This window comes from Amorphus sp. 3PC139-8 (assembly GCF_040750475.1).
Classification (GTDB): Bacteria; Pseudomonadota; Alphaproteobacteria; order Rhizobiales; family Amorphaceae; genus Amorphus.
The window spans coordinates 1-57,671 of record NZ_JABJVY010000027.1; the positions used below are offsets into that span (position 1 = coordinate 1).

43 protein-coding genes and 1 tRNA gene (1 of these 44 running past the window's edge) are annotated in these 57,671 nt (G+C 64.4%); 23 read left to right on the plus strand and 21 right to left on the minus strand.

From position 1 onward, the window contains the following. Positions 1–458 precede the first annotated feature (458 nt). Positions 459–1,268: a Bax inhibitor-1/YccA family protein gene (locus HNS03_RS20680; RefSeq protein ID WP_367197951.1), complete on the plus strand. Its 810-nt coding sequence runs from the start codon at positions 459–461 to the stop codon at positions 1,266–1,268. A 196-nt stretch (positions 1,269–1,464) separates the two neighbouring features. Then, positions 1,465–2,010, plus strand: coding sequence for an RNA 2',3'-cyclic phosphodiesterase (gene thpR, locus HNS03_RS20685; RefSeq protein WP_367197952.1), 546 nt, complete (start codon positions 1,465–1,467; stop codon positions 2,008–2,010). A 789-nt stretch (positions 2,011–2,799) separates the two neighbouring features. Here the strand turns inward: thpR and pcaF are convergent. Further along, positions 2,800–4,005, minus strand: a complete 1,206-nt coding sequence (gene pcaF, locus HNS03_RS20690; protein ID WP_367197953.1) for a 3-oxoadipyl-CoA thiolase — start codon at positions 4,003–4,005, stop codon at positions 2,800–2,802. 338 nt (positions 4,006–4,343) lie between these two features. Here pcaF and HNS03_RS20695 point away from each other — a divergent pair, with 338 nt between their 5' ends. Next, entirely contained in the window at positions 4,344–5,834 is a 1,491-nt protein-coding gene (locus tag HNS03_RS20695; protein WP_367197954.1) for an efflux RND transporter periplasmic adaptor subunit, read from the plus strand. Between the two features lie 3 nt (positions 5,835–5,837). After that, entirely contained in the window at positions 5,838–8,990 is a 3,153-nt protein-coding gene (locus HNS03_RS20700) for an efflux RND transporter permease subunit (RefSeq protein ID WP_367197955.1), read from the plus strand. A 751-nt stretch (positions 8,991–9,741) separates the two neighbouring features. On the opposite strand, the gene HNS03_RS20705 is transcribed toward HNS03_RS20700, so the two are convergent. Next, positions 9,742–12,246, minus strand: coding sequence for an ABC transporter permease (locus tag HNS03_RS20705; protein ID WP_367198007.1), 2,505 nt, complete (start codon positions 12,244–12,246; stop codon positions 9,742–9,744). Positions 12,247–12,311: 65 nt separating this feature from the next. Next, a complete protein-coding gene (locus tag HNS03_RS20710) occupies positions 12,312–13,016 on the minus strand; it encodes an ABC transporter ATP-binding protein (protein WP_367197956.1) in 705 nt (234 codons plus the stop codon). Positions 13,017–13,137: 121 nt separating this feature from the next. On the opposite strand from HNS03_RS20710, the gene HNS03_RS20715 reads away from it, so the two are divergent. From HNS03_RS20715 to leuB, 4 genes are all read left to right on the plus strand, one after another. Further along, the gene (locus HNS03_RS20715) at positions 13,138–13,770 is read left to right on the plus strand and encodes an arylesterase (RefSeq protein ID WP_367197957.1); all 633 of its coding nucleotides are present in this window, start codon (positions 13,138–13,140) and stop codon (positions 13,768–13,770) included. A gap of 70 nt (positions 13,771–13,840) precedes the next feature. Next, positions 13,841–14,608 (plus strand): sulfite exporter TauE/SafE family protein, encoded by a 768-nt coding sequence (locus HNS03_RS20720; protein WP_367197958.1) that lies wholly within the window; start codon positions 13,841–13,843, stop codon positions 14,606–14,608. Between the two features lie 25 nt (positions 14,609–14,633). Next, a complete protein-coding gene (locus HNS03_RS20725) occupies positions 14,634–15,593 on the plus strand; it encodes a threonine/serine dehydratase (protein ID WP_367197959.1) in 960 nt (319 codons plus the stop codon). A 134-nt stretch (positions 15,594–15,727) separates the two neighbouring features. Then, positions 15,728–16,843 (plus strand): 3-isopropylmalate dehydrogenase, encoded by a 1,116-nt coding sequence (gene leuB / locus HNS03_RS20730; RefSeq protein WP_367197960.1) that lies wholly within the window; start codon positions 15,728–15,730, stop codon positions 16,841–16,843. A gap of 251 nt (positions 16,844–17,094) precedes the next feature. Here leuB and leuD read toward each other — a convergent pair whose 3' ends face one another. From leuD to HNS03_RS20745, 3 genes are all read right to left on the minus strand, one after another. Then, positions 17,095–17,700, minus strand: a complete 606-nt coding sequence (gene leuD, locus HNS03_RS20735) for a 3-isopropylmalate dehydratase small subunit (RefSeq protein ID WP_367197961.1) — start codon at positions 17,698–17,700, stop codon at positions 17,095–17,097. Between the two features lie 177 nt (positions 17,701–17,877). Further along, positions 17,878–19,887, minus strand: coding sequence for a hypothetical protein (locus HNS03_RS20740; protein ID WP_367197962.1), 2,010 nt, complete (start codon positions 19,885–19,887; stop codon positions 17,878–17,880). Positions 19,888–19,926: 39 nt separating this feature from the next. Then, entirely contained in the window at positions 19,927–21,219 is a 1,293-nt protein-coding gene (locus tag HNS03_RS20745; RefSeq protein WP_367197963.1) for an adenylosuccinate synthase, read from the minus strand. Positions 21,220–21,661: 442 nt separating this feature from the next. On the opposite strand from HNS03_RS20745, the gene HNS03_RS20750 reads away from it, so the two are divergent. The 4 genes from HNS03_RS20750 to HNS03_RS20765 all read left to right on the plus strand — a co-directional run bounded on the left by HNS03_RS20750 (position 21,662) and on the right by HNS03_RS20765 (position 25,663). Further along, the gene (locus HNS03_RS20750) at positions 21,662–22,564 is read left to right on the plus strand and encodes a DMT family transporter (protein WP_367197964.1); all 903 of its coding nucleotides are present in this window, start codon (positions 21,662–21,664) and stop codon (positions 22,562–22,564) included. Between the two features lie 65 nt (positions 22,565–22,629). After that, complete coding sequence (locus HNS03_RS20755; protein WP_367197965.1) at positions 22,630–23,577, plus strand: DMT family transporter; 948 nt, start codon at positions 22,630–22,632, stop codon at positions 23,575–23,577. A 40-nt stretch (positions 23,578–23,617) separates the two neighbouring features. Beyond that, on the plus strand, positions 23,618–24,331 hold the full coding sequence (locus tag HNS03_RS20760) for a 2OG-Fe(II) oxygenase (RefSeq protein WP_367197966.1): 714 nt from the start codon (positions 23,618–23,620) through the stop codon (positions 24,329–24,331). A 174-nt stretch (positions 24,332–24,505) separates the two neighbouring features. Continuing rightward, positions 24,506–25,663: an NAD(P)/FAD-dependent oxidoreductase gene (locus HNS03_RS20765; RefSeq protein ID WP_367197967.1), complete on the plus strand. Its 1,158-nt coding sequence runs from the start codon at positions 24,506–24,508 to the stop codon at positions 25,661–25,663. Positions 25,664–25,892: 229 nt separating this feature from the next. Here the strand turns inward: HNS03_RS20765 and HNS03_RS20770 are convergent, their stop codons facing one another. The 10 genes from HNS03_RS20770 to HNS03_RS20815 form a co-directional block, all read right to left on the minus strand. Continuing rightward, positions 25,893–27,197: a TRAP transporter large permease gene (locus HNS03_RS20770; protein WP_367197968.1), complete on the minus strand. Its 1,305-nt coding sequence runs from the start codon at positions 27,195–27,197 to the stop codon at positions 25,893–25,895. Further along, on the minus strand, positions 27,194–27,742 hold the full coding sequence (locus tag HNS03_RS20775) for a TRAP transporter small permease (RefSeq protein WP_367197969.1): 549 nt from the start codon (positions 27,740–27,742) through the stop codon (positions 27,194–27,196). The genes HNS03_RS20770 and HNS03_RS20775 overlap by 4 nt, the downstream gene beginning before the upstream one ends. 387 nt (positions 27,743–28,129) lie before the next feature. Next, entirely contained in the window at positions 28,130–29,176 is a 1,047-nt protein-coding gene (locus HNS03_RS20780) for a TRAP transporter substrate-binding protein (RefSeq protein ID WP_367197970.1), read from the minus strand. A 546-nt stretch (positions 29,177–29,722) separates the two neighbouring features. After that, entirely contained in the window at positions 29,723–30,418 is a 696-nt protein-coding gene (phoB, locus tag HNS03_RS20785; RefSeq protein ID WP_367197971.1) for a phosphate regulon transcriptional regulator PhoB, read from the minus strand. A gap of 22 nt (positions 30,419–30,440) precedes the next feature. Continuing rightward, positions 30,441–31,163 carry a phosphate signaling complex protein PhoU gene (gene phoU, locus HNS03_RS20790; RefSeq protein ID WP_367197972.1) on the minus strand — a complete coding sequence of 241 codons (723 nt, stop codon included), beginning with the start codon at positions 31,161–31,163 and terminating at the stop codon, positions 30,441–30,443. A gap of 310 nt (positions 31,164–31,473) precedes the next feature. After that, a complete protein-coding gene (gene pstB / locus HNS03_RS20795) occupies positions 31,474–32,301 on the minus strand; it encodes a phosphate ABC transporter ATP-binding protein PstB (protein WP_367197973.1) in 828 nt (275 codons plus the stop codon). A gap of 51 nt (positions 32,302–32,352) precedes the next feature. Further along, entirely contained in the window at positions 32,353–33,717 is a 1,365-nt protein-coding gene (pstA, locus tag HNS03_RS20800) for a phosphate ABC transporter permease PstA (RefSeq protein ID WP_367197974.1), read from the minus strand. Between the two features lie 3 nt (positions 33,718–33,720). Continuing rightward, positions 33,721–35,094, minus strand: a complete 1,374-nt coding sequence (gene pstC / locus HNS03_RS20805) for a phosphate ABC transporter permease subunit PstC (protein WP_367197975.1) — start codon at positions 35,092–35,094, stop codon at positions 33,721–33,723. 159 nt (positions 35,095–35,253) lie between these two features. Then, positions 35,254–36,285, minus strand: coding sequence for a substrate-binding domain-containing protein (locus HNS03_RS20810; RefSeq protein WP_367197976.1), 1,032 nt, complete (start codon positions 36,283–36,285; stop codon positions 35,254–35,256). Between the two features lie 132 nt (positions 36,286–36,417). Then, on the minus strand, positions 36,418–37,800 hold the full coding sequence (locus HNS03_RS20815) for an ATP-binding protein (RefSeq protein ID WP_367197977.1): 1,383 nt from the start codon (positions 37,798–37,800) through the stop codon (positions 36,418–36,420). Positions 37,801–38,273: 473 nt separating this feature from the next. Here HNS03_RS20815 and msrP point away from each other — a divergent pair, with 473 nt between their 5' ends. Continuing rightward, a complete protein-coding gene (gene msrP, locus HNS03_RS20820) occupies positions 38,274–39,284 on the plus strand; it encodes a protein-methionine-sulfoxide reductase catalytic subunit MsrP (protein WP_367197978.1) in 1,011 nt (336 codons plus the stop codon). A 465-nt stretch (positions 39,285–39,749) separates the two neighbouring features. On the opposite strand, the gene HNS03_RS20825 is transcribed toward msrP, so the two are convergent. After that, entirely contained in the window at positions 39,750–40,655 is a 906-nt protein-coding gene (locus HNS03_RS20825; protein WP_367197979.1) for a methylated-DNA--[protein]-cysteine S-methyltransferase, read from the minus strand. Positions 40,656–40,738: 83 nt separating this feature from the next. Then, entirely contained in the window at positions 40,739–41,254 is a 516-nt protein-coding gene (locus HNS03_RS20830; RefSeq protein WP_367197980.1) for a DUF2244 domain-containing protein, read from the minus strand. A gap of 22 nt (positions 41,255–41,276) precedes the next feature. Here HNS03_RS20830 and nth point away from each other — a divergent pair, with 22 nt between their 5' ends. From nth to HNS03_RS20850, 4 genes are all read left to right on the plus strand, one after another. Then, positions 41,277–42,038 carry an endonuclease III gene (nth, locus tag HNS03_RS20835; protein WP_367197981.1) on the plus strand — a complete coding sequence of 254 codons (762 nt, stop codon included), beginning with the start codon at positions 41,277–41,279 and terminating at the stop codon, positions 42,036–42,038. Between the two features lie 64 nt (positions 42,039–42,102). Next, the gene (otsB, locus tag HNS03_RS20840; protein WP_367197982.1) at positions 42,103–42,846 is read left to right on the plus strand and encodes a trehalose-phosphatase; all 744 of its coding nucleotides are present in this window, start codon (positions 42,103–42,105) and stop codon (positions 42,844–42,846) included. Then, positions 42,843–44,627, plus strand: a complete 1,785-nt coding sequence (locus tag HNS03_RS20845) for a glycoside hydrolase family 15 protein (RefSeq protein WP_367197983.1) — start codon at positions 42,843–42,845, stop codon at positions 44,625–44,627. The genes otsB and HNS03_RS20845 overlap by 4 nt, the downstream gene beginning before the upstream one ends. A gap of 137 nt (positions 44,628–44,764) precedes the next feature. Further along, the gene (locus HNS03_RS20850) at positions 44,765–46,156 is read left to right on the plus strand and encodes a trehalose-6-phosphate synthase (RefSeq protein ID WP_367197984.1); all 1,392 of its coding nucleotides are present in this window, start codon (positions 44,765–44,767) and stop codon (positions 46,154–46,156) included. A gap of 178 nt (positions 46,157–46,334) precedes the next feature. On the opposite strand, the gene pdeM is transcribed toward HNS03_RS20850, so the two are convergent. The 3 genes from pdeM to HNS03_RS20865 all read right to left on the minus strand — a co-directional run bounded on the left by pdeM (position 46,335) and on the right by HNS03_RS20865 (position 50,802). Continuing rightward, positions 46,335–47,084 carry a ligase-associated DNA damage response endonuclease PdeM gene (gene pdeM / locus HNS03_RS20855; protein WP_367197985.1) on the minus strand — a complete coding sequence of 250 codons (750 nt, stop codon included), beginning with the start codon at positions 47,082–47,084 and terminating at the stop codon, positions 46,335–46,337. After that, positions 47,081–49,609 carry a ligase-associated DNA damage response DEXH box helicase gene (locus tag HNS03_RS20860; RefSeq protein ID WP_367197986.1) on the minus strand — a complete coding sequence of 843 codons (2,529 nt, stop codon included), beginning with the start codon at positions 49,607–49,609 and terminating at the stop codon, positions 47,081–47,083. Before HNS03_RS20860 ends, pdeM begins: the two co-directional genes overlap by 4 nt. A gap of 218 nt (positions 49,610–49,827) precedes the next feature. Further along, the gene (locus HNS03_RS20865; RefSeq protein WP_367197987.1) at positions 49,828–50,802 is read right to left on the minus strand and encodes a complex I NDUFA9 subunit family protein; all 975 of its coding nucleotides are present in this window, start codon (positions 50,800–50,802) and stop codon (positions 49,828–49,830) included. Positions 50,803–51,044: 242 nt separating this feature from the next. Between HNS03_RS20865 and HNS03_RS20870 the strand changes: the two genes are divergently transcribed. The 6 genes from HNS03_RS20870 to HNS03_RS20895 form a co-directional block, all read left to right on the plus strand. Continuing rightward, positions 51,045–51,129 (plus strand) — tRNA-Leu (locus tag HNS03_RS20870). Positions 51,130–51,277: 148 nt separating this feature from the next. Then, positions 51,278–54,043, plus strand: a complete 2,766-nt coding sequence (locus HNS03_RS20875) for a class I SAM-dependent DNA methyltransferase (RefSeq protein WP_367197988.1) — start codon at positions 51,278–51,280, stop codon at positions 54,041–54,043. After that, positions 54,040–55,512: an ATP-binding protein gene (locus tag HNS03_RS20880; protein WP_367197989.1), complete on the plus strand. Its 1,473-nt coding sequence runs from the start codon at positions 54,040–54,042 to the stop codon at positions 55,510–55,512. The genes HNS03_RS20875 and HNS03_RS20880 overlap by 4 nt, the downstream gene beginning before the upstream one ends. A gap of 312 nt (positions 55,513–55,824) precedes the next feature. Then, entirely contained in the window at positions 55,825–56,046 is a 222-nt protein-coding gene (locus tag HNS03_RS20885) for a type II toxin-antitoxin system CcdA family antitoxin (RefSeq protein ID WP_367197990.1), read from the plus strand. Continuing rightward, a complete protein-coding gene (locus HNS03_RS20890; RefSeq protein ID WP_367197991.1) occupies positions 56,046–56,342 on the plus strand; it encodes a CcdB family protein in 297 nt (98 codons plus the stop codon). The genes HNS03_RS20885 and HNS03_RS20890 overlap by 1 nt, the downstream gene beginning before the upstream one ends. A gap of 2 nt (positions 56,343–56,344) precedes the next feature. Beyond that, positions 56,345–57,671, plus strand: the 5' portion of a protein-coding gene (locus HNS03_RS20895; protein ID WP_367197992.1) for a DEAD/DEAH box helicase. Its footprint extends 737 nt past the window's final position; the window shows 1,327 of its 2,064 coding nt (coding positions 1–1,327); the start codon lies at positions 56,345–56,347; its stop codon lies off the right edge, out of view.

Sequence of the window (57,671 nt, forward strand, 5' to 3'; positions counted from 1 at the left end):
AAATCCCAGGAAAAGTGGGAACCGGTTTTCCGTCCGGGATTTGCGGTTTAAAAATTAGCGCTCACGCCAGCTCGCGTCGCTCGCGGCTCCGCGTGGGCGGCCCCATAAGGGCCGGCGCGCGGTCGCGCGCTGGCTGCGCGAAATCCCAGGAAAAGTGGGAACCGGTTTTCCGTCCGGGATTTGCGGTTAAAAAATTAGCGCTCACGCCAGCTCGCGTCGCTCGTGGCTCCGCGTGGGCGGCCTCATAAGGGCCGGCGCGCGGTCGCGCGCTGGCTGCGCGGTCTGGGCCCACTTTTGCCGCCCCGACTGTGTTCGATCACGGTTGCGTCAAGTCACGGCCCGGTACGGCGTTTTGCGCCTTGCCGGGCCGTTTTCGTACCCCCATATTCGCCCTGCGAGAGTTTGCACGCGCAGCGTGCCGTTCGCTTCGAAACGACGACGTGGGAGAGAGGAACCAGATGTCGACCTTCGACCGGAATTCTTACGCGCGGGCCCAGGGCTACGCTGCCGGCCGCGCCGAGGCCGGCGTCATTGATCAGGGCCTGCGAGCCTACATGCTCCGGGTCTACAACCTGATGGCCATCGGCCTTGCAGTGACGGGCCTCGTGGCAATCGGCGCCTTTTCGATGGCGGTGACCGGCGATGCCAGCGGCGCCGCACAGATGGCGGGCGGCCAGGTCGCCCAGATCAGCCAGGGCATGTACCTGACCAGCTTCGGCATGGCCCTGTTCGCCTCGCCGCTCAAATGGGTGGTCATGCTCGCGCCGCTGGGCATGGTGTTTTTCCTGAGCTTCCGCGTGCAGAACATGAGCGTCTCCGGCGCTCAAATCGCGTTCTGGGTGTTCGCCGCGCTGATGGGCTTGTCGCTGTCGTCGATCTTCCTGGTCTTCACCGGGCAGTCGATCGCGCGCGTGTTCTTCATCACCGCCGCCTCGTTCGGCGCGTTGAGCCTCTACGGCTACACCACCAACAAGGACCTGTCCGGCTGGGGCTCGTTCCTGTTCATGGGCCTGATCGGCATCATCCTGGCCTCGCTGGTGAACCTGTTCATCGGCTCCTCGGCGCTGCAGTTCGCCATCTCGGTGATCGGCGTGCTCGTGTTCGCGGGCCTCACCGCGTACGACACTCAGCAGATCAAGGAGATGTACTATGCCGGCGACAGCAGCGCGGTGGCGGGCAAGAAGGCGATCATGGGCGCGCTGCGCCTCTACCTCGACTTCATCAACCTGTTCATGATGCTGCTGCAGCTCTTCGGCAATCGCCAGTAGGCATCAGCCCAAATCACGGACTGAGCGAGGCGCGGCCACCAGCCGCGCCTTTCTTTTTGGCCGCCTTTTTTGACACGTCGCCAGATGCCTGTGATCTTCTGTCGCGCCGACTTGCGCTCGCGCGCCACGTTCGAGACACTATAGACAGTCGTCGATTCGCTCGGCACTTCAAACACAAGCGGGGAGAGTCTCAACCATGCCGCGCTTGTTCACGGGGCTCGAAATCCCGCCGGACGTCCGCAACCGCCTATCGCTTCTCAGAGGGGGCCTACGCTCCGCCCGCTGGATCGACCCGGAAAACTACCACATCACGCTGCGCTTCATCGGCGATATCGACGACCGCACGGCCGACGAGGTTGCCGCGATGCTCGACACCGTCAAGCGTACGGAAGTGCGGGTCCGGCTTTCCGGACTGGGCGCGTTCGGCTCGCGTAAGCCGCACTCGATCTGGGCACGGGTCGAACCGAATCCCGCTCTCCTGGAGCTGCAGTCCGAACACGAACGGCTCTTACAGCGCATCGGCCTGCCGCCGGAGGGACGCAAGTTCACCCCGCACGTGACCATCGCCCGGCTGAAAGGTGCGTCGGCCCGCGAAGTCGCGAGCTGGCTCTCCATCCGCGGCGATTTCGAAGCCCCGACCTTCATGGCTTCGCGCTTCGTGCTGTTTTCCTCGCGCGCCTCCCAAGGTGGCGGCCCGTACCTGGTCGAAGAGGAATACCCGCTGCTCGCCGACGCGGCTTGATTCTCTTTCCCTCACGCCGAGTTCGCTCCGCTCACCGGCTCCGGGTGGGCGGCGCATAAGCGCCAGCGCACGGTCGCGCGCTGGCTTCGCAAATCCCAGGAAAAGTGGGAACCGGTTTTCCGTCCGGGATTTGCTTTGGAAAAATAGCGCTCACGCCGGCGAGCTTACGCTCGCGGCTGCGCGGGCGCGGCCCGCTTTTTCGTCCCGGTCGCTGCGCTCCTCGCCTTTTGACCGGCCGGCGCGCGGTCGCGCGCTGGTCGGAGTTGTCCGGAGAGGCGGAAGCTTCTTTGCTCCGAGATCAGCCCCTCCCTCCGCTCATCCCCGCTTTCGCGGGGATGAGCGGAGGGAGGGTCAGGTTTTCTTGCAGTATCTCGCATCAAGAAATCGAGCCCATCGTTGCGTCAATCAAGCTTTACCAAGAGACTAAAGCGGCAACGAGCGTAACGATGGCTGTGAGAAAAATTCCCACGACAGACGCAAACATTATCCTGGATTGCGTGCGCATCTCATCGATTGCAACTCGCTGCGCTTCCGGAGCGCGACGCTGCTCTTCTATCGCTTCAGTCTGCGCTTTGATGGATTGCCTCTGCAAATCATATAATCGACGCCTGATTTCAACGTCTCGCTCATAAGATGCCTGCGAGCCAGGTTGCCTTGCGTAGCCCTTGTTGGGAACAAAACGCAAAACGCCCGACAGCCGAAGCCGCCGGGCGCTGAAGTAGTCAGGCCAAGCAATCGCAGGAAAAGCAGGGAACCCGTTTCCCTGCAAGACAACCCGATAAAGCCCCCTCAGGCGGCCTCGATGGCCATGGCGATGCCCTGGCCGACGCCGATGCACATGGTTGCCAGGGCCTTTTTGCCGCCGCGGCGCTGCATCTCGCGCATCGCCGTGCCGACGATCCGCGCACCGGACATACCGAGCGGATGGCCGAGCGCGATCGCGCCGCCGTTCGGGTTGACGTGCTCGGCATCGTCGGGAAGGCCGAGCCGGCGCAGCACCGCCAGCGACTGACTCGCAAACGCCTCGTTGAGCTCGATCACGTCGAACTCGGAGATCTTGAGGCCGGTGAGGCCCATCAGCTTCTCCGTGGCCGGCGCCGGGCCCATGCCCATGATCCGCGGCGCCACGCCGGCCGTCGAGGCGGCGACCACCTTGGCGATCGGTGTGAGGCCGTATTTCTCCACCGCGTCCGCGGAAGCGAGCAGCAGCGCAGCCGCCCCGTCGTTCACGCCGGAGGCGTTGCCCGCCGTCACGGAGCCGTTCTCACGGAATGGGGTCGGGAGCTTGGCAAGCTTCTCCACCGTCGTGCCCGCGCGGGGATGCTCGTCCTTGTCGACAACCACCGGATCGCCCTTACGTTGGGGAATGGTGACCGGAACGATCTCCTCTCCGAGTCGGCCGGCCTCCTGGGCCGCAACGGCTCGCTCCTGGGAGCGCACCGCGAACGCGTCCTGGTCGGCGCGGGTTACGTCGAAATCGGCGGCGACGTTCTCGCCGGTCTCCGGCATGGAATCGACGCCGTACTGCTTCTTCAGAACCGGATTGACGAAGCGCCAACCGATGGTGGTGTCGTAGATTTCCGCCTTGCGGGAGAACGCGGTCTCCGCCTTCGGCATCACGAACGGCGCGCGCGACATGGATTCCACACCGCCGGAAATCACCAGCTCGGCCTCGCCCGTCTTGATCATGCGGGCAGCCATGGCGGTGGCATCCATGCCGGACCCGCACAGCCGATTGACGGTGGTTCCGGTGACATTCTCCGGCAGCCCCGCCAACAGCACCGCCATGCGCGCCACGTTGCGGTTGTCCTCGCCGGCCTGGTTGGCGCAGCCGAACACCACGTCGTCCACCGCCGCGAAATCGACCGAGGAATTGCGCTCGACGAGCGCCTTGAGCGGCGCCGCAGCGAGATCGTCTGCGCGCACGGCGGAAAGGGCTCCGCCGAACCGCCCGATCGGCGTGCGAATGAAATCGACGATATAAGCCTCGCGCATGGGGAAGCATCCTCCTGATGTTGTGGTCGGCCGGTTTCGCCGCGCCTTGCTGCGCTGCGTCCGGAAAACCACGCCGGGCACGCCCCGGCGGGCGGCCATAGATACGTGCTAATACAACTATCTGCCTAGGAACGGCAAACCGCAACCCGACCGACGCGCGGTTTCAAACCCGCCAGCGCGTCTGTCAAGGCCTTGGTGCGATCGCGCCGGCCTTCCTTGGCCCAATGTCACGCGGTTTTTCCTACCAAGAGCATCGCAAGCGCTTTCGCGCTGTCGCAGTTGAGTGTTAAACGCTTACGGCTTGCTTTCTTTGTAGCGGCCTGTTTTGGAGGGGTTGGATGGCTTATTCTCGCGACGCGCGCGCACTGGCGGTGCGGTGGAGAAGCTTGGTCGCGGCATCCGTTGGATTGGCCGCGCTGGGCGTGACACCCGCGTTCGCCCAGGCGCCGGGCGGAAGCGACAAGAGCCCACCCGCCGTCGTGGTTGCCCCGATCCAGAGCGAGGATGTTGCCGCATCGCAACAATTCCTCGGCCGCATCCAGGCGATCCAGCAGGTCGACCTCGTCGCCCGCGTGGAAGGCTTCCTCGACCAGGTTGCCTTCAAGGAAGGCGCCTTCGTCAAGAAGGACCAGCTCCTCTATCAAATCGAGAAGGACCAGTATCAGGCTCAGCTCGATGCGGCGAATGCCCAGCTTGCCACCGCAAAAGCCCAGAAGGCCGGAGCGGAAGCGCAGCTCAAGAACGCACAGCTCAACCTCGATCGCCAACAGACCTTGCTTGAACGCCAGACCGTCTCCCAGGCGGTGGTCGACCAGGCTCAGGCGAGCCGCGACGAAGCATCGGCGAACGTCCAGAGCGGCCAAGCGGCGATCGAACAGGCCAACGCCCAGATCGAAACGGCCAAGATCAATCTTGGCTACACCACCATCAATTCCCCGATCGACGGCCGCATCGGCGCCACCAACTACACCCAGGGCAACCTGGTCTCGCCCCAGAGCGGGACGCTCGCCACCGTGGTGCAGCTCGATCCGATCCGGATGGTGTTCTCCATTCCGGAAAGCTACTGGATCCAGTTCGCCCAGCAACGCGGCATCAATGCCGCCACAGCCGATGGCACCGCATTCGTGCCCTCCATCACGCTGCCGACCGGCGAGCACTACGCCCCTCAGGGCAAGCTGTCGTTCGTCTCCAACGAGGTGAACCAGACGACAGGCACCGTTTCCGTCTACGCCGACTTCCCGAACCCGGACGGCGCCCTCCTCCCCGGCGCCTACGTGACGGCGATCCTGCGCCAGGCCAAGCAGACCAAGCTGCCGATCGCGCCGCTCGGCGCCGTGCAGGAGGACCGCCAGGGCCGCTACGTCTTCGTCCTCGGCCCCGACAACAAGGTTCAGGAGCGCCGGATCGAGACCTCCATCCAGGTCCAGGATGGCTGGGCGGTGACCTCCGGTCTCCAGGACGGCGAAACGGTCGTGGTGCAGGGCGTCCAGAAAGTTCAGCCCGGCATGACCGTCAATCCGACCACGGTCTCCAGCGCCAGCCAGAGCAACGGTTCGCCCTCGAACGGCTCGTCCAGCGGCGGATCCTCGTCCGGGAATGGCGCGTCGTCCAGCGGCAGCACTTCCGGCGGTGGATCGTCCAGCGGCAGCCCCGGAAATGGCGCCTCCGGCTCCGGCACGTCCGGTGACAGCGGCTCCGGTTCCGGGTCGTCGGGCGACAGCTCTTCCGGCAGCGGCTCCTCGGCACCGTCCTCCTCGGCACCGTCCTCCTCGACCGGCAGCAACGGCGGATCGAGCTCCAGCACGTCGTCCTCCGGCTCGGGGAACTGATCTATGATTTCAGAGATCTGCGTCCGCCGGCCGCGATTGGCGGCCGTCATCTCGATTGTTCTGACGGTCGCCGGTATCCTGGCGATCTATTCGATCCCGATCGCACAGTATCCCGACATCACGCCGCCGGTGGTGCAGGTGACGGCGACCTATCCGGGCGCCGACGCGGAGACCATCGCCAACAGCGTGGGCGCTCCGCTGGAAGAACAGATCAACGGCGTCGAGAACATGATCTACATGTCCTCGGTGTCGGCCGCCGCCGGGACATACACGCTCAACGTCTATTTCAATATCGGCACCGACCCGGACATCAACCAGGTCAACGTCCAAAACCGCGTCTCCCAGGCGGAGTCAAAGCTTCCTTCCTCGGTGGTGGAACAGGGCGTCGTGGTGCAGGCGCAGCAGACGAACATCTTGATGTTCGTCAGCGTGTATTCGCCGAACGGCACCTTTGATCCGGTCTACCTGTCGAACTACACCTCCATTAACATCAAAGACCCGCTTGCCCGCGTGGAAGGCGTTGGCGATGCCACGCTCATGGGCGAACTGGACTACTCCATGCGCGTGTGGATGGATCCCGACAAGATGTCGGCGATCAGCCTCTCCCCGCAGGAGGTTCTCTCCGCCATCCAGGAGCAGAACATCGTCGCGGCCCTGGGGCAGATCGGCGCGCCGCCGATCGGCAACGACCAGGTCAATCAGTACACGATCACCGCCGTCGGCCAGCTGCAATCGCCCTCGGAGTTCGAGAACATCATCGTTCGAACCGGCGACGACGGCGCCGTGGTTCGAATAGGCGACATCGCGCGCGTGGAACTGGGCGCGCAGACATACTCGTCGCAAGCCTATTTGAACAATGCGCCAACGGCGATGATCGCGATCTACCAGTCGCCGGGCGCCAACGCGCTGGCGGTTGCCGATGGCGTCAAAGCGGAGCTCGCGCAGCTCGAAAGCCGCTTCCCCGACGACATGAAGGTCGAGGTTCTCTACGACTCGACCCTGTTCGTGGAAGCCTCGATCGAGGAAATCACCTTCACGCTTGCCATCACCGGCGTGATCGTTCTGATCGTGGTCTTCATCTTCCTGGAGAGCCTACGAACGACGATCATTCCGGCGGTCACGATTCCCGTCTCGCTGATCGGCGTGTTCGTGTTCCTCTTGTTGTTCGGCTTCTCGCTGAACACGATCTCCATGTTCGCGATCGTGCTCGCCATCGGCCTCGTCGTGGACGACGCCATCGTGGTGGTGGAAAACGTCACGCGCGTGATGGAGGAGGACGGGCTCGACAGCCGTGCCGCCACCATCAAGGCGATGAAACAGGTGACCGGCCCGATCGTGTCGACCACGATGGTGCTGTTCGCCGTGTTCGGCCCGGTGTCCTTCTTCCCCGGCATCACCGGCGAGTTGTTCCGCCAGTTCTCCGTCACCATCGCGACCTCGGTCTTCATCTCGATGGTGAATGCGCTGACGCTGTCGCCGGCGCTGTGCGCGCTGGTGCTGAAGCCGCCGAAGGAGAAGAAGTCCGGCTTCTTCTTCTATTTCAACAAGGTGCTGAACCGCACCCGCAACGGCTATGTCGGCGCGGTCGGCCTGATCGCCCGCCGCTCGCTCACGGCCGGCGTGTTGATCCTGGCGGTCGGTGGGGCAGCCTTCTTCCTGCTTGACCGCATGCCCAGCGCGTTCATTCCCAACGAGGACCAGGGCGTCCTGTTCGTGAACGCCAACCTGGACTCCTCCGCCGCGCTGCCGCAGACCGATCAGGTGATCCAGAAGATCACCGACATCGCGCTCAAGATCGACGGCGTGGAGAATGTCGGCACCGTGTCCGGCTACTCGCTTCTGACCAGCGCGCCCGGCTCCAACCAGGGCCTTGCCGTCATCGTGCTGAAGCCATGGGATGAGCGGACCACCGAGGAGACCTCGCTGCGGGGGATCTATCAGAAGCTGTCGGAAGAGTTCGCGACAATCCCCTCCGCCAGCGTGTTCGCGTTCCCGCCGCCCCCGATTCCGGGCATCGGCACCGCCGCCGGCTTCGACTATCGCCTGATCGCTCTGGGCGGCCAGTCGCCCAGCGACATGGCCTCGGCGCTGCGTGCGCTGGTGGTGGCGGCGAATGCCGATCCTCGCATCGAATCCGCCTACTCCACCTTCGATGCCGACGTGCCGCGGGTCTATCTGAACGTCGACCGCACCAAGGCGGAAGCGCTGAACGTACCGATCTCATCGCTCTACAACACCTTGCAGTCGCAGCTCGGCTCGATGTTCGTGAACTACTTCACTTACCTGGACCGCATCTTCCAGGTGAACATCCAGGCCGATCAGCAATTCCGCAACAAGATCGACGACATCGACCGGCTCTACGTCAAATCGAACACCGGCGACATGGTGCCGGTCTCGACACTGGTCACCAAATCGTTCGACTTCGGACCCAGCCTCTACTACCGCTACAACCAGTTCATGTCGGCACAGGTGAACGGCTCGTCGGCGCCTGGCTACTCGTCGGGCGATGCCATGCAGGCCATGGCGGAGGTGTCCGCCAAGACCCTGCCTGACGGCTACTCGTTCGACTGGTCGGGCCTGTCCTACCAGCAGGCCAACCAGGCCGGCTCGATCGGGGCCCTGTTCGGGATGGCGCTGCTGTTCGGCTACCTGTTCCTGGTGGCGCAGTATGAGAGCTGGGCGATCCCGTTCGCGGTGCTGACCTCGGTCGCGGTTGCCACGCTCGGCGCCGTCGGTGCGGCCAGCGCCTTCGGCATCGATCTGAACGTCTACGTCCAGATCGGCCTCGTGCTCCTCATAGGACTGGCCGCCAAAAACGCGATCCTGATCGTGGAGTTCTCCAAGGAACAGCGCGAGGCCGGGCACACTCGCTATGCCGCCGCGCTGCAGGGCGCCCACATGCGGTTCCGCGCCGTGTTGATGACCGCGTTCGCGTTCATCTTCGGCCTGCTTCCGCTGGTGACCGCCACCGGTGCCGGCGCCGTCAGCCGCATCGTGCTGGGAACCACGGTGCTCGGCGGCATGCTGGCAGCGACCGTGTTCGGCATCATCCTGATCCCGGGCCTCTATGTGATGTTCCAGTGGATCGGCGACACGTTGGACGGCAAGCGCGTCGACCACGGCACCGGCTACACCCCGCCGGAGCAGGAAGCGTAGAGCGCTCCCACGCGCTGCGGGAGCCGGGGCGCCATCCGGAACGGCTCCGGCCCTCCAAACGCCATCGAACGAACAGCAAAACGCCGGCATCTTCCGATGCCGGCGTTTTCGTTTGCGCGAGGCCGCGGCGCACATGGCGGGACGTGCTCAAGCTATTTGAATCTGGAACCGCGAGCGAAGCACATTGGTCTGAGCGAAAAAGACTTGAGTGTGTCTTTTTCGCCAAGCGATTCGGAAACGGTTAAGAACCGGGCGCTAGTTTGACCCTGTCCCGAGCTCGAAACCCAACGCGTCGATTCGGTTACCTCCGAACGGCGGCACGGGACGCAGATGGTGGTGGCGTGCCGGGTCTTCGAACCGCCCGGCGCGCCGTCGCCATTGCGCGTGGCCAAAGCTATTTCAGGAAAAGTGGGAACCGGTTTTCCGTCCGAAATTGCGTCGGAACGACTCTTCGCTCGCGCGTGTTCGCTTTGCTCACCGCTCCGCGGGGGCGGCGCATAGGCGCCGACGCGCAGTCGCGCGCTGGCTTCGCGGTCTTCTCCTTCGCGCCGAGCTCACATCGCTCACCGCTCCGCGGGGGCGGCGCACTCTTCCTTGCCCTGTTCGCTACGCTCCTCGCCGCTTGACCGGCCGGCGCGCAGATACAAGCAAAGCCAGGAAAATTGCACAGCGGTTTTGCGGCCAACTTTGCGACGAATAAATGCAAAGCCAGCGACAGTGGGAACCGGTTTCCAATCCGTGTAGGTGCGGCCTATTGGTCGCGCAGCACCGCCGTCGGCTTTTCGCCGAGCGCGCGCCAGGTGCCCACCAGGCCAAGCCCGACCGTGACCACAAGGGCCGCCGCCACCGCCCCGATCGCGGTTGCCGGCAACAGCCTGAACTCGATCTCCATGATCTCCGCCAGGACGTACCAGGCGGCGAGCGAGCCGGCGACGATGGCGAACACGGCCGTCGCGATGCCGATCAACGCATATTCCAGCGCGAACGCGCCGACCAGCCGGGCGCGGGTCGCCCCCAGCGTCTTCAGGATCACGGCATCGTAGATCCGCGAGCGATGGCTGGCGGCCAACGCGCCGGCCAGCACCAGGATGCTCGCGACCAAAGTGACGCTGGCAGCCGCCCGAACCGCCAGAGCGATGTCGGCCACCACATCGTTGACCGCGTCCAGCGCATCCTTCACCCGCACCGCCGTCACCGTCGGATAGGTTTCCGCGAGCGCGCGCATCAGCGCCGCCTCCTGCTCCGGCGTGCCACCGTCGGGATAGGTGAGCGTGGCCAGATGGGCGTGCGGGGCTCCGGCGAAGGTGTTGGGCGAGAAGATCATCACGAAGTTGATGGAGAGGCTTTCCCACGCGACGGTGCGCAAGTTGGCGACCTCCGTCTCGATCTGCCGGCCGAGCACATTGACGGTGACCGTGTCGCCCACCGACAGTCCCAGCTCGCGACCGAGCTCCTCGGCAAACGAGACAAGCGGCGTTCCGGAATAGTCGGCCGGCCACCAGCTCCCCTCCACAATGGTGGAGTTGTCCGGCTTCTCGGTGGCGTAGGTGATGCCGCGATCGCCTCTGAGCACCCATTGCGCTTCCGGCGGAGCGGGATAGTCCGCCGACGGGATGCCCTTGAGCGCGACGATCCGGCCGCGCAGCATCGGCTGGGTTTCGATCTCCGCGTCCGGCGCTTCGGCATGCAACGTCTCCAGAAAGCCTTCGCGCTCGGCGTCTTGAATGTCGAGAAAGAAGAAGCTCGGCGCCTCGTCGGGAAGCTGAGCGGTGAGCGTGTTGCGCAAGTTTCCGTCGATCAGGGCCAGCGCGACCAGAAGCGCAAGCCCCAACCCCAGCGACAACACCACGGTTGGCGTCAGCGCGCCACGGCGATGGATGTTGCCGATCGCCAGACGGACCGACGTCGCACGCGGATGAGGTGCGCGCCGGGCAAGCGCCATGATCGCCCACGCCACCACCCTGAGGAGCAGGAACACGGCGACCACGGCGACCACATAGACGAAGGCCAGGAACCGGTCGTGAGCGAGCCCGACGGCGACAACCGCCAGTGCCAGCGCCACCACCGCCGTCGCGATCAGATAGCGCCGCTGGGGCAGCCGGGGCTCCACGCCCGCGCGGGAGCGAAACAGCGCCGTCGGTGGCACGTCGTGGGCATGGCCGAGTGGCCAGAGCGCGAAAGCAAGCGCCGTCAGGAGCCCGTAGAGGACCGACAGGGCCAGCTCCATCGGATAGATGCCTCCAAGGGCGGAGACCGGCAGCACCCCTTTCAGAAGCCAGGCGGCGAGCGGTGGGATCGCCGCGCCGAACACCAGCCCGATCGCAATCCCAATCGCCGCCAAAATCAGGATCTGGCATAGATAGACCTGAAACACGAAGCCGCCATCTGCACCGAGGCAGCGGAAGGTGGCGATCACGCTGCGCTTGCGGTCCAGATAGGCCTTGACCGCGTTGGCGACCCCGACCCCACCGACGACCAGCGCCGTCAACCCGACGAGCGTCAGGAACTGAGCGAACCGGTCGATGGAATCGCGCAGGCCCGGTGCGGCATCGGTGCGCGAGCGGATCCGCCAACCGGCGTTCGGAAAGCGCTCGTTCGCAGCCTCGGTGATCGCCTGGATCCGGGACGTGGAGAACGAACCGTTCTCTCCCGCAATACGATAGTGCCAGCGCACCAAGCTACCGGGCTGAACCAACCCGGAAGCGGCCAGCGCGTCGGAGGAAATCATCAGCCGGGGACCGAACTCGACCCCGCCGGAGAGCTTGTCCGGTTCGCTATCGATGGTGTCGGCGATCCGGATGGTGGTGCGCCCAAGCGACAGGGTCGCCCCGCCTTCGACCCCAAGACGAGCCAGCAGCGACGCATCGGCCACGGCCGGAAACGGCGCACTGTCGCCGGCGAGCACGTCATGAAGCGGTTGCCCGGAGGCAAGCGCAAGCGAACCGTAGAGCGGATAGGCATCGTCCACCGCCTTGACCTCGACCAGGGACTGGTCGGCAGCTTCCGGCCGGTGCACCATGGCGCGCAGGGTCGCGATTTCGGACAGCCGGCCCTGGTCCGCCAGGAAACCGCGCTCCTCGTCCCCAAGTTGCCGATGGATCAACGACAGATCGAGATCGCCGCCCAGAATGGTCTGGCCTTCCGCGACGATCCCTTCGCTCAGCGCCCGCGCCAGCGAGCCGACACCGGCAATGGTGCCGACCCCGATCGCGATGCACGCGATGAAGACATAGAACCCTTTGAGACCGCCGCGCATCTCGCGAAGCGCGAAGCGGACCGCCGTCGAAAAGCCGGCTCTCCGTGTTGCCGCCACCGGCCGCCTCACAGCGCCTCGGCGGTGGCGACGCGCAAGCCGCCATCGTCGATTTCGCCGGCCCGCATGCGAATCGTACGGCCGCATCGCCGGGCGAGCTCGGGATCATGAGTCACGATCACGAGCGTCATCCCGCGCGCGCGGCTCGCCTCGAACATCAAATCCACGATCGGCGTACCCGTGTCGGCATCCAGATTGCCGGTCGGCTCGTCGGCCAGAAGCAGCGCCGGCTCCGGCGCCAGCGCCCGGGCGATCGCGACGCGCTGCTGTTCGCCGCCGGACAGTTCGGAGGGATAGTGACCCGCCCGGTCGGCGAGCCCGACGGCGTCCAGCTCGCGCTTGGCGCGGGCAAACGCGTCCGCCTGGCCGGCAAGCTCAAGCGGAACGGCGACATTTTCCAGCGCCGTCATGGTCGGGATCAGATGAAAAGACTGGAACACGATGCCAACGGAGCGGCCCCGGAAGCGTGCGAGCGCATCCTCGTTGAGGCCCGTCAACTCCTGTCCGGCAACCTGGACACTGCCGCGATCGGCACGCTCCAGCCCTCCCAGCACCATCAACAGGGTCGACTTGCCCGACCCGGACGGGCCGACGATGCCGACCGACGCGCCCGGCTCGATATCGAGGGTGATTCCTTTCAGGATATGAACCCGGCCGGCGCCGCTTCCGAGCGTCAGATGAACGTCTTCAAGCGCGATTGCTGGATCGGCCAAATGCGGCCCCCTTTTTCGTGCCGTCCCGGAGACAGGCTTCGACGTGGCTGATTTTGCAGTGCGGTGTTCTTCGGGCCATATGGGTCAGAGCGGCGACAGTTCCAGACACGACAGGCGTTCGATGCGTGCGACATTCCTGACCCTGATTGCGATACTCTTCGCAGCCGTTCCGGCCACGGCCCAGGACACCATCAAAATCGTGGCGTTCGGCGACAGCCTGACCGCCGGCTACCAGCTTGCTCCCGGCGACGGCTTCGCCGACGTGCTTCAGGCAGAACTTGCGAAGCGGGACTACGACGTCGAGGTGATCGACGCGGGCGTTTCCGGCGACACCACCAGCGCCGGGCTCGCCCGGCTGGACTGGTCGGTGCCCGACGACGCCGACGCGGTGATCCTGGAGCTCGGCGGCAACGATGCGCTGCGCGGCATCGACCCGGCCAGCACCAAGGCCAATCTCGACCAGATGCTGACGCGGCTTTCCGAACGCGACCTACCGGTTCTGCTGGCCGGCATGCTGGCGCCGCCAAACATGGGGCCGGACTACGAGGCCGCCTTCAATCCGATCTTTGCCGAGCTCGCGCGGGAGCACGACGCGATCTATTATCCGTTCTTCCTGGAAGGCGTCGCCGGCAATCCGGAATATGGGCTCGGCGACGGCGTCCATCCCAATGCCGCCGGCGTGGGCGTGATCGTCGACGGCATCTTGCCGAAGGTGGAAGCGCTGATCGAGCGGGTGCGCGAGCGCGCCGGCTGACGCCTTTCGCACCCGGATCGCCATTCTTTGGCCGCCCATATCCCGGGCGGCCATTTGCGAGGACAAGGGCTTGGATCTCGTCTCCCTGCTGATGCCGGAGGGAATGGCGCTATGGGCGTCGGTCCTTCTGATCGTGGTCGCCTGCTTTACCTCGGCGATCACCGCCGCCTTCGGGATCGGCGGCGGGTTGACCCTGCTTGCCATCATGATCCCGCTGATCCCGATCAGCGTGCTGGTTCCCGTCCACGGTATCGTGCAGCTCGGTTCCAATACCGGCCGCGCCATCCTCCAATTCCGCCATGCTCGCTTCGACGTGCTGCTCTGGTTCGCGGTCGGCGCGCTAGTGGGCGCAGCCGTTGGCGGCATGGTGGTCGTCGACCTGCCGGCCACCACGCTGAAGCTCGCAATCGGCCTCTTCGTCCTGTGGTCGATGTGGGGAAAGATGCCGGCCATCGGCGCGGGCAATCGGTTTCTCATCGCCGCTGGCGGTGCAGGATCGACGCTTTTGACGATGTTCGTGGGCGCGACCGGGCCGTTCGTCATGGCCCTTTATGCGCGCGCCGATTTCACCAAGGAGGAGCTGGTCGCCAATTTCGCCAGCTCCATGGTGGTCCAACACCTGCTCAAGATCGTGGTGTTCGGCGCCCTCGGCTTTGCCTTCGGCGAATGGCTGCCGTTGGCGCTCGCCATGGTGTTGGCCGGATTCGTCGGCACCGTGATCGGGACGCGCATCCTGAGCAAACTTCCCGAGCGCGTGTTTCGCATCACGCTCAAGACCCTTCTCACCCTGATCGGTCTCGAGCTCGTCTTGACCGCGCTGCGTAGCCTGATTTTGTAGTACCCCGCTTGTTTCGAAGGACATCATGCTCGCCACCGAACCGCTTCCCGTTGGCCGCGCCGACATCGAAACCGCCTACGACCGGATCTGCGGCCACGTGCGCCAGACGCCGGTGATTTCACCCGGCCGGGGCTCGTTCGGGCTCGATCTCGATCTCACGCTCAAGCTCGAATGCCTGCAACACACCGGCTCGTTCAAGCCACGTGGCGCGTTCAACTCGCTGATGGCGGCGAACGTGCCCGAGGCGGGCGTTGCGGCAGCCTCCGGCGGCAATCATGGCGCGGCCGTTGCCTTCGCCGCCGCCCGGCTGGGCCATCGCGCCACCATTTTCGTTCCGGAAATTTCCTCTCCGGTAAAGATCGAGAAAATCCGCCAGGCCGGCGCCGAGGTGCATATCGGAGGTGCGCGCTACGCCGACGCCGCCGAGGCATGCGCGCAATTTCGCGCGCAAACCGGGGCGATCGACATCCATCCCTACGACACTCCTACCACGATTGCCGGCCAGGGCACCGTCGGGCTGGAATGGGAAACCGAAGCGCCGGACCTCGACACCGTGCTGGTAGCCGTCGGCGGTGGCGGTCTGATCGCCGGCGTCGCGACCTGGTACCAGGATCGGGTCAAGATCGTGGCGGTGGAACCGGAGCGCTCGTGCTGCCTGAAGGCGGCGCGCGAGGCCGGTCGTCCGGTCGATGTCGAGGTGGATGGGGTGGCGGCGGATTCGCTCGGCGCCAAGCGGGTCGGCGATCTGGTCTACCGCCAGGCGGCCGCCTATGTCGACGAAGCGGTCGTAGTCCCCGACAGTGCGATCGAGAGCGCCGAGGCCCGGCTTTGGCGCGACCTTGCGATCGCCACCGAGGCCGGCGGCGCGACGGCGTTGGCCGCTCTTCTCTCCGGCGCCTATCGGCCGGGACCGACCGAACGTGTCGGGGTTCTGGTCTGCGGCGCCAACGTCGACCTGACGCGGCTTGCCACTCTCACCCCTTGAGCCAGTCACTCCCGATGAGGCAAGCGCGGCTTGCCTTGCGCGGGGGAAGCCGATACGCAGCATTCCGGGCGGACGGCACCTGCCGCCCCGCCCTTTCCAGATATGACAAACCGTTTTGAGGAAAGGCTCCGCCGATGACGACCCACTCGCTTCTGCTCCTCCCCGGCGACGGGATTGGCCCGGAGATCATGGCGGGCGCGATCGAGGTGGTCTCCTGGTTCAACCAGCGTGCCGGCGGTTCGCTCTTCACCACAGAGACCGACCTGGTCGGCGGTGCCGCTTATGATGCGCACGGCGCGGCAATCAGCGAAGCGACCATGGAAAAGGCGCTCGCGGCGGACGCCGTCCTGTTCGGCGCGGTTGGCGGGCCGAAGTGGGACGATGTCGGCTATGACGTGCGCCCCGAAGCCGGTCTCTTGCGCCTGCGCAAGGATCTCAAGCTGTTCGCCAACCTGCGCCCAGCGATCTGCTATCCCGCCCTCGCCGATGCCTCCAGCCTGAAGCGCGAGCTCATCGAAGGGCTCGACATCCTGATCGTGCGCGAGCTTACCGGCGGCGTTTATTTCGGCGAGCCGAAGGAGATCCGCGATCTCGGCAACGGCCAGAAACGCGGCGTCGACACCCAGGTCTACGACACTTTCGAAATCGACCGCATCGCCCGCGTCGCCTTCGAGCTCGCCCGCACCCGCCGCAACAAGGTCACCTCCTCCGAAAAGCGCAACGTCATGAAGACGGGCGTGTTGTGGAAGGAGGTCGTGGAGCAGGTGCACGAGGCCGACTATCCCGACGTGGAGCTGGAGCACATGCTCGCCGACAACTGCGGCATGCAGCTCGTGCGCCGGCCCAAGCAGTTCGACGTGATCGTTTGCGACAACCTATTCGGCGACATGCTGTCCGACGTGGCGGCCATGCTGACGGGCTCGCTCGGCATGCTGCCGTCGGCCTCGCTCGGCGCGCCCGATGCGGTCACCGGCCGGCGCAAGGCGCTCTACGAGCCCGTGCACGGCTCCGCACCGGACATCGCCGGTACCGGCCGCGCGAACCCGATCGCGATGATCGCCTCGTTCGGCATGGCGCTGCGCTATTCGTTCGGCATGGTCGACGAGGCGGACCTACTCGACAAAGCCATCGCCGCCGCGCTGGATAGCGGCGCCCGCACCGGCGACATCGCCCCGGAAGGCGCATCGACCGTGAGCACCGAAGAGATGACCAAGGCGATCCTCGACGCCCTGGAGCAGCTTTCCGCGTGAGGGTCCTGCGGCCAAGCCGCCGCGGACATCGCAGACAGACGAAAGGGGCCATGCGGCCCCTTTTTCATATCCGTGGCTGACGACGGGACACCGTTGGTCCTTAGCGCCGCCCAGCGCGAAGCCATCGAGGCCGCGGTACTTCCTTGGGCACAATCCGACGGCAGCGAGAGCGTTTGCGGACGGGCTCGAAGCCGCCATCCGCAAGCCGGACATGTAAGAGGAGTCCCTCCGGGCTTCGCTTCGGGCAGCCCTTACACCCAGGGCCGCTCCTTGGAGACCTCGTCCTCATAGCCCGCGATCGCCGGCGCGTTCTCCAGCGTGAGCGCGATATCGTCGAGACCGTTCAAGAGGCAGTGCTTGGTCCAGGGATCGACGTCGAACTTGATCACGCCGCCGTCGGGGCCACGGATTTCCTGCGCTTCCAGGTCGACGGTCATGGTCGCATTGGCGCCGCGCTCGGCATCGTCCATCAAAAGCGCAAGCTCGTCTTCCGACACCTTGATGGCCAGAATGCCGTTCTTGGCGCAGTTGTTGAAGAAGATGTCGGCGAACGACGTGGAGATCACACACTTGATGCCGAAATCCATCAGCGCCCACGGCGCGTGCTCGCGGCTCGAACCACAGCCGAAATTGTCGCCGGCCACCAGGATCTTGCTCTCGCGATAAGCCGGCTTGTTGAGCACGAAGTCCGGGTTCTCGCTGCCGTCTTCGTTGTAGCGCAGCTCCGAGAACAGGCCGGTGCCGAGCCCGGTCCGCTTGATCGTCTTCAGATACTGCTTGGGGATGATCATGTCGGTATCGACATTGATCATCGGCATCGGGGCGGCAACCCCGGTCAAAACAGTGAACTTCTCCATAGCGGCACTTACCCGGACATCGATAAAATGAAGGCTACTCGTAGCCTCGACCGACTACAAAGTGCAAGGGGCGCGCTGCGTTCGGCGGGTCCAAAGCCATGCGCTCGGCAAATCGACGCGAGCGATACCACCCCTTCCCGGAGAAACGACACTCACTTTCCGGCGATTGCTTGGGCTCTACGGGCCAGCCCAGGCGTCGAGCGCCTGGTTGATCGCTTCCGTGCCCTGCGGCCCTTTGTCGACGGTGAGGATCGCACGGCCGCCGCTCTCATAAAGAAGCGGAATGTCGATCCAGCTACGGTCTCTGAGAAGCTCGAGATTCTTCTCCTCGTCCGCCGGGCTTGCCGACAACGCGATCCAGAACAGATTGTCCGACACCTGCGCGGAGGCGCCCAACAGCGCGTTCCCCTGCGCCGATTCGCTCTGCTTCATGATCAGGCCGGGCACATTCGCGATCGCCCCGCCGGGGAAGTCGGAGGGCAGCTCGAAAGAGATCTCGATGAGGTGGCTCGCCGGCAATGCCGAATCGTTGTTCTTGCGGAACAGCATCGTGGCGATCAGGTCGCGCTCGGGAATCGCAAGCTTGGCGCGGACGACCGGTTCCGGCGATTGTCCGCCGATGGACTCCTCCAGGAATTCCCAGTCGACCGAGCCGCGCAGCGCATTACCACCCTGGCCGGCGCTGCCGCCTTCCTCATAGAGCACGACTTCGAAATTGCCGGCCGGCGCCGGCGCACGCGTCGTATCCTGCTGAACCGACGATGGCGACGTCTCGCTCGCGCCGGTTCCGGAGCTTGCGCCCGGCGCAGGCGCAGGGGTCGTTCCCGGAAGCGCTGATTCGCCATTGTTGGCCGCATTGTCGCCGTTGCGCGGCGTGACGACGCGTGTGGTCCGGACCGAACGCGCATCCGGTGCCACCACCGCGTTATCGCTTTCGCTGGTGCCCCCGTTCAGACGGTCGGAGATCTTGTTGGAATCGCTGGCGTCCGTCTCGGCGGTCGAACTCGGCGTGGCGGGCTCGCTGGTCTCACCGCCCGAGGACGGCGCCATCATCGCCATGATCGCGTCGCGCTGGGTGTAAAGCGCGAAGGCCCCGACAGCGAGAATGATCACGATGACGAGCGGAGCGATCAGCCAGCGGAAGCTGCTCCGGCGGCGCTGCTCGTCCTGCCCGTCGTCATAATAGGGCTCTTCGTCGTCGTAGTAGGCGTCCTCGTCGACATAGCCCTCGTCGTCGTAGCCGTCCTCGGCATAGGCGTCTTCGGCATAGTCGTCGTCGTGGTCGCGCTCCTCCGCGTCGTCGGCTGTCTCCTGATAGACGGCCGGTACGGGTTGCGGCGCGTCCTTGCTCGCGCCCTTACCGGCACGGCGGCGCAGCCACCCGCGGCGATCGGCCGCCGGCGCGACATCGGGAGTCTCTGGCGCCTCCGCCTCCGCGGCAGCCTCTTCGATCTCTTCTTCGGTCAGATCGTCGGCCGGCGGCAGCGGCTCGACGTCGCGCTGCGACACCCGGCGGAACGGATCGGCACGGCCGGCCGGCGCCCGATCTTCGGCTTCGGTGACTTCCGGCTCTGGGGCGGCGGCTTCCACCGGCTCGTCCTGGGGCGGCGTCGGGATCGGCGCGGGGCGACCAAAGCCCGGTTCGCGCCGGCGCTGCGGAACCTCCTGAGCGACATCCGCCTTTTCTGGGCGCGGCGGGCCGGCCGAACGCTGCGGACTAGCGGGGCGCGAAGGTGCTACCGGGGCGCGCGGCGCGGTCGGCCGCGGCGCACTGCCCTCGCCGGCGGGGGCCCGCGAGGCCGGGGCACTCGGGAAGCTCGGACGCGGCGGCACCCGCGGCGCGCTTGGTGCCCGTTCGGCGGGAGCCGCGTCTTCCGGCTCTTCCTCGGCGGGTTCGGCCGGCGGTGTCGGGCGGGACGGTGGAGCAGCTTGCGGAGCCGCCGGCTGCGGCGCAGCCCCAGCCGGGCTGCGCGCCGCACGGGCGACATCGGCCTCGACCTTGCGGATCGCATCTTCCAGCGCCAGCCGCTGCTGCGTCACTTCCTGCGCAGACAATGGCGGGTCGAGACCCTGCAACTGCTTCAGGAGAGCCTTGCGCGCCTTGTCATAGACGGCCCGACGGCTCGGACCGCTCTGATCGGGCAATGCAGCGATTGCCCGCTTCAGGACCGTGTGAAAATCCGCCATCTCGCGAGAAAGGCCCTACTGCTTTGACTTTGCGGAGACTTAGCCTCGAAATGGATCTTCCACAAGGATTGTGTCGTCCCGTTCGGGGCTGGTGGATAACAACGCAACCGGAGCACCAACCAATTCCTCCACATGGCGGACATATTTTACCGCCTGCGCAGGAAGATCGGCCCATGTCCGAGCCCCGGCGGTCGTCTCTTTCCAGCCGGGAATGGTCTCGTAGACCGGTTCGACACGGGCCTGCGCTGCTTGTGAGGCGGGAAGATGGTCGATCTCCTCGCCGTCGAGCCGATAGCGCACGCAAATCTTCAATTCATCAAGCCCGTCGAGCACATCGAGCTTGGTGAGCGCGAGGCCGGTGATTCCGCCGGTGGCCACCGCCTGCCGCACCAGCACCGCATCGAACCAGCCACAGCGGCGCTTGCGGCCAGTGACAGTACCGAATTCGCGCCCGCGCGCGCCCAAAAACTCGCCGACCTCGTTATCCTGTTCGCTCGGAAACGGTCCCTGTCCCACACGGGTCGTGTAGGCCTTGGTGATGCCGAGCACGTAGCCGAGCGACCCAGGGCCGATGCCCGAGCCCGCAGCGGCCTGGCCAGCTACGGTGTTGGACGACGTCACGAACGGATAGGTGCCGTGGTCGATGTCCAGAAGCGTCCCCTGGGCACCCTCGAACAAAATCCGCTTGCCGGTCTTGCCGGCCTCGTCCAGCGTGCGCCAGGCAGTGTCGACATAGGGCAGGATCTTGGGCGCGACCGAAGTCAGCTCCTCTAGAAGCGCCGCCGGATCGATCTGTTCCACGCCGAGACCCGCGCGCAGCGCGTTGTGATGGGTCAGGATCCGCTCGATCTTCGCCGGCAGCGTGTCGGGTTCGGCCAGATCCAGCACGCGGATCGCCCGGCGGCCGACCTTGTCCTCGTAGGCCGGGCCGATGCCCCGGCCCGTGGTGCCGATCTTGCCGGCCCCACTTGCCGCTTCACGATGGCGGTCGAGCTCCCGGTGAAGCGAGAGGATAAGCGCGGCATTTTCCGCGATCTTCAAGCTCTCCGGCCCGATCGGCACACCCTGGCCGGTGAGACGCTCGATCTCTTCCACCAGCGCATGGGGGTCCAGCACGACGCCGTTGCCAATAACGGAAATCTTCCCGGGCCTGACCACGCCGGACGGCAAAAGGCTCAGCTTGTAGGTCGTGCCGCCGACAACGAGCGTGTGGCCGGCGTTGTGCCCGCCCTGGAATCGGACCACGATATCCGCCCGCTCCGAGAGCCAGTCGACAATCTTGCCTTTGCCTTCGTCGCCCCATTGCGACCCGACCACGACGACGTTGGCCATGCTACTCAATCCTCTGAACGACGCTGCGACACACGAACTGGTGAACGGTCGGAACTGAAGGTGGCTCGCGACCGCGATCGCGATGGACCGACGACCTTCAATTCTCCCATTCGGGCGAGGCGCACCACCGGGCGGCGGGCGATCCGGACACGCGCACGAAGCGCGCGACTATACAGACGGCATTCATGGCTGGCGAGCCGGCTCATGACAAGGAGGGATAGTGGTTTGATTCCGACATTTGCATACCATGCGCCGCGAACTCGCGTGCAAATGTCGAAATCCCGAATACCGCTAGCAAGCTATTGGAGCTATTGGACCTTTTGGCATTTGAGACGGGAGCGAGCGGCAAACGGGGCTCAAATGTCGAATTCGATCCACGGCAGAGACATCGCGGCATTTCCACGCCGCAGATCTGTCCGGCTCCGAAAAACGGAGGAACGCCATGGGGGCGCTGGGCCGCTGGATCTATAGCCAGCCCTATCTGCTTCTGACCCTGACCACGATGTTCTGGGGTGGCAATATCGTCGTCGGGCGATTCGCTGTCGGCAAGGTGCCACCCGTCGCGCTGGCGCAATATCGCTGGATCGGCGCCTTCCTGATCGTGCTGCCGTTCGCGCTGCATCCGCTGCGCCGCGACTGGCAGCTGATCCGACGCCACCTGCCGATTCTGATCGTGCTCGCGCTGACCGGCATCACCTTCTACAACGCCCTCATCTACTATGGCCTTGCCTGGACCAGCGCCATCAATGGCGCGCTGCTGCAGTCCGTCCAGCCACTCTTGATCGCGCTGTTTGCGCTGATCCTCTACGGCGACCGGCTGAACCGGTTCCAGATCATGGGCCTCTCGGTTTCTCTGGTCGGCGTGATCCTGATCGTCTCGTCCGGGAATCCGACGCTGCTTCTGGAACTCGACATCAATCCGGGCGACGCCATCATTCTGGGGGCCGTCGTGATCTACGGCTTCTATTCCGCGCTGTTGAAATCACGGCCGACGATCCACCCGCTCTCCTTCCTGGCCGCCGTTTTTTTTCTCGGCGCCGTCTCGCTGATACCGGCTTTTCTGGTCGAATATGCCAGCGGTGCGCGCATGGAAAATTCGGGCGGCGCCTGGTTCGCCGTGCTCTATGTCGCGATCTTCCCCTCGCTGGTGGCGAATTTCTGCTTCAACCGCGGAGTGGAACTGGTCGGCCCCAATCGCGTCGGACCGTTCTTCCATCTGATCCCGGTATTCGGTTCGCTCGCCGCCATTCTCTTCCTCGGCGAGGAACCGGCCTGGTATCACGGCGCGGGCTGGCTGCTGATCGCCAGCGGCATCGTGGTGTCGCAGCGCATGCGAGAGCGGTGATCTAGCTCGTGGACTCATTCGAAATCGGGTGGCGGCCACGCCATCCCGAGGACTAACAGATCCCCATGACCACAACCGCTTCGCCTGCCGCCGCCCCCGCCTCGCTGTCGCTGTCGCCGCGCGACTGGGGCCTGCTCGTCGCCCTCTCCATCTTGTGGGGCGGCTCGTTCTTCTTCGCCAAGATCGCGATTGCCGAAGTGCCGCCGCTGACGCTGGTGGCACTCCGGGTCGCGATCGCAGGGCTTGCGCTGCAGATCGTGCTTCTGGCCAAGGGCCATGGCTCGCCGGTCACCGATCGCCGTTTTCCCGCCCTGTTCCTGCTTGGGGTCATCAACAACGTGATCCCGTTCTCGCTCCTGTTCTGGGCGCAACAGACGCTGCCGGCCGGCCTTGCCGCGATCTTCAACGCCACCACGCCGATCTTCACCATGGTCCTCGCCACGCTCCTCACGGCCGACGACCGGGCGACGCCGCTCAAGGTCGCCGGCATCGGCCTTGGCTTTGCCGGCGTGGTCCTGATGCTCGGCACGGGGCTGGCGGCCGGCGCGACGGGACACCTGCTCGCCGAACTCGCCTGTCTCGGCGCCGCCCTCTCCTACGGGTTCTCCGCCCTGCTCGCTCGCCGGCTCGCCGACGCGCCGCCGGTTTTCCTCGCCACCGGCCAGTTCACCGGCGCGACGCTGGTGATCGTTCCGCTTGCGCTGATCGTCGATGCCCCCTGGACGCTGGCGACGCCGAGCCTGCCGGCGATCGGCGCGGTGCTGGCCCTGGCGCTCGCCTCCTCGGCATTCGGCTATCTGCTCTATTTCGCCATCATCCGCTCCGCCGGCGCGACCAACGCTTCGCTGGTCACCTATCTGGTGCCGATGACGGCGATCCTGCTCGGTACCTTGTTCCTGAACGAACGGCTGGGGCTTGCCGATTATGGCGGCATGGTGCTGATCATCGCCGGCATCGCCCTTGCCCAGGGCCGGCTTCGAAAAATCACCAGGCTCGGGCTGCGTCGAACCTGACGCTCCGCTCGCCGTTGACCGATAGGTAAAGGAGGACGCGATGGCCCCCTCCCTCGCAACGCAAATCGATGCGCTCGATTGGACGCAGCTCGATACCGATCTCGACGCGTACGGTGCGGCGCGAACCGGCCCGCTTTTGAACGCGGAGACGTGCGCGCAGTTGGTGGGCCTCTACCAGGAGGCGGACCGGTTCCGCTCGCGCATCGTGATGCGCCGCCACGGCTTCGGCGAAGGCGAATATCAATATTTCGCCAATCCGCTGCCCCCGATCGTGGAAACGCTGCGCGAGCGCGTCTATCCGCATCTGGCGCCGCTCGCCAATCGCTGGGCGGAGAGGCTTGGTTGGTCCCGGCGCTACCCCGACACGCTCGACGACTTCTTGAGCGAGTGCCATGCCGCCGGCCAGCTCCGACCGACGCCATTGCTCCTCACCTATGGGGCGGGCGACTATAACCGACTGCACCAGGATCTTTACGGAGAGGTCCATTTCCCGCTGCAGATGGTCGTGCTCCTGAGCCGACCGGGGGCGGATTTCGAAGGCGGCAGCTTCGTCCTGACCGAGCAGAAGCCGCGCCACCAGTCCCGCGCCGAAGTCCTCGATCTCGCCCAAGGGGAAGCGGCCATCTTCGCCGTCGCCCAGCGGCCCGGCTACGGGACCCGCGGCCCCTACAAGCTCGTCATGCGCCACGGGGTCAGCCGCATCACGTCCGGCGCCCGCACCACTCTGGGCGTGATCTTTCACGACGCGAAGTGACGGCCACAAAAGGCGCTCAGGAGCCCGGTGGGAAAAGCGAGCCGGCGCGGCTCTGGGACCCGTGCGCGCACTTTACATTCAATTATTTGAATTTCTGACTTTCTAATACATATTGGATGCAAGCCGTTTTTCGCCGTCGCTTCCCGGCGCGCGTCCATCCTGGAGCATCCGAGCATGCCTTCCGCCGCTTCGACCGAACGTCCGCATATCGTCATCCTCGGATCGGGCTTTGCCGCCTTGACCGCCGTGCGCACTTTGCGACGAGAGCGCGTCGATGCCGACATCACCGTCGTTTCGCCCACTCCGATTCTAACCTATCTCCCGAGCCTGATCTGGTTGCCTGCCGGCGTGCGCCGAGCGGAAGATCTCCGGATTCCGCTTGATGGCTTCTTCCGACGCCATGGCGTCCGGCATCTGGCGGCGCGGGTCGAGAGCGTTTCCGACGGTGGCCGGCGCGTGCAGACGACGGCCGGCGAGATCGAAAACGACATGCTGCTGATCGCCACCGGCGGGCGCTATATCCGCAAGCTGCCGGGCATCGAGCATGCCTTTATTCCTTGCGAAGGCATTGCCTCCGCGGAAGCGATCCGTGATCGCCTCGCAAGCCTCGACACCGGCACAGTCGCGGTCGGATTTGGCGCCAATCCGGCGGAACCGTCGGCCGTGCGCGGCGGGCCGATGTTCGAGTTTCTGTTCGGCATGGACACGCTGCTTCGCCGCCAGGGCCGACGCGACAAGGTCGATCTCGTCTTTTTCAACGCCTCGACCCAGCCGGGCCAGCGTCTTGGACCGAAGGCGGTCGGCGGCCTGTTGAAGCAAATGGAGAAGCGCGGCATCCGCACTCAACTCGGCCACAAACCGGTGCGCTTCGAGGCAACCCAGGTGGTGACCGAAGGCGGAGCCTTCGATGCCGATCTCATTCTGTTCATGCCCGGCCTGACCGGGCCGGCATGGCTTGAGCGCAGCGACCTGCCGCGCTCGCCCGGCGGCTTCATCGCCGCGGAAGCGACCTGCGCCGTCAAAGGCCTGGAGCGCGTCTATGTGGCCGGCGATGCCGGATCCTTCCCAGGGCCGGACTGGATGCCGAAGCAGGCCCACCAGGCGGATCTTCAGGCCGAGGCGGCGGCCCGCAACATGGCCGCCGAACTTGCCGGCAAGCCGGCCAACGCGACCTTCAAGCCGGAACTCGTCTGCATCGTCGACACCCTGGACGCCGGGATGCTGGTTTATCGCAACGAACGGCGCAACCTCGCCCTGCCCCGGCTTGCCCCGCTCCATACGCTGAAGCGGGTGTTCGAAAGCCACTATCTCAAGGCCTACCGAGCGGCCTGAGACGGGCCAGCTCGGCCAAGATTTTCATTTCGCAGCGGCTTTGCGAAGCCAGCACGCGACCGCGCGCCGGCCGGTCAGGCCACGCCGGCGCCCGCGCAGCCGCGAGCCAGAGCCATTCCGCTTTTCGTTGAATCGCCAAACGGCTCTAACCGTTTGTTTTGACGCATTTCCGGACGGCCAACCGGTTCCCGCCTGGCCTGGAAATGCTCTAGCGTGAGCGGAAACAACCCTAAAATCCGAACAGGCGCGGCAGATAGAGCACCACTGCGGGGAAGGCGACCAGGATCGCCACCCGGACGATATCGGCGGTGATGAAGGGCAGAATGCCGCGGATCACCGTTCCGATCGCCAGGTTCGGCGTCACCGCCTGGATTACGAACAAGTTCATGCCGATCGGCGGCGTGATCAGGCCGATCTCGGCCACCGTCACCACCAGAACCCCGAACCATACGCCGTCGAAGCCGAGACCGGTGGCGAGCTGGTAGAGCGGCACCACCGTCAACAGCACCATCGACAGCGCATCCATGAAACAGCCGAGGATCACGTAGAACGCGATGATCAGGAACAGGATGCCCAGCGGCGGCAACCCGGACGCCTGGATCGCATCCGTGAGCACGGTGGTCAGATGACTGAGCTCGATGAAATAGTTGAACAGCGCCGCACCGACCAGGATCAGGAAGATCATGCCGGTCATGCTGGCGGTTTCGGCCAGCCCCTTGACCAGGATCTTGCCGGTGAGCTTGCCGCGCAGGGCCGTGATCAACAGCGCGCCGCCGGCGCCGACCGCCGCCGCCTCCGTCGGCGAGAAGAAGCGCCCGTAGATGCCACCGATGACCAGCACGATCAGAAGCAGGGCATCCCAGATCCGCGACAGCGCGACGATCTTCTGGCGAAAGGTGAAGCGCGGCCCGGCCGGACCCAGCTCCGGGCGTCGGAGCACCTGGGCCTGCACCGCCGCCATATAAAGCACGGTGCCGATCAGACCGGGGATCAGCGCAGCGGCAAACAAGGCTCCAATCGATTCGCCAGTCAGAATCGCGTACAGGATCAAGATGATCGACGGCGGTATCAAAACACCCAGCGTGCCGCCAGCGGCGACCGAGGCGGCCGCCAGGCTGTCGGCATAGCCGCGGCTGCGCATTTCCGGCATTGCCACCCGGCCGATGGTCGCGGCGGTTGCCAGAGAAGAGCCGCAGATTGCGCCGAACCCCGCCGATGCGCCGATGGTCGCCATCGCGATGCCGCCGCGCCAATGGCCGATCAGCGCCTGCACCCCGGAATAGAGGTTCGACGACAGCCCGGAATAAGTCGCGAATACTCCCATGAAGATGAACAGCGGGACCACCTCCATGCCATCGGTGGACACCGCCTCGAACGGCAGGTTGGAGAGCACGTAGGTGGCGCTCGACCAGCCGCCGAGCGCGATCGATCCGACAGTCCCGACCAGCGCCATGGCAAGCGCGATCGGAACCCGCAGGGCAATCAGAAGAACGACGATCGCAAAGCCGATCGGTCCGGCAAGCTCCGGGCTCAAGAGAGGCTCTCCCGCTTCGCGCCAAAGGCGACGTCGGCCGCGCGCGCGAGCGCCGCAAGCACCGACAGGCCGAGACCGGCGATGAAGATGGCCCAGTACCAGACCATCGGCAGCCGGAGGTTCAAGGTGGTGTCCCCGTAGGCGTAGTGAAGCGCCGCCGCCTTCCAGGACAGCCAGAGAAGAAAGCCCAGAAGCACGGCCGATACGATCGAGATCACGATGTCGAGCGCCGCGCGGACACCGGCCGGAAACCGACTGGCCAGAAGGTCGACCGTGATATGCGCCCCTTGCGTGAAGCCATAGGGGATCGACAGCGACGCCGCGGAGACCAGACACAGCTTGGTGATGTCAAAGGTGTCGATGAAGGCGCCGCCCACCAACCGCCGCCAGAGAATGTCGGCGCACGTAAGCACGATCGCCACAATGAGCGTCGCGACCCCGGCAAGGCCCAGCCAATAGGTGACATGCGCAAACGCCCGGGTGGCGGCAAGCTGCATGCCGGCGCCCGGTCGCGTCTCTGGCTCGAATTCGGCGGTGTCACTCATCAGGACCGGCCTTCGGCGCTAGAGCATTTCCAGGCGAAGTGGGTACCGGTTCGCCGTCCGGAAATGCGTCGAAACAATAGGTTAGAGCCGCTCGGCGATTCAATGAAAAGCGGGACATGCTCAAGGTATTGATTCTGGAGCCACTTCTTATCGCTCAGATGTTTCCATCTTGAGCGGAAAAGGCTCTACGTTTTCGGATCTGTTCAGCAGTTCTACGGAGAGCGGAATGACCTCATCGACATCTCCGCTACGATTTCCCGTCCAAACCGGATCGCGGGATGCCGGATCGTCCGAGCCGCCATCCCCGCTTCCCCGTATACGACGACGGCGGCGGCGCCGGGCCCTGCTGCATGCAGGATCCGGTGCCACCGCGCATCGCGTCTCGGATCAGGACTGGTACTTCTGCACCAGCTCGCGGGTGGTTTCGTAGAGCTTTTGCGGATCCTCGACGCCTTCGGACTTCAGGCCATCGAGATAGGAGTTGATCATCGGCTCGAGCTGCTGGCGCCACTGGTCGCGGGTGGCATCGTCGATGACGATGATCTCCTGGCCGCGATCGATCGCATCCTGTTTGCCCGCGGCATCCCACTTGTCCCACCACGGACCGATCTTGGACTGCCAGGCTTCGCCGGTGGTCTCGTCGATGATGGTGCGGACATTTTCCGGTAGGCCGTTATAGGTGTCCTGGTTCATCACGATATAGAACGCAGCGGCATAGACCCGGGCGTCGGTGTGGTACTTCAGGACTTCATTCAGCTTGATCGCGCCGACGAGATCCCAGGTGGTCGCCACGCCGTCGAGCGCGCCTTTTTGAAGCGCCTCGTAGATCTGTGAGGGCGGCATGCCGATCGCGCTGGCGCCTTCGAACTCCAGCATGGCGTTGACCGCCGGCCCCGGCGAGCGGATACGCAGCCCCTTGAGATCGGAGAGCTGCTTGATCGGCCGATCGACGGTGTGGAACAGCGCGCCGTGATGGGTCATCAGACCGAGCACCTTGAAGCCGTCATACTCCCCGCCGAGCTGACCGGTCTGGTAGAGTTCCCAAAGCGCGCGGCTACCGGCTTCCGCCCGCTCCACCACGAAGGGGAGCTCGATCACCGAGGTGTGGGGGAAACGGCCGCGCGGAATGCCGGCGAGCCCAAAACCTACGTCAACGACACCTGCGCGCACCTGGTCGGCCTGGCGGTCGAGACGGCCATAGGCACTGGAGACGTTGTGGATCTCAAAATCGACCTGGCCGTTCGACTTCTCGCGCAGCTCCTCCGCCCACGGGCGCAGCATGTCGACCTCGATGCCGTGGGTCGGGGGGAGATAGTGGCTGATGTCGAGCTTGATGGTTTCGGCAGCGCGCAGGATGGCAGGCGCCGCCAACAGGCCCGCCGTCGCCGCGGCGGTCCCCGCAAGGAACTTTCTGCGATTGGTCTTGAAGGTCATTGAGCTTCCTCCGAACGGTCTGTTGTACGCCCGCCACCGGTGGCCGGATGCCGGCCGGAGCCGATGTGTCCACCTCGAACGATAGTAACGGTCGCAACCTTCTATAGGGCGCACCAATGGTGGCCCGCCAGCATGAATTTAGCAAAATCCATCTCTCGCGACGCGCCGGCGCAGTTGATCACCCGCAACGGTCGGCTCCATTGATCCAGAGCAAGCAGCGCGCAGTCGGCCGGCTCGCGACCGCGTGATTTGGGCCGCGGAGAGGCTCATGGCCCGCCCGCGAGACGGACGGGAAGATCAACGGTCTGAGCGCAGCCAGCATGCGACCGCGCGCCGGCCGGTTGGCCCCTCGCGGAGACGTCGCGCAAAGCGCGACTGTCTTGAGCGAAACGAGCCATCGAAAAACCGCATCGCACTTATCGCGGGCTTTGCTCTCTCCTCTCGCAAAGCCGGACGGAAAACCGGTGCCCACTTTTCGCGGGCTTTGCTTTCTACCTTCGCAAAGCCGGACGGAAAACCGGTGCCCACTTTTCGCAGGCTTTGCTCTTAGACTTCCGTGAACTGGTCGTTGAAGGCGTAGCCCGCGCCCCGCACGGTGCGGATGGGATCGCGCACCTTGCCCCGATTGACCGCCTTGCGCAGGCGACCGATGTGAACGTCGACCGTGCGTTCATCCACGTAGACATCGTGGCCCCAGACCCCGTCCAGGAGCTGTTCGCGCGAAAACACCCGCCCCGGCGATTGCATGAGGAATTCCAGGAGCCGGAATTCGGTCGGACCGAGATGGATCTCCCGGCCGGAGCGGCGCACGCGATGGGTCGTGCGGTCGAGCTCGATGTCGCCGGCCGTCAGCAGGCTCGACACCACCGCAGGTTTGGTCCGCCGCAAGATGGCGCGGATGCGCGCCATCAGCTCCGGCACCGAAAACGGCTTCACCACATAGTCGTCGGCGCCGGTCGAAAGGCCGCGGATGCGCTCGGTCTCTTCGCCGCGGGCAGTGAGCATGATCACGGGGAGGTTTTCGGTCTGCGGCCGGTTGCGCAGGCGGCGGCAGAGCTCGATCCCCGACAAACCCGGCAGCATCCAATCCAGGACCAGAAGATCGGGCTGCGTTTCCCGCAACCGGATCTCCGCCTCGTCGCCCCGCGTGCAGGTGTCGACGCTGAAACCGTCGGCTTCGAGATTGTAGCGCAGGAGAAGCGCCAGCGGCTCCTCGTCTTCGACGATCAAGACCTTGGGCATGACCGATCGCCCCTTGATGTGGTCACCGTACCTGGTCGCTTCCGGCGGGTATGTAGCTAGACTCATCGTGCTTCGGCCGATCTTCCTGGAGCTGCTGACCCGTGATCATGAAATGAATATTTTCGGCGATATTCGTCGCATGATCACCAATGCGCTCGATATTCTTGGCGCAGAAGAGGAGATGCGTACAGAACGTGATGTTCCGCGGGTCTTCCATCATGTAAGTCAACAGTTCGCGGAACAGCGACGTGTACATGGAGTCGATCTCGTCGTCGCGATTGCGCACGGCATGGGCCGCGTCGAGATCCTGCGACGTGTAAGCGTCCAGCACCGCCTTAAGCTGCTCCAGCGTGATTTCGGAGATATGCTCCACGCCGAACGCTAGCCGCTTGCTGTGGAACTGCCCGTCGATCGCGATCACGCGCTTGGCGATATTCTTGGCGAGATCGCCCACCCGCTCCAGATCGGCCGACACCCGCATCGCCGCGATGATTTCGCGCAGATCCTTGGCAACCGGCTGCCGGCGCGCGATCACGCTGATCGCCCGCTCCTCGAGCTGACGCTGCATCTCGTCCAGGCGATGATCCTGGTAGATGACGTTCTGAGCCCTCGCGATGTCGATTCGCGTCAGCGCGGTCACCGCTTCGGAGACCAGCCCTTCGGCCAGACCGCCCATCTCCGCGATCCGGCTCACCAGATCGCGCAGTTCGTCGTCATATGCGCCCGTTATGTGTTCGTTGGCCATGTCCGCCCGAATCTACGCTCGCTAGAAATCCATGTCGGCCCGATGCGAGCCTGCCGCGTTATCGGACCGTATGAAAGCGTTTCCCGGCGAAGTGAAAACCGGTTCGCCGACCGGAAACGCGTCAAACAATGAGTGAGAGCCAGTCTACGCTTCCGTGAACAGCGGAAAGCGGAAAAGGCTCCAGCGTCCCGTCTTGACCGGTCAATGATACGAGGCGGCGCTTTCGCCGACAACGCGACCGAACCGGGCGCTCACCGTAATCCGAAGACCGAACCGAGCAGAAGTCCGGTTCGGCCAAACGCCGTTTCGATCAGCCGAAGCGGCCGGTGATGTAATCCTGGGTCCGCTTTTCCTTCGGGCTGGTGAACAGCACGTTCGTCGGCCCTTCCTCGACCAGAAGGCCGAGATGGAAAAAGGCGGTCCGCTGGGACACGCGGGCGGCCTGCTGCATGGAGTGGGTCACGATCACGATCGTGTAGTTCTCGCGCAACTCGTCGATCAGCTCCTCGACCTTCGCCGTGGCGATCGGGTCGAGCGCCGAGCAGGGCTCGTCCATCAGGATGACTTCAGGGCTCACCGCCACGGCCCGCGCGATACACAGGCGCTGCTGCTGACCGCCGGACAGGCCCGTGCCGGGCTCCTGAAGCCGGTCCTTCACCTCGTTCCAGAGGCCGGCCTTCTGCAGGCTCTGCTCGACGATCTCATCGAGATCCGCCTTGGCCTTGGCGAGGCCGTGGATCTTCGGCCCGTAGGCGATATTTTCCCAGATCGACTTCGGAAACGGGTTCGGCTTCTGGAACACCATCCCCACCCGGGCGCGCAGGAGCACGACGTCGCGCGAATGGTCGTTGAGATCATCGCCCTCCATCATCAGGTTGCCCGTCACCCGGCAGCCGTCGATGGTGTCGTTCATCCGGTTGAAGCACCGAAGGAAGGTCGACTTGCCGCAGCCCGACGGCCCGATAAACGCCGTCACCGCGCGCTCTGGAATGTTGATGGAGACGTTGAACAAAGCCTGTTTCTCGCCATAGAAGACGGAAACGTCCTTCGCTTCGATCTTGACCGGCTTCGGCTCCTCGTCCGGGGTCCGCACCGTTTCGAAGCTCTCGCGAACGGCCTCTGCCACTGCTGCGCTCATTGGATATCTCCTTTAGGATGACCGGTGTCGTCGCTGTGCGGTTCGCCGGATCTACCAGCGACGCTCGAACCGGTGGCGCAGATAGATCGCCAAAGCATTCAGACAAATCATCATGCCCAACAGCACGATGATGGCGGCCGAGGTCCGTGCCTCGAAAAAGTTCCGGAGTTCGTTACCCTGCCAGAGATAAATCTGCACGGGTAGGGCACTGGACTGATCGAGCGGCGTCGAGGGGACCGAGGCCACGAAGGCATTCATGCCGATCAGAAGCAGCGGCGCCGTCTCGCCCAGCGCCTGGGCGATGGAGATGATGGCACCGGTCAGCATGCCCGGCACGGCGACCGGCAGCGTGTGATGGAACATCGCCTGCATCGGCGAAGCACCCACCCCGAGCGCAGCCTGCCGGATCGACGGCGGAACCGCTCGCAGCGACGCGCGTGCCGCGATGATCACCGTCGGCAGCGACATCAGCGACAGCACCAGACCGCCGACGAGCGGAGCCGACAGCGGCAGGCCCATATAGTTGATGAAGATCGAGGCACCGAGCAGACCGAACACGATCGACGGCACGGCCGCGAGATTGTTGATGTTGACCTCGACCAGATCCGTCCAGCGGTTCGTCGGCGCGAACTCTTCCAGATAGACCGCTGCCATGACGCCGACCGGAACGGCCAGGAACATCACGATCAGCATCATCATGAAGGAACCGACGAACGCGCCGGCGAGACCCGCCGTGGCCGGCGACGACCGGGAGTCGGTGTTGGTGAAGATGAACCAGGCGAAATCCATGGTGATGACGCCCCGGTCGTAGAGCTCATCCGACCACTGCTGCTGGTTGCGCGAAAGCTGTTGCGACGACTGGGGCAGGCTGCGATCGATGTTGCCCTTCAGCCAGACATCGACATTGGCCGCGGCGGTCAGCGCCACCTCCCTGCGCTGACCGATCAGCGCGGGATTGTCCATCACCATGTCGCGCAGCCGCACCCGCTCGCCCGAGGCGACCATGCCGACCGCGCTTCGGGCATCGTCGGCCGCGGCTGGAACGACGGTCGCCAGCGAGTTCTGGACGATCTTGTTCCAGTTCACGAAGGCAAGCTTGCGCTGCCAGGACCGGAGCTGCTCCAGATATTCCGCCGGCGACTGGTCGGCCTGCTGAACCGGCTTTTCCGGCACGTCGATGATCTCGGGATCGAAATAGACCTCGAGGTTGATCGTGGCCTGCCAGAAGGCCGGTAGGCCCTTCGACATGATCGAGCCGAACAGGATCGCGACGAAGGCGATGCCGACGATCAGCGCGCCCAGCCCGATCGCCTGGAAACGGGTCTCCGCGCGCTTGCGGCGACCGAGGGAACCGGAGACGATCTCACCGATCGCCCGACGGGAACTGGTAGAAACGGCGGTTTCGCTCGCGGCCATGGTCTACTCGTATTGTTCGCGATATTTGCGGACGATGTGGAGCGCGACGACGTTCAGCCCCAGCGTGATGACGAAGAGTGTCAAGCCGAGGGCGAAAGCCACCAGCGACTGAGGGCTGGCGAAGTCGACGTCGCCGGTGAGCTGGTTCACGATCGTCACGGTGACCGTGGACACCGCCTCGAACGGATTGGCCGTAAGCACCGGGCTATTACCGGCCGCAAGCACCACGATCATGGTCTCGCCGATGGCGCGGCTGACCGCTAGCAGGAAGGCGCCGACGATGCCCGGCAGCGCCGCCGGCAGGATCACCTTGCGGATCGTCTCCGACTTGGTCGCGCCGAGCCCGAGCGAACCGTCATGCATCGCCTTGGGAACCTGGCTGATGATGTCGTCCGACAGCGAGGAGACGAACGGAATGATCATGATCCCCATGACCACGCCCGCCGTGAACGCGCTGGTGGCCTGAACCTGCAGCCCGATCAGCGCGCCGAGCCCGCTGAAGAACGGGCCGACGGTCACGAGCGCAAAGAAGCCGTAAACGATGGTGGGGATGCCGGCCAGCACTTCCAACAGCGGTTTGGCGAAGAAGCGCAGCTTCGGCCCGGCATATTCGGAGAGATAGACGGCCGACATAAGCCCCACCGGCACCGCCACCAGCATGGCGATGATGGTGATCATGATCGTGCCCCACAGCAGCGGCAGCAGGCCGAACTCGCCCTGGTTGGAGCTGCCGACCGACGAGAAGCGCGGGTTCCACGTCGTGCCGAAGAAGAAGTCGATCGGGTTGATGTAGGTGAAGAAGCGCAGCGCTTCGCCCAGCATCGACAGCACGATGCCGACGGTGGTCAGGATCGCGATCACCGAGCAGGTGATCAGCACGATCTTGATGAAGCCCTCGACCTGGTTGCGCGCCCGCATGGTCGGCGAGATCCGGCCGCGCGCATAGAGCGCGCCAGCGGCGGCGGCGGCGGCCACCATGGCGATCAGCGCCATCCGCGCGATCAGGTGGAAGGTAGAGAGCTGCTCGGCGGCGGCGCGCTCGTAGGGCCGCACCTCGCCGGCGACACCGAAGCCCGACACCAGGCTGTTGATGCGCTGGGTGGAGCGGATCACCTCGCCGCTATCGGCGGCGACATCGGGCGGCAGGAAGGAATTGATGATGCTGGTGGCGATCATCGGCTCGACGATGAGCCAGACGATGTAAACGATCGCCGCGGGGATCAGACACCACAACAGCACCAGCATGCCGTAGTGGCCGGGACGGGAATGCATCCGCTTCCCGGTTGTCGCCTGGATCGACTTCGACCGGGACAGGCCCAGCTGGTAAGCGAAGCCGAGTATGACCAGCGCGAAGACGATGACAATCAACGTGTTCATGGCGCTCCTGCCGAGGTGCTCGCAAGTCCCGCACGGTCCGGGCAGGCCCGCCGATGCGGCGGCTCCCCCTCCCCGCGCCTTCGGGCGAAAAGAGCGCCCGAGGCAAGGGCAGCCGCGCGCTTGGCGCGGCTGCCCCGCTTGTGCCGATCAGGGATCGACTTACTTGGAGACGACGGTCTTGTTCTCGACCTTCGCGAGCTGGTTCTCGCGCTCCTCGGCGGAGAGCGGGATCAGGCCGGCCTGCTCAAGCGGGCTGCCCATGCCGGAAACCTGCTCGTTCAGGAAGAACTGAGCGTACTCTTCCAGGCCCGGAACCTTACCGACGTGCTCACCCTTGATGTAGAAGAACAGCGGGCGGGACACCGGATACTCGCCGGAGGCGACCGTATCGAGCGACGGGGTCACGCCGTTCACGGTGGCGACCTGGAGACGGTCACGGTTCTGGTCGTAGAAGGACAGACCGAACACGCCGATGGCGGCGGGCTGCGCCTCGAGGCGAGCGAGCGTCTCGGTGTAGTCGCCGGCGATCTCGATCACGCGGCCACCCTGACGGAAGCCGAGGCAAGCCTCTTCGGCCGCATCGCCGTCCATCGACTTGATGACGTCGAAGGTCTCGCAACCCTCAAGCACCACCTTCTCCTCGAACACTTCACGGGTGCCGTGGTTGGTGCCCGGGATCACCAGGGTGATCTCCTGGTCCGGAAGCGAGGAGTCGATCTCGTTCCAGTTGGTGTACGGGTTGTCGACCAGCTTGCCGTCCTGCGGGACCTTCGCGGCAATCGCCTGGTAGATCTGCGCCGGGGTCAGCTCGAAGTGGCCGGTGTCGGCGTTCGAGGCGAACACGATGCCATCGTAGCCGATCTTGACTTCGACGATCTGTTGAACGCCGTTGGCGTTGCAGTTCTCGATCTCGCTCGACTTGATCGGACGCGACGCGTTCGCGATGTCGATCGTGTTCATGTCGATGCCCTGGCAGAACTGCCGAAGGCCACCGCCGGAACCGCCGGAACCGACGACCGGGGTGTTGAACTCGGGGAACGTGTTGCCGAATTCCTCGGCGACGATGCTCGCAAAAGGCAGCACAGTCGAAGAGCCGGCGATCTGAATGGTATCGCGCTCTTGAGCCGAAGCGGACGAGCCAAAGCCAACCGCAGCGGCAAGCGCAATCGCGCTGACGAACTTCGCTTTCACCTGGATCTCTCCCTTGGATTGGGACGTGTTTGGTTGGCGCCCTGCGTCAGGTAACAGGCATTTGAACTGCGCCGTCCGCCGATGACGTCGAGCCATCAGCGGCCTCCGTTCTATGGAAGGGCCATGATCCTTTTATGACAGATCAACATCTTGTTTTTTCTGTTCTTTTTTAAAATTATCTTTTGGGTTTTCTGGGAAGTCCGCAAGTTCGAGCCGGATCGTGAAGGTCGCCCCCCTCTCCGGCTGGCTGTGGATGGAAAGCCGGCCGCGGTGGCGGGTCAGAATATGCTTCACGATCGCAAGGCCGAGCCCGGTGCCCTTTTGCGCCCGGCTGGTCTCCACATCGACCCGGTAAAAGCGCTCGGTGAGGCGGGGCAGGTGTTCGGGCGGAATACCCGGCCCCCAGTCGCGCACGGAGACGACGGCCATGTCCGGTCCCGCCCGCGCCTCGCGTTCGGCGAAGATGGCGACCCGTTCGCCCGTGCCGCCATATTTCACGGCGTTCTCGATCAAATTATCGAACACCTGGACCAGTTCGTCGCGATCGCCGCGCACCCACAGCGGCGCTTCAGCGGCGTCGAAGGTCAATGCCACGCCGGAATCGGCTGCGACCGGCTTCAGCGTATCGACCGCGTAGCGCGCGACCTCTGCAAGATCGACCACCGCTTTCGGGCGCACGTGGGCGCGCATCTCGATGTGCGACAGCGACAGGAGATCGTCGATCAAACGCCGCATGCGCTCCGCCTGGTCGTGCATGATCCCCAAAAAGCGCTCGCGCGCCGCGTCATCGCGCCGGGCCGGTCCCTGTAGCGTCTCGATGAAGCCGGTCAGCGAGGCCAGCGGCGTGCGCAGCTCGTGGCTGGCGTTGGCGACGAAATCCTCGCGCATCCGCTCCAGCCGGCGCTGTTCCGTCAGATCGCGCACCAGCACCAGAAGCAGCTCGCTCGTCTGCGGCTCGTCGCCATCGGGATCGATGGGCACGGAGAACGGCGAGACATAGGCCTCCAGCCAGCGCTCCGTCGGCACCTTTTCCGACCAATTGATCTGCTCGGAGCGGCCGCTGCCGAGGGCCCGATCCAACGCTTCCAGGAACACCGGCACCCTGAGCTTGAAGGCCAGCGGATCGCCGACGCGCAGCGGCCCGAACTGATCGGTAGCCGGACGGTTGGCAAAGCGCACGATCCCCTTGCGGTCGATCAGGAAGCACGGATCGGGAAGCGCGTCGACGGCGGCCCGCATCGCCGTGGGCGGCTCCTGACCGCGGATGCGCCGCCGGCCTCGCTCCGGCAGCACGGGCTGGCGCCGCGCCCGTGCGCGACCTGCGAACGCCGCAGCGCCGATCAGCACCGTCCCAACCACCGCGATCGATGACGGAAGACCGTACGTCCACTCCAGTACACCCAGCCCGATAGCCGCGGTCGCGGTCGGGAACAGGACCCCGGACCATCGGCGAATCTCACCTCCCCAACCGTCACCTCCCCGGCCTCCGCCTGAGGGGTCTAAAGGCGTATCCATCAATCCCTCCGGAGCCTCGGAGCGATCCGCCCCTGGCTCGTCCTTGTCATGTTTATCTCCCGCGTCCTCCAACGCGACCCCGACGAGCTCCACGACCATCCCGCCAGGGAGCGCCTCGGATTCGCGATCTTCGTCCGGTTTGATAGAGTTCACATGACACCTCGGGATCTTCGGCCGGATGCGGAAATCCAGTCCGGCATGCCGCCCGTAAAAGATTTGAAGCAATCTGAGGGTGGCTCGCAAGTCTTGCGCGCAATCGCGCGGACGCTCCGCTCTCGTGAGCGCGAGTGACGAAACGGTGATTTGAACGCGACCGAGACCAGTCCCAAAACCTTTCGAGGGCGACACGAGCGGGAAGAGAACAAGTGGGCGCCGGATTGACGCCCGCCTCCCGCTTTTGGGTCTTGGGACCGATCGCGTTCATGATTTCGGGACTTTCAGCCCGAACTCATCGCGATCCAGAGGATAACGCCATGTTCATCAGGAAGAAACGGGGCTGGGAGCTGCCGGATCGCGCCGCGACTCCGGAGGCCATCTATCTGTCGCGCCGCGCCCTGTTTGCGGCTGCAGGCGCCGGTGCGCTCGCGGCCGTTGCCCGCCCGTCACCCGCCCACGCGCTGTTCAATTCGCTGTTCGGCTCCAGCGAAGGCCTTGGCGAGACTTTGGATACCAGCGCCGACCCGACCGCCGACCTCTACCCGTTCCCCCGCAACGATACCTTCACGATTTCCCGCGCCCTGACGGACGAAACCGTCACAGGAAGCTACAACAATTTTTACGAGTTCGGCTCCCACAAACAGATTTGGCAGGCTGCCCAGGCACTGAAAACCCGGCCCTGGACCGTCACCCTCGACGGCATGGTGGAAGAGGAAAAGACCGTCGACATCGACGACTTGATCCGCGCGATGCCACTGGAAGAGCGGCTTTATCGTCACCGCTGCGTGGAAGCCTGGTCGATGACGATCCCCTGGTCGGGCTTTCCGATGAAAGCCCTGGTCGACTACGCCAAACCGCTCGGCTCGGCGAAATATGTGCGCATGGAGACCTTCATGGACCCGAAGGTCGCCAGCGGTCAGAACCAGAGCTGGTATCCCTGGCCCTATGTCGAGGGCGTGACCATGGCAGAGGCCACCAACGAGCTCGCTTTCCTGGTGACCGGCGTCTACGGCAAGCCGGCGCCGAAGCAGTTCGGGGCGCCGCTGCGGCTCGCACTGCCCTGGAAATACGGGTTCAAGTCGGCGAAGTCGCTGGTCCGCTTTACCTTTACCGACAAGCGGCCGGTCTCGTTCTGGGAAGACATCGCCGCCAACGAGTACGGCTTCTGGGCGAACGTCAACCCGGAGGTTCCGCATCCGCGCTGGAGCCAGGCCCAGGAACGCGTGCTCGGCACCGACGAGACGGTGCCGACCCAGATCTACAACGGCTACGGCGCGTATGTCGCGGACCTCTACGCCGACAAGACAGGCGAGAAGCTGTTCATGTGAGGAGCGGGCTTGCCGTCGGGTCGCTCACCCCGGCCGGGAGGGATTAGGACGCGGTTGGGCCCCTAACCTTCGCTCATTGCCGCGCCAGCGGGAATCCATTGGGCAGTTCGGTGAGGCATGGAATTTCGATCCCGTTCGGCTCAGGCGAAATCAGAACGGGAAATGCGCGCCGTCAATCTTCACTCCGTCCGCTCCGGCGAAAGCCGGAGTCCAGGGCGGATCGCTCCGGCGCTGATTGTGTAGCTCGATTTCCGGCTTTCGCCGGAATGAGCGGGGAATGGGGCTTCTCAGGAAGAACCAGCCTCAGCTTTTTAGGATTGCCCCCACCAGCCGACGACCGTCGGCCGGCACAAGCAATCGCAGGAAAAGTGCTCTTGCGGTTTTCCGTTCGCGATTGCGTCCGAAAGAACCAAGCCGCCCCCGCGGAGACGTCGCGCGAAGCGCGACCGTCGTGAGCGAGAAAAATTACCCGAACCGTCCCGCCTCCCAGCCGAGAATGGCGCGCTTGCGGGTCAGACCCCAGTGATAGCCGCACAGGCCGCCGGCACGCCCGACCACCCGGTGGCAAGGCACCACGAACGAGATCGGATTGCGGCCGACCGCCGAACCGACGGCGCGGGCCGCCTTCGGCTTGCCGATATGGCTGGCCACGTCGGAGTAGGTCGTCGCCTGACCGGGCCGGATCTTCAAAAGCGTTTCCCAGACCTTCACCTCGAAATCGGTGCCGATCAGGACCACCCGCACCGGCTGATCGGACGACCACGCCGCCGGATCGAAGATGCGCGTGGCGTAGGCCCGGGTAGCGGCAGGATCCTCGACATAGTCGGCATTCGGCCAACGGCCGACCATGTCCTCAAAAGCAGCGACCTCTTCGCCCGGATCGGCGAAGGCGAGACCGGCGAGGCCGTAGTCGGTCACCATCAAAAGCGCCTTGCCGAACGGGCTGTCATGCCAGCCCCAGCGGATTGCGATGCCCCGGCCGCGCTCGCGGTAGACACCCGGCGGCATCGCCACATGGGTCACGAACAGGTCGTGCAGGCGCGAGGGACCGGACAGGCCCGCCTCGAAGGTCGCGTCCAGCACGCTCGCGCGGTCGCGCAAAAGCTGAAGCGTGTGGTCGAGGGTGACGGCCTGCAGGAACTGCTTCGGCGTGAGCCCGGCCCAGCGGTCGAACACGCGGGTGAGCGCCACGGGCGACACACCCACCGCCTCCGCAATTTCCGGGACGCTCGGCTGATCCTGGTAGCTGTCGGCGATGTGGGCGAGCGCGGCGCGGATGACCCCGTAGTCATCCGTCGGCGGATCTTGTTTGGGCTGCGCCCGCGTGTCGAAGAGATCGGACACGGACAGAGTGTCGACGGTATCGAGCATGGGGCTGGACCTTCTCTTGTCGTTCGTCCCCACTTTTGCGCTCCTGGCCGGCTGTCCGCGACCCGTTTTCCGACAGGGGCCGATCACGCCATCCGAAGCCGGCCGGACTTCGCGTCCGCCAGCGCGTTGCCGAAAGCATCGGCGAAACTTTCCCGGTCGTCCGGGTTCAAAAACGCCCCCAGCACCAGGCTGCGGCCATGAGAGGAGAGCGCCAGCCGTGTCACGCCCTCGTCCTCCAGCCGCGTGACGGTCAGCCGTGCCCAGGCCGGATTGAAGCGATGCTCCCGAATCTTTCCGTTCGCCGTCACCTGGCGGATCAGCACCTCGGTCGGCGAGACATGCACCTCCTCGAAGGCGCGCGCGGCCCGGTAGTTGGCCCGGAAGGCGAAATAGAGCAGTCCCACGTCGGCCAGCATAAAGAAGGCGATCGGCCAGGCGCCGAGCACGTAAAAGCGCAGACCCGACCAAACCGCGACCGCCGTGGCCAGCCCCATCAGGATAAAAAAGCCGCGCCGACCGAGCGAACGATGGGGCGTCAGCACCGCAGAGAAAAACGGTGCCGGCGCGTCTTGTTCGCTTATCGTGTTGCTCTCCGTCATGACCCACAATTATAGAACCGAAATGGCCGAATCGAAGACCTCCAGACGCGCAACCTCCGCTTCATCGCTCAAAAAAAGCGCGTCGACGGCAAGCGGACCGGGCAAGAGCGCCAAGGGCAAACCTGCCCGCGCCCCGAAAACGGCCTATTCCAAGGCCGAGATCGAGGAGATCTTCGCCCGTTTCGAAGCGCGCGATCCCGAGCCTCGGGGCGAGTTGCACTACGTCAATCCCTACACGCTGCTGGTCGCCGTGGTGCTGTCGGCCCAGGCGACCGATGTCGGGGTGAACAAGGCCACCCGCGGCCTGTTTGCCGCCGCCTCCACGCCACAAGCCATGCTCGCCCTCGGCGAAGAGACCGTGCGCGACTACATCAAGACGATCGGGCTCTACCGCAACAAAGCGAAGAATGTGATCGCGCTCTCCGCCGCGCTGATCAAAGACTATGGCGGAGAAGTCCCACGCGACCGCGAGGCGCTACAGGCGCTGCCCGGCGTCGGGCGCAAAACCGCGAACGTCGTTCTGAATATCGCCTTCGGCGAGCCCACCATCGCCGTCGACACTCATATCTTCCGGATCGCCAACCGCATCAAGCTCGCCCCCGGCAAGACGCCGGATGCCGTGGAAGCGCACCTGGAGAAGATCATTCCCGAGGCCTACAAGCGCCATGCCCACCATTGGCTGATCCTGCATGGACGCTATGTCTGCAAGGCGCGCAAGCCCGACTGCGAGGCCTGCCTGATCGTCGACCTCTGCAAGAGTTCCGAAAAGGTCTTCCCGGCATGACCAATCCGGCGCGGGTGCGCCCGGTCGGGTCGACCCCATCCCCCGCCTCGGATAGAACGACGCCATGAACCTTCCTCCGATCCCGCCGTCGCCGGCCGTGTTTCTCGACTTCGACGGAACCCTGGTCGATTTCGCCGACGCGCCGGACGCGGTGACGGTCGACCCCGACCTCGTCGATCTTCTGACCCGGCTGCGCAGCCGCACCCACGGGGCGCTAGCTGTGGTGACTGGACGGCGGCTGGAAGAGATCGACCGCTTTTTATCGCCGCTGGTGCTGCCGGCAGCCGGGCTGCACGGCATCGAACGCCGAGCACGGGCCAACGCCAGCATTCTGGAGCTGCCGCAATCCAGCCAGATCCACCGCTTGCGCGATCGGCTGGAGACAAGCAGCCTTCTCGGCGGCGGCATCAATCTGGAAGACAAGGGAAACGGCCTGGCGATCCACTACCGGCTCGCGCCCCAGGCCGAAGCCGAGGTCAAGGCCGCCATGCGGGCGGCGATTTCCGATCTCGACGAGTTGCATCTCGTAGAAGGCAAGATGGTGGTAGAAGCCAAGCGCGCCGACGTCAACAAGGGGCTCGCGATCGCCGCTTTCATGGACGTCCCCCCCTTCGCCGATCGGATTCCCGTTTTTCTCGGCGACGACGTGACCGACGAAGACGGCTTTCGGGTGGTCGCCAAGCTTGGCGGCGTCGCCGTCAAGGTGGGCGACGGCCCCTCGGTGGCGCCCTATCGTCTGGACGACCGTCGCCAAGTGCTGGAATGGCTCGATCTCATGACACGGACGGAGACTTCTCGGATTCCATGACCTCGACCTCGCTCGATCTCGGCCTTATCGGCAATTGCTCGGTCGCCGTCCTCGTCGACAAATCGGCGCGGATCGTCTGGTGGTGCTTGCCCCGGTTCGACGGCGATCCGGTGTTCCACGCCCTGCTCGGCAGCCGGTCCGGCGATCCGGCCGACGGCGCCTTCACCATCGAGGTGGAAGGACAGGTCCGTTCCGAGCAGAGTTACATTCCCAACACCGCGATCCTCTCCACCACCCTGTTTGCCGAGGATGGATCGGCGGTGGAGATTGTCGACCACGCCCCGCGCTTCGAAGGGCGCGGCCGCATGTTCCGGCCGAACCAGATCGTCCGCCAGATCAAGCCGGTCGTGGGCCGCCCGCGCATCCGCATCCGCATCCGCCCGGTGTTCGGCTGGGCAAGCGCCGGACCGGAAATCACGTCGGGCTCCAATCATATCCGCTATGTCGGGGACGGCTTTGCGCTGCGGATGACCACCAATGCGCCGGTGACCTATATCCGCGACGAGACCTGGTTCCAGCTCGACCGCGAGCTGGCGCTGTTTCTCGGGCCGGACGAAACCCTGACCGATCATCCGGTGAAGATCGCCCACACTTTCGTGGAGAACACCGACGCCTACTGGCGCGGCTGGTCGCGCAGGCTCGGCCTGCCGCTGGAGTGGCAAGAAGCCGTTATCCGCGCCGCCATCACCTTGAAGATGTGCACCTTCGAGGAAACCGGCGCGATCGTCGCCGCCATCACGACCTCGATCCCCGAGGCTCCGAATTCCGGCCGGACCTGGGACTACCGCTATTGCTGGCTGCGCGACGCCTTTTTCGTCGTGCGCGCGCTCAACGGCCTCTCCGACCTGGAGACGATGGAGAACTATCTCCGCTATATCAACAACATCATCGCCATGACCGATGGCGGCCATGTCCAGCCGGTTTACGGCATCGGACTGGAAAGCGCGCTGGTGGAGCGCACCGCAAGCCTACCCGGCTACCGCGGCATGGGGCCGGTCCGGGTCGGCAACCAAGCCTACGAGCACTTCCAGCACGACGTCTACGGCAACATCGTCTTGGGCGCCGCCCAGGCCTTCTTCGACCATCGCCTGTTCCGGCCGTCCGGCGTGGAGGATTTCCGCCATCTGGAACGCATCGGCGAGAAGGCCTACGAGCTGTTCGACAAGCCCGATGCCGGCATGTGGGAGCTGCGCACCCGCGCCCGAGTGCACACCTCGTCGAGCCTGATGTGCTGGGCCGCCCTCGACCGGCTGGCCAAGATCGCCAACCGGCTGGGGCTCGACCCGACCACCTGGCGCGCCCGCGCCAACGAGGTGAAGGCGGTCATCTTCGAGCGCGCCTGGAGCGAAGAGACCGGCGCGCTCACCGAGAGCTTCGGCGGGACCGATCTCGACGCCGGGCTGCTGCTTGCCGCCGAAGTCGGGCTGATCGCCCCCTCCGACCCGCGCTTCGTGGCGACAGTGGAGAAAATCGGCGAGACGCTGCGCCACGGAAACCACCTCTATCGCTATGCCGCGGCAGATGATTTTGGACGGCCTGAAACCGCCTTCAACATTTGCACGTTCTGGTACATAGACGCGCTCGCTCGCATCGGGCGCGTGGAGGAAGCGCGGGAGATTTACGAGTCCATGTTGTCGTGCCGCAATCATCTCGGGTTGCTATCGGAAGACGTCGACCCCGCCACCGGAGAGCTGTGGGGCAACTATCCTCAAACCTATTCGATGGTGGGTATCATCAACGGCGCCATGCGGCTGAGCCGGCGCTGGGACAAGATGATCTGATCTCGCGCAATGACATTCGCCGATCGGCAGACCAACAACATCGGATCTGACAGGAGACGCACCATCGACGGCGCGGCCCCGTACGCCCGTCGGACCACACCGGCCGCATTGAGCCGGCGATAAGGAAGAGGGGAGCCATGGGACGCCTCATCGTCGTTTCGAACCGGGTGGGACCGCTGAAGGACACCGGACGCGCCGGCGGATTGGCGGTGGCCCTCGTCGACGTTCTGCGCGAGCGCGGGGGCATCTGGTTCGGTTGGTCCGGCAAGGTCTCCAGCGAGGGAACCTTCTCGCCGCTCAGGGAACAGTCGTCCGGCGCCGTCCGGCTGGCGACCATCGACCTCTCGGAGGACGACTACAAGGATTACTATGCCGGCTACGCAAATCGCTGTCTGTGGCCGACGATGCACTACCGGCTCGACTTAACCGATTTCGATCGGCGTTTCGACGAAGGCTATCGCCGGGTGAACGAGCGCTTCGCGGTTCGCCTGAAGCCGCTCTTGGAACCCGACGACATCATCTGGGTGCACGACTACCACTTCATGCTTCTGGGCGCTCAGCTCCGGGCGATGGGCGTCAACAATCCGATCGGCTTCTTCCTCCACATCCCCTTCCCCGTGCCGGAAGTGCTGACGGCGCTGCCCAATCATGCGGGCCTGGTGCGCTCCCTGCTCGCCTACGATCTGATCGGCTTCCAGTCGGAGCGCGATGCGTCCGCGCTGCGACGCTATCTCTTGGAAGAGGCCGGTGCGGAAGAAACCTCCGACGGCGCCATGCAGGTGCTCGGCCGCAAGGTGCATCTGGGCGCTTTCCCGATCGGCATCGACGCGGAAACTTTTGCCGGCTATGCGGTCTCCGGCGAAGGCCAACGCAATTTCCGCCGCCTGAAAACCCTCCTCAACGGCCAGATCCAGATCGTCGGCGTCGACCGGATCGACTACTCCAAGGGTCTGCCGGAGCGGTTCCGCGCGGTGGAGCGCCTGTTTGAGGACTATCCGGAAAATCGCGGCCGGGTCTCCTTCATGCAGATCGCGCCGCCCTCGCGCTCGGAGGTTCGGGCCTATGCCGACATTCAACGGTCGCTGGAGGGGCTGACCGGTCGCATCAACGGCCGCTTTTCCGACATCGACTGGACGCCGATCGCCTTCCTGACCCAGTCGCTGCCGCGCCGTGCGCTCGCCGGCATCTATCGGGCAAGCCTGATCGGGCTGGTGACCCCGCTGCGCGACGGCATGAACCTGGTCGCCAAGGAATATGTCGCCGCCCAGGACCCGGAAGATCCCGGCGTCCTGGTGCTGTCGCGCTTCGCCGGGGCGGCCGAAGAATTGCGTGAGGCGTTGATCGTGAACCCCTATTCGATCGACGCGATCGCCGAAGCGCTCCAGACCGGCATCCGCATGCCGCTCGACGAGCGCAAGGAGCGCTGGGAACGGCTCTACGAGCGCATCACCCACACAACCGCCTCGCGCTGGTCGCGCAATTTCATCGAGCGCCTGAGCGAAGCCGCCAATCGGTCGGATTTGAGCTGACGACGGTCCGGCCCTGACGGCGCACACTGTTTCAGCTTTTGGGCGCGTTATGGACCGGCTTCCGCCTCATTCTCCGCTCCCTCCCGCGAAAGCGGGAGTCCATGGGGCGGTCGCTGATTGCACGCGCCTGTCCACCCGTTCAAAGCCAGCAGAGGGCGTTCCCGACCTTACAAAGGCCTTACGGATTTCCGCTTTCGCGGGAATGAGCGGCGTCAAAGGACATGCCACGCGATCCGCTGCCAATCGCATAGACCTGGTTGCGGCCGAGCGCGTAGGTCCGCACTCGGCTTGGCGACGGCCACAACCGGGCGAACGCCGGATCTCGGATATCCAGCCCACCGGTGAAGGCGCCGAACGCCGGCAGCACGGCCCGCGTCTCGCAGCCGACAAAGCAGCGGCACCGCAAGGCGCGGCCACGGCCGGCAACCCGGGCGACGGGATGGAGATGGCCGGCGACTTCCGGCGCATGCCCGCCTTCCGACGGCTCATGACGGAACGTGACCCCGGCGATCTCCAAGCTTTCCGTGACCCGCCCGCCCCAGTCGGTCGGCGGCGCCGGGTCATGGTTGCCCGTGACCCAGATCCAGTCGCGGCCCGCGATCAGGCCGGCAAGGGCCGCCCTCTCCTCCGCGCCCAGACGCTCGGCCGCCATCGGATCGTGAAAGGAATCCCCCAACGCGATTACCCGCCCGGGCGCGAAGCGCGCCATCACCCGGGCAAGCTGCGCAAGCGTAATCGCGCTGTCATAAGGCGGCAGGAACGTGCCCCGTCGAGCGTAGGAGCTACCTTTTTCCAAATGGAGATCGGAGATCACCAGCGTGTCCGCTTCCGGCCAGTAAAGCGCACCGGACGGGTCGAGCGCCACCGTCATCCCACCGAGGGCGACGAGACGATGGCGGCGGCCGAGATCACGCGGCGCGGCGGTCATGCCATGGCTTCCTCGATCAGCGCTTCGCCGGATTCCGCCAGGATGGCGTCATCGGCCTCGCCCGCAACGGCCTCCTTGCCAATGTCGAGCAGGATCGGCACCGCCAGCGGCGACACCCGATCCAGCCGTTTATGAACGATTCGTCCCCGTATGCGCGAGAGCATCTCACCCAGGCGGCCAATGTCCAAAAGCCCGGCCGAGGCATCCGCCCAGGTCGCCTTGAGAAGAATGTGGTCGGGCTCGTGGGTGCGCAGCACGTCGTAAATGAGATCCGTCGAAACGGTCACCTGCCGGCCGGTCTTCTCCGTGCCGGGATGACGCCGCTCGATCAGGCCGGAAACCACCGCGCAGGCGCGGAAAGTCCGTTTCAAGAGGTAGCTCTCGGCAAGCCAAGCTTCCAGATCGTCGCCAAGCAGATCCTCCTCAAACAGACTGCCGATCGACGGCCGACGTTCGGAAAACACCCGTCCGAGATCCTCCAGAGCCCAGATCCCGAGCGCGTAGTCGGACGCGACGAACCCCATCGGTTTCGCCCCGAACCGCTCCAGCCGACGGGTAAGCAACATGCCCAGCGTCTGGTGCGCAAGCCGACCCTCGAACGGATAGGCGACCATGTAGGAGCGATTGGCGCGGGGAAAGGTCTCCACCAGAAGCTCGTCCCGCGACGGCAGCACCGAGCGCACTTTCTGCACAGCCAGCCATTCGCCGACCTGCGCCGGCAGCCGGCTCCAGCTCGTCTCGTCCGCCAGAATGCCGCGCACGCCTTCGGCGAGATAGGTCGACAGCGGAAACTTGCCGCCGGCATAGACCGGGATCTTCGGCGTGTCGTCGCGCGCCTTGGTCACGAGCACTTCCTGCTCGCGCATCGCCTCGAACCGCAACACCTGGCCGGCGAACATGAAGCTGTCCCCCGGCGACAAGGTCTCGATGAAATATTCCTCGATCTCGCCCAGCAGCCGACCGTGTCCGCGCAGAAGCCCGCCCTTGCCGCGCGACACCATGCGGATCTTGACGAGCGGGGCCTCCACGATGGTGCCGACATTCAGCCGGTAGCGCTGGCCGACGCTCGGATGGGCGAGCCGAAACCTGCCGTCCGGCATCTTGCGGATCTTGGCGAAGCGTTCATAGGCCTTCAGCGCGTAGCCGCCGGTGGCGACGAAATCCACCACCCGGTCGAAGGTCTCCCGCTCCAGCCGGCGATAGGGATAGGCGGTCGTCACTTCCGCATGCAGGGCAGCCGGGTCGAACGGGGCGGCGCAGGCCGCCCCCAGGACATGCTGGGCGAGCACATCGAGCGCGCCGTCGCGAATCGGCGGGGTGTCCTGGGCGCCGATATAGTTGGCGTCAAGCGCTGCCCGGCACTCCATTACCTCGAACCGGTTGGCCGGCACCAGCAGCGCCTTGGAGGGCTCGTCGAAGCGGTGGTTCGCCCGCCCGATGCGCTGGGCGAGCCGGCTTGCGCCCTTCGGGGCACCCACATGGATGACGAGATCCACATCGCCCCAGTCGATGCCGAGATCCAGAGTTGAGGTGCAGACCACCGCGCGCAGCCGGTTGTCCGCCATCGCCGCCTCCACCTTGCGGCGTTGGGTGCGGTCAAGCGAACCATGATGCAGTGCGATCGCCAACGTATCTTCGTTGATCCGCCAGAGCTCGTGGAACAGCATCTCCGCCTGGCTGCGCGTGTTGACGAAGATGAGGGTGGTCTGATGCTGCCGAATCGCCTCGTAGATGGACGGCAGCGCCCAGCGGGCGGAATGCCCCGCCCACGGGATGCGCTCGTCGGCCTCGATAATACGAATGTCCGGCTTCGCCCCGCCCGGCACCTCCACGATTTCGGCCATTGCGCGACGCTCGCGGTCGCGCTGCGGCACCAGCCAGGCGCGCAGACCCTCGGGATCGGCGACGGTCGCCGACAACCCGACGGTTCTGAGATCCGGCGAATGTCGGCGCAGCCCGGCCAACCCGAGCGAGAGGAGATCGCCGCGCTTGGAGGTCACCAGCGCGTGCAGCTCGTCGAGCACGACCACGGAAAGCTCGGAAAACAGCCGGTCGGCGCGCGGATCGGCGAGCAGCAGCGCGACCTGTTCCGGGGTCGTCAGCAGGATGTCCGGCGGGTTGCGTTTCTGCCGCTGGCGCCGGTTGACGGGGGTATCACCGGTACGGGTTTCCACCGAAATCGGCAGCCCCATCTCGTCGATCGGCGCCTCCAGATTGCGCGCGATATCGACGGCAAGCGCCTTCAGCGGAGAGATGTAAAGGGTATGCGGCCCCTCGCGCGGCGTTGCGCGACGCTCGGTGCGCTTTGCCTGCGCAAGCGCAATCAGGCTTGGCAGGAAGCCGGCAAGCGTCTTGCCCGCCCCAGTCGGCGCGATCAGCAAGGCGGATTTGCCATCGCGCGCCCGGGCGATGAGATCGAGCTGGTGCGGCCGCGGCGTCCAGCCGCGCGACAGGAACCACCCGGAGAACGGCTCGGGCAGCAAGGCGGAATCGGCTGTCTCGGGCTTGGGTGTCGGGGCAGTCACCGGCGCCGCTCGGAACGAAAGGGAAACATCGTCCCATTCCAACCCGGCTTTCAGGCGAGATGCAAGGGCCTCGTTTCGGCCTCCGCCTATGGGGCCCGCGTCCAAGAGAACCGGGCTGGATCACCGTATTTCGGCCGCGCGCCACTCGGCGTGCAACCGCGCATCGGACCTATTGTTTAGCGGACGGCGAACCGGTTCCCACGATGCCGGAAGGGCTCTTAGGCCAAATGCTGGCGCTCGAACTCGCCACGCGGACGGAAGCGCCAGAGATAGGTCGGCAGCACTGCGGCAAGCGTATCCGGCGCAATGCCGAGACCGGCAAACGTCCGTTCATCCGCCTCGGCTGCGCTGGAGACCACATTGTCGGACCGCAAAAGCTTGACCTGATCGGTCGTGAGCGGCGCGTTCGGAACCACGCTCATCAGCTTGGCCAGCGTGGAGGCCAACCCGAACGGCAGCGACACGATCGGCTTGTTCGGCCGATCGATCTCTTCCAGCATGAGCTGCATCAGCTCGCGGAATGTCCTCACGTCCGGGCCGCCCAGCTCATAGGTCGTGCCCGGCTTTGCTTCGCCTTCCACGGCAAGGGCGATCGCCTCGGCGACGTCGGCGACGAACACCGGCTGGAATCGGGTCTCCGCGCCGACCACCGGCAGCACCGGCCCAAGCCGCGCCATCTGAGCGAAGCGGTTGAAGAACGCGTCTTCCGGCCCGAAGAGGATCGACGGGCGAAACACCACGGAGGCCGGCAAGGTATCCAGGACGGCCGCCTCGCCTTCCGCCTTGGAGCGGGCATAGGCGGACTCAGAGTCCGGATCGGCGCCGATCGCAGACATCTGCACGATCCGGTCGAGCCCGTGCTCCTTGGCCGACAAGGCGATCTGGCCAGCACCATAAGACTGGACCGCGGAGAAGGACTGCCGGCCGGACTGGGCCAGGATGCCGACCAGGTTGACCACCGCATCGGCGCCGCGCACGGCCGCGTCGATCGAATCGCGATAGCGCACATTGGCCTGGATCGGCTTGATCTGGCCCACGGAGCCGAGTGGCTGCAGGTGGCCGGCGAGATCCGGCCGGCGGACGGCCACGCGAATGCGCCAGCCGCGCCGCGCCAACTGGCGCACCAGATAGCGCCCCACGAAGCCCGATCCGCCAAAGATCGTCACAAGCTTGTCGTTGCGGATCTCAGTCATCGCCATCGTCTCCTCGCTCGCCCGCGCCGGCCGGTTGGGGCGCTTGGAACCGTTCCAGGCCCCCTCTCTAGAACATCGCGCCCGCCGGGGGAATTCCCTGCGGCCACTTCCAAGGTCTCCAAATCGCCGCGCCGTAAGGGCCGAACGCCACTCTCCTGTCGAAAGCGTGCACAACCCATCTTTTCATGTGCGTTCGGCGATTGACATCCCCCGGCCGGCACCGTACCTGAGGGGTCCCATCGGCCCAGGTGGCGGAACTGGTAGACGCGCACGGTTCAGGTCCGTGTGCCGCAAGGCGTGGAGGTTCGAGTCCTCTCCTGGGCACCATTTCGCACTCCGACACAGTGCAAAATGAATAAAAAAAGCCCGGTTTTCCGGGCTTTTTTGTTGTCTGTAGGTCCGGCCCAGCCCGTCCAAGTTTGTTGGCATCCGACACATGCGTTGGTAGATTCCGCGACTTGCATGGGGAGTGGGCATGAACGCCGTCGAAATCGAAAAGGCCATTTCCGATCTGGCCGAGCAGCCGTTTGACGCCGAAGAGTTCCCCTACCTCTTCCTGCAGGCTTTCGGGAACAAGGAAACCACCCTCAAGCGTCTGCGCAGGGGCGACTCCAACAAGTCCGACTTTGATGGGCCTTGGGGCGGCGTCCTGCAAACCAACAACATCCATATTGCCGTCGCCGCGCCCGGCGAGGTGCCGGAAACGCTCAAGCGCCTGAAGGCCAGCCCGGCGACCACCCGCGCCAAGGCGAAGTTCATCCTGGCGACGGACGGCGACACCTTCGAGGCGGAGGATCTGGCCTCGGGCGAGACGGTCGCCTGCGCCTATGCCGACTTCCCCAACCATTTCGGCCTGTTTCTGCCGCTTGCCGGGATCACCACCGTCAAGCAGATCCGCGACAACGCCTTCGACATCCGCGCCACCCGGCGGCTGAACCAGCTTTATGTCGAGCTCCTGTCGACCAATCCCGATTGGGGCACCGACGCGCGCCGCCCGGACATGAACCACTTCATGGCCCGGCTGATCTTCTGCTTTTTCGCGGAGGACACCGACATCTTCAATGGCGAAGGCGTCTTCACGGACACCATCGCGCAGATGAGCGCGCGCGACGCCTCCGACACCGACTTCGTCATCGGCGAGATCTTCCGCGCAATGAACACGCGGACTGCGGAGCGCGCGGCGGCGAAGCTCCCCCGCTGGGCGGACCACTTTCCGTATGTCAACGGCGGCCTGTTCTCCGGCAGCCTGGAGGTGCCGCGCTTCAGCCGGATCGCGCGCTCCTACCTACTCCATATCGGCAACCTCGACTGGAAGCAGATCAACCCGGACATCTTCGGCTCGATGATCCAGGCGGTCGCCGACGACGAGGAGCGCGGCGCGCTCGGCATGCATTACACCAGCGTACCGAACATCCTGAAGGTGCTGAACCCGCTCTTTCTCGACGATCTGCGCGAGACGCTGGAGGCCGCCGGCGACAACGCCCGCAAGCTCCTGAACCTGCGCAACCGAATGGCGCGCATCCGCGTGTTCGATCCGGCCTGCGGCTCCGGCAATTTTCTGGTCATCGCCTACAAGGAAATGCGGGCGATCGAGGCGGAGATCAATCGGCGCCGCAAGGAGGACGGGCGCAAGAGCGACATCCCGCTCACCAACTTCCGGGGCATCGAGCTGCGCAACTTTCCGGCCGAGATCGCCCGCCTCGCCCTCATCATCGCGGAATATCAGTGCGACGTGGTCTATCGCGGCCAGAAAGAGGCGCTCAGGGATTTCCTGCCGCTCGATGCGCAGAACTGGATCACATGCGGCAACGCGCTCCGCATCGACTGGCTCAGCATCTGCCCACCGACGGGAACGGGCGTGGCCCACAAGGCCGACGACCTGTTCCATACGCCGCTCGACCAGGCGCAGATCGACTTCGAGAACGAAGGTGGGGAGACCTATATTTGCGGGAATCCGCCATACAAGGGCAGCCAAGACCAAAGCAAAATCCAGAAAGCAGACCTTCAAAGCACATTCCCAATGGATATAGGCACGGGATCGGCTGACTATGTCATGGGCTGGTTCGCAAAAGGCGCTCAATATCTACGCTCAACTCAAGCACAATTTGCCTTCGTGGCCACTAACAGCATTCACCAAGGTAGACAGGTCGCAAGATTTTGGCCAAAAATTCTGAAAAGTGATCTAGAAATATTCTTCTCAGACCGCTCATTTAAGTGGTCTAATCTTGCAGCCAAAAAAGCTGCAGTTATTGTCTCTGTAATTGCGGTCGGGCACCGTGGTGCTCGCGAGAAAAAGGCGCTTGACGGGGAACTTGCACGAAACGCAGATTTTATTGGTCCATATCTTTTGCCAAACGTAAAAACCGTCGTCGAGGAAAGCAGAACAACCATTTCAGCCTTGCCGAAGATGTCTTTCGGGAGCATGCCAAACGATGGCGGCTCATTACTACTTAGATTTTCAGAATATAAAGAAATATTGAAAGCCAACCAGATATCGTCGAAATTTATTCACCCCGTCGCTGGGACAAATGAATTTATTAAAGGGATAGAGCGCCGATGTATATGGGTGGCCGATTCTGAGCACGCAGAAGCATCGCGGGACCCTCACCTTTCCGAGAGGTTCGACCGCGTTGAAAAAAGACGTGCTACTAGCCCCCGCTTAGCAACCTCTCGCCTCGCAAGCACGCCTTATAAATTTGGTGAAATAAGACAGACCGGCAATGAGCGGGTGATCATCGTCGCGAAAACATGCTCAGAGAACAGAGAATATTTGCCGGCCGACCTTCTTCCGATCGGGACAATTGTGACTGAGGCTTTCGCTTTGCTCGACGCGCCTCTATGGAGCCTTTCGATAGCAAGCTCAAGACTACATAAATCTTGGATGGCTACAGTTTGCGGCAAGATGAAAACCGACTACCGCTACTCCAACACCCTCGGCTGGAACACCTTCCCCATCCGTCCGCTGACCGAGAAGCAAAAGGCCGACCTGACCCGCTGCGCCGAGGACATCCTGCTGGCGCGCGAGGCGCATTTCCCGGCGACCATTGCCGACCTCTACGATCCCGACGCGATGCCGGAGAACTTGCGCGCCGCCCACGACCGCAACGACGAGGTGCTGGAGCGCATCTATATCGGCCGCCGCTTCCGCAACGACACCGAGCGGCTGGAGAAGCTGTTCGAACTCTACACCGAGATGACGGCGACCGCAGGTCAGTCTGGCCCGAGGGCGGAGAAGGCATGACACTCGACCCGGTCACGAACCTCACGCGGACACGTAAGCTGATTGACGACCTACGTAGCCAACCGGCTGAGGCTCCGTGGATCGAGTTCAAAGAAAACAACGCGGACGCTCAGATGATCGGCAAGCTGATTTCGGCGCTCTCGAACTCGGCGCGACTCGCTGATCAGCACTTTTCATATGTGGTTTGGGGCATCCGCGACACTGATCATGCCGTGGTCGGAACTTCGTTCGAGCCGTCGACCAGAAAGGAGAAAGGACAGCCTCTCGAAATGTGGTTGGCTAACCACCTCAATCCAGGGATTGAGTTCAGCTTCGAGATTGTCGAGCATCACGGCAAACGATTGACATTATTGACCATTCCCGCTGCCGCGATGGCGCCGGTCGAGTTCGATCGCCATGCCTATTTGCGAATTGGCAGTGCCACTCCGCGCCTATCGGATCATCCCGAGCGATTGCGATCGCTATGGGCGAAGCTGCAACCCTATGCTTGGGAGAGCAGCATTGCAGCACAGTTTCTATCTAGCGACGAAATTCTATCGCGGCTCGACTATACAACCTACTTTGAACTAACCGAACAGCGTCTCCCCGACAACCGAAAAGGTATATTCGACAAGCTCTTGGCTGATCGCCTTATACAGGAGGATGTAGGCGATCACTGGAACATCACTAACTTGGGTGCAGTTCTATTTGCCAAACGGCTGACCGATTTTGGTCCGCAGATTGCCCGCAAAGCAGTGCGCTTTGTAGCATATGCGGGATCCGGGAGAGCTGATACGGTTACACATAGACAGGACGGACAAAGAGGATATGCCGCAGGTTTCCAGGGCTTAGTTGACTATATCGACGGCCTACTGCCTCGCAACGAGCATATTGGAACCGCATTCCGGCAGGAAAGTCCGCTCTACCCTTCGATCGCCATCCGTGAACTCATTGCAAACGCCCTGATCCATCAAGATATGACCATAACCGGGGCTGGTCCGCTCATTGAGCTCTTCACTGACCGGATGGAAATCACGAATCCAGGTACTCCATTGGTCAGTCCTGAACGCTTTTTGGATTCTCCCCCGCGCTCGCGCAATGAGGCACTCGCCTCCCTTATGCGGAGAATGCGGCTATGCGAGGAGCAAGGCACCGGTATCGACAAGGTGATCAATTCGGTCGAGCTTCATCAGTTGCCTCCGCCGGACTTCCGAGTAGAGGGCGATGCGATGAGGGTCGTGCTCTTTGCCCCTCGGCGCTTTGCCGAGATGCCCCCTCAGGAAGCGATCCGCGCATGCTATCAGCATGCCGCTCTTAAATTTGTGGGCGGACAAAAGATGACGAATGCAACTTTGAGAGAGCGTTTAGGGATTGGTCATCAGAACGCGGCGCAGGCCTCACGAGTGATCCGTGCGGCGCTTGATGCAGATTTAATTCGGCCAGCTGATCCAGAACGACCGCGATCTGGCTACGTCCCCTTCTGGGCATGATCCTGGAGAATGTTTTGATCGGGTTTTGATCGAGAGGCGACTAAACGCTGCGGGACTGCAAGGGAATCCATTAATTTCAATATCTTACAACGATCACAGCCCTTTTTCGGTCTTGACCAGGTTTTGATGCGTCCGCGCCATGGCGACCTCCTGCGAGGGGAAAATGACTGAGAGCCAGCAGTTGCGCTCCGTCTCCGTTCCCATGCCTACATCTGGGTCTCCACCAAAGGCGAACGGCGGCCTGAGGCCCGTTGCCAAGGCAGCGACCTGCGCGCTATCTTTGCGCATAGTTTATGCGCATGGATCGCCCTCATGACCAAACGCTCCGCCAACCTGTCCGTGGACGCAGCCCTTCTGGACGAGGCCAAGGCGCTCAACCTCAACCTGTCCGCCACGTTCGAGGCCGGGCTGCGCGAAGCCATCCGCACCGCCAAGGCCGCGCAATGGCTGGAGGAGAACCGCGCGGCACTTGAGGGCTATAACGCCTGGGTCGCCGAGAACGGCCTGCCGCTCGCCAAATATCGGCAATTTTGATGGCGCGGTTCAGCGTCCATCGCCTGTCCGATGGCGTGCTCGTGGTCAATCTGCAGAGCGATTTTCTCGACTGGCTGGATACGCGGCTGGTCGCCCCGCTCATCCCGTTGGACAAGAGCCCGCCGCCCGCGCGATATCTGAACCCCATTTTCTCATTGGATGGCGACCAATTTGTCCTGATCATCCAATCGATGGCCGCCGTGCCCACCTCGGCGCTCGGCGCGACGATCGCGGACCTCTCGCCACAGCAGGATGAGATCACCCGCGCACTGGACATGGTCTTTCAAGGGTTTTGACGATGGTGCAAGCCGTCCCCTCCGTCTCCGTCACCTATGCCCGCACCGGCGCTTCGACGTCCGCGAACGAACTCGGCATGCGGCCGATGCAGGAAGCTGCCTACGAAAAGCGGGGCGAGCAATATCTGCTCATCAAGTCGCCGCCGGCATCCGGCAAGAGCCGGGCCTTGATGTTCATCGCGCTGGACAAGCTCGCTCACCAGGGATGCAAGCAGGCGATCATCGTGGTGCCGGAGCGATCAATCGGGGCGAGCTTCCACGACGAACCCTTGTCGCGGCATGGTTTCTGGGCCGACTGGACCGTCACGCCGAAATGGAACCTCTGCAACGCCCCCGGCGCGGAGAACGGCGGCAAGGTCAACGCGGTCGAGGCCTTCCTGGGGAGCGAGGATCAGATCCTGGTCTGCACCCATGCCACCTTCCGCTTCGCGGTGGACCGGCTCGGCGTGGAGGCGTTCGACGACCGGCTGATTGCCGTCGACGAGTTCCATCACGTCTCGGCCAATCCGGACAACAAGCTCGGCCTGCACCTCGGGGCCTTTATCGCCCGCGACCGGGTCCACATCGTCGCGATGACAGGCTCCTATTTTCGGGGCGATGCCGATGCCGTGCTCGCACCCGAAGACGAGGCGAAATTCGATACCGTCACCTACACCTATTACCAGCAGCTCAACGGCTACGAATATCTGAAGCAGCTCGATATCGGCTATTTCTTCTATGCCGGCCCCTATGCCGATAGCCTCCTGAAGGTGCTCGATCCTTCTGAGAAGACCATCGTGCACATTCCGAGCGTCAACTCGCGCGAGAGCACCAAGGACAAGATCCGGGAAGTCGAGCACATCATCGAGGAGCTCGGCGACTGGCAGGGCACCGACCCCGCCACCGGCTTCCAACTGGTGAAGACGCCGGACGGCCGCATTCTGCGGATTGCCGATCTGGTCGAAGACGACCCGGCCAAGCGCGACCGCGTTTCCGCTGCGCTGAAGGACCCCAGCCAAAAGGCCAACCGCGACCATGTCGACATCATCATCGCGCTCGGCATGGCGAAAGAGGGCTTCGACTGGATCTGGTGCGAACACGCGCTGACAGTCGGCTATCGATCGAGCCTGACGGAGATCGTGCAGATCATCGGCCGCGCCACCCGCGACGCGCCGGGCAAGCTGCGCGCGCGCTTCACCAACCTGATCGCGGAGCCGGATGCAGCGGAAGATACCGTTATCGAGGCGGTCAACGATACGCTTAAGGCCATCGCCGCCAGCCTGCTGATGGAGCAGGTGCTTGCGCCGCGCTTCGAGTTCAAGCCCAAGACACCTGCCAGCGGCCCGGTGG

What these genes read in the sequence shown, in the direction of transcription:
- HNS03_RS20680 (WP_367197951.1), top strand. Translation starts at nt 459, where the DNA reads ATGTCGACCTTCGACCGGAATTCTTACGCGCGGGCCCAGGGCTACGCT.
- thpR (WP_367197952.1), top strand. Translation starts at nt 1,465, where the DNA reads ATGCCGCGCTTGTTCACGGGGCTCGAAATCCCGCCGGACGTCCGCAAC.
- pcaF (WP_367197953.1), bottom strand. Translation starts at nt 4,005, where the DNA reads ATGCGCGAGGCTTATATCGTCGATTTCATTCGCACGCCGATCGGGCGG.
- HNS03_RS20695 (WP_367197954.1), top strand. Translation starts at nt 4,344, where the DNA reads ATGGCTTATTCTCGCGACGCGCGCGCACTGGCGGTGCGGTGGAGAAGC.
- HNS03_RS20700 (WP_367197955.1), top strand. Translation starts at nt 5,838, where the DNA reads ATGATTTCAGAGATCTGCGTCCGCCGGCCGCGATTGGCGGCCGTCATC.
- HNS03_RS20705 (WP_367198007.1), bottom strand. Translation starts at nt 12,246, where the DNA reads ATGCGCGGCGGTCTCAAAGGGTTCTATGTCTTCATCGCGTGCATCGCG.
- HNS03_RS20715 (WP_367197957.1), top strand. Translation starts at nt 13,138, where the DNA reads ATGCGTGCGACATTCCTGACCCTGATTGCGATACTCTTCGCAGCCGTT.
- HNS03_RS20725 (WP_367197959.1), top strand. Translation starts at nt 14,634, where the DNA reads ATGCTCGCCACCGAACCGCTTCCCGTTGGCCGCGCCGACATCGAAACC.
- leuB (WP_367197960.1), top strand. Translation starts at nt 15,728, where the DNA reads ATGACGACCCACTCGCTTCTGCTCCTCCCCGGCGACGGGATTGGCCCG.
- leuD (WP_367197961.1), bottom strand. Translation starts at nt 17,700, where the DNA reads ATGGAGAAGTTCACTGTTTTGACCGGGGTTGCCGCCCCGATGCCGATG.
- HNS03_RS20740 (WP_367197962.1), bottom strand. Translation starts at nt 19,887, where the DNA reads ATGGCGGATTTTCACACGGTCCTGAAGCGGGCAATCGCTGCATTGCCC.
- HNS03_RS20745 (WP_367197963.1), bottom strand. Translation starts at nt 21,219, where the DNA reads ATGGCCAACGTCGTCGTGGTCGGGTCGCAATGGGGCGACGAAGGCAAA.
- HNS03_RS20750 (WP_367197964.1), top strand. Translation starts at nt 21,662, where the DNA reads ATGGGGGCGCTGGGCCGCTGGATCTATAGCCAGCCCTATCTGCTTCTG.
- HNS03_RS20755 (WP_367197965.1), top strand. Translation starts at nt 22,630, where the DNA reads ATGACCACAACCGCTTCGCCTGCCGCCGCCCCCGCCTCGCTGTCGCTG.
- HNS03_RS20760 (WP_367197966.1), top strand. Translation starts at nt 23,618, where the DNA reads ATGGCCCCCTCCCTCGCAACGCAAATCGATGCGCTCGATTGGACGCAG.
- HNS03_RS20765 (WP_367197967.1), top strand. Translation starts at nt 24,506, where the DNA reads ATGCCTTCCGCCGCTTCGACCGAACGTCCGCATATCGTCATCCTCGGA.
- HNS03_RS20775 (WP_367197969.1), bottom strand. Translation starts at nt 27,742, where the DNA reads ATGAGTGACACCGCCGAATTCGAGCCAGAGACGCGACCGGGCGCCGGC.
- HNS03_RS20780 (WP_367197970.1), bottom strand. Translation starts at nt 29,176, where the DNA reads ATGACCTTCAAGACCAATCGCAGAAAGTTCCTTGCGGGGACCGCCGCG.
- phoB (WP_367197971.1), bottom strand. Translation starts at nt 30,418, where the DNA reads ATGCCCAAGGTCTTGATCGTCGAAGACGAGGAGCCGCTGGCGCTTCTC.
- phoU (WP_367197972.1), bottom strand. Translation starts at nt 31,163, where the DNA reads ATGGCCAACGAACACATAACGGGCGCATATGACGACGAACTGCGCGAT.
- pstB (WP_367197973.1), bottom strand. Translation starts at nt 32,301, where the DNA reads ATGAGCGCAGCAGTGGCAGAGGCCGTTCGCGAGAGCTTCGAAACGGTG.
- pstA (WP_367197974.1), bottom strand. Translation starts at nt 33,717, where the DNA reads ATGGCCGCGAGCGAAACCGCCGTTTCTACCAGTTCCCGTCGGGCGATC.
- pstC (WP_367197975.1), bottom strand. Translation starts at nt 35,094, where the DNA reads ATGAACACGTTGATTGTCATCGTCTTCGCGCTGGTCATACTCGGCTTC.
- HNS03_RS20815 (WP_367197977.1), bottom strand. Translation starts at nt 37,800, where the DNA reads ATGGATACGCCTTTAGACCCCTCAGGCGGAGGCCGGGGAGGTGACGGT.
- msrP (WP_367197978.1), top strand. Translation starts at nt 38,274, where the DNA reads ATGTTCATCAGGAAGAAACGGGGCTGGGAGCTGCCGGATCGCGCCGCG.
- HNS03_RS20825 (WP_367197979.1), bottom strand. Translation starts at nt 40,655, where the DNA reads ATGCTCGATACCGTCGACACTCTGTCCGTGTCCGATCTCTTCGACACG.
- HNS03_RS20830 (WP_367197980.1), bottom strand. Translation starts at nt 41,254, where the DNA reads ATGACGGAGAGCAACACGATAAGCGAACAAGACGCGCCGGCACCGTTT.
- nth (WP_367197981.1), top strand. Translation starts at nt 41,277, where the DNA reads ATGGCCGAATCGAAGACCTCCAGACGCGCAACCTCCGCTTCATCGCTC.
- otsB (WP_367197982.1), top strand. Translation starts at nt 42,103, where the DNA reads ATGAACCTTCCTCCGATCCCGCCGTCGCCGGCCGTGTTTCTCGACTTC.
- HNS03_RS20845 (WP_367197983.1), top strand. Translation starts at nt 42,843, where the DNA reads ATGACCTCGACCTCGCTCGATCTCGGCCTTATCGGCAATTGCTCGGTC.
- HNS03_RS20850 (WP_367197984.1), top strand. Translation starts at nt 44,765, where the DNA reads ATGGGACGCCTCATCGTCGTTTCGAACCGGGTGGGACCGCTGAAGGAC.
- pdeM (WP_367197985.1), bottom strand. Translation starts at nt 47,084, where the DNA reads ATGACCGCCGCGCCGCGTGATCTCGGCCGCCGCCATCGTCTCGTCGCC.
- HNS03_RS20865 (WP_367197987.1), bottom strand. Translation starts at nt 50,802, where the DNA reads ATGACTGAGATCCGCAACGACAAGCTTGTGACGATCTTTGGCGGATCG.
- HNS03_RS20875 (WP_367197988.1), top strand. Translation starts at nt 51,278, where the DNA reads ATGAACGCCGTCGAAATCGAAAAGGCCATTTCCGATCTGGCCGAGCAG.
- HNS03_RS20880 (WP_367197989.1), top strand. Translation starts at nt 54,040, where the DNA reads ATGACACTCGACCCGGTCACGAACCTCACGCGGACACGTAAGCTGATT.
- HNS03_RS20885 (WP_367197990.1), top strand. Translation starts at nt 55,825, where the DNA reads ATGACCAAACGCTCCGCCAACCTGTCCGTGGACGCAGCCCTTCTGGAC.
- HNS03_RS20890 (WP_367197991.1), top strand. Translation starts at nt 56,046, where the DNA reads ATGGCGCGGTTCAGCGTCCATCGCCTGTCCGATGGCGTGCTCGTGGTC.